60 protein-coding genes and 1 riboswitch (1 of these 61 only partly in view) are annotated in these 55,241 nt (G+C 63.6%); of the genes, 39 read left to right on the forward strand and 21 right to left on the reverse strand.

Annotated features, from left to right (window positions below; genetic code table 11):
- The 3 genes from ATC04_RS03665 to ATC04_RS03675 form a co-directional block, all read right to left on the reverse strand.
- Positions 1-50: the beginning of a hypothetical protein gene (locus ATC04_RS03665; protein ID WP_047120080.1), read on the reverse strand. Its footprint begins 1,015 nt before the window's first position; only the first 50 of its 1,065 coding nucleotides appear in the window; the start codon lies at positions 48-50; the stop codon falls past the left edge of the window.
- A 76-nt stretch (positions 51-126) separates the two neighbouring features.
- Positions 127-534, reverse strand: coding sequence for a cytochrome P450 (locus ATC04_RS19205; RefSeq protein ID WP_152666888.1), 408 nt, complete (start codon positions 532-534; stop codon positions 127-129).
- A gap of 409 nt (positions 535-943) precedes the next feature.
- Positions 944-1,495, reverse strand: coding sequence for an OsmC family protein (locus ATC04_RS03675; protein WP_052772487.1), 552 nt, complete (start codon positions 1,493-1,495; stop codon positions 944-946).
- Positions 1,496-1,526: 31 nt separating this feature from the next.
- Positions 1,527-1,648, reverse strand: a riboswitch (SAM riboswitch).
- A 149-nt stretch (positions 1,649-1,797) separates the two neighbouring features.
- Between ATC04_RS03675 and ATC04_RS03680 the strand changes: the two genes are divergently transcribed.
- Positions 1,798-5,022 carry a DEAD/DEAH box helicase gene (locus ATC04_RS03680; protein ID WP_052772486.1) on the forward strand — a complete coding sequence of 1,075 codons (3,225 nt, stop codon included), beginning with the start codon at positions 1,798-1,800 and terminating at the stop codon, positions 5,020-5,022.
- Between the two features lie 90 nt (positions 5,023-5,112).
- Here ATC04_RS03680 and ATC04_RS03685 read toward each other — a convergent pair whose 3' ends face one another.
- Positions 5,113-5,556, reverse strand: coding sequence for a MarR family winged helix-turn-helix transcriptional regulator (locus ATC04_RS03685; protein WP_047120079.1), 444 nt, complete (start codon positions 5,554-5,556; stop codon positions 5,113-5,115).
- Between the two features lie 257 nt (positions 5,557-5,813).
- On the opposite strand from ATC04_RS03685, the gene ATC04_RS03690 reads away from it, so the two are divergent.
- The 11 genes from ATC04_RS03690 (at position 5,814) to ATC04_RS03740 (ending at position 14,368) form a co-directional block, all read left to right on the forward strand.
- Complete coding sequence (locus ATC04_RS03690) at positions 5,814-6,728, forward strand: BadF/BadG/BcrA/BcrD ATPase family protein (RefSeq protein WP_047120078.1); 915 nt, start codon at positions 5,814-5,816, stop codon at positions 6,726-6,728.
- Positions 6,729-6,826: 98 nt separating this feature from the next.
- On the forward strand, positions 6,827-7,144 hold the full coding sequence (locus ATC04_RS03695; RefSeq protein WP_047120077.1) for a bifunctional 3-phenylpropionate/cinnamic acid dioxygenase ferredoxin subunit: 318 nt from the start codon (positions 6,827-6,829) through the stop codon (positions 7,142-7,144).
- Entirely contained in the window at positions 7,145-8,287 is a 1,143-nt protein-coding gene (locus ATC04_RS03700) for an FAD-dependent oxidoreductase (RefSeq protein ID WP_052772485.1), read from the forward strand.
- Positions 8,284-9,540, forward strand: coding sequence for an MFS transporter (locus tag ATC04_RS03705; RefSeq protein WP_047120076.1), 1,257 nt, complete (start codon positions 8,284-8,286; stop codon positions 9,538-9,540). The genes ATC04_RS03700 and ATC04_RS03705 overlap by 4 nt, the downstream gene beginning before the upstream one ends.
- 2 nt (positions 9,541-9,542) lie before the next feature.
- Entirely contained in the window at positions 9,543-10,043 is a 501-nt protein-coding gene (locus ATC04_RS03710; protein ID WP_052772484.1) for a VTT domain-containing protein, read from the forward strand.
- 67 nt (positions 10,044-10,110) lie between these two features.
- On the forward strand, positions 10,111-10,599 hold the full coding sequence (locus ATC04_RS03715; RefSeq protein WP_047120075.1) for an Lrp/AsnC family transcriptional regulator: 489 nt from the start codon (positions 10,111-10,113) through the stop codon (positions 10,597-10,599).
- A gap of 206 nt (positions 10,600-10,805) precedes the next feature.
- Positions 10,806-11,039, forward strand: coding sequence for a hypothetical protein (locus ATC04_RS03720; protein ID WP_152666887.1), 234 nt, complete (start codon positions 10,806-10,808; stop codon positions 11,037-11,039).
- A gap of 281 nt (positions 11,040-11,320) precedes the next feature.
- Positions 11,321-12,691, forward strand: coding sequence for a potassium transporter TrkG (locus ATC04_RS03725; protein WP_047120073.1), 1,371 nt, complete (start codon positions 11,321-11,323; stop codon positions 12,689-12,691).
- Positions 12,684-13,382, forward strand: a complete 699-nt coding sequence (locus ATC04_RS03730) for a TrkA family potassium uptake protein (RefSeq protein WP_231735897.1) — start codon at positions 12,684-12,686, stop codon at positions 13,380-13,382. Before ATC04_RS03725 ends, ATC04_RS03730 begins: the two co-directional genes overlap by 8 nt.
- Positions 13,383-13,583: 201 nt before the next feature.
- Positions 13,584-14,012, forward strand: a complete 429-nt coding sequence (locus ATC04_RS03735) for a hypothetical protein (RefSeq protein ID WP_047120072.1) — start codon at positions 13,584-13,586, stop codon at positions 14,010-14,012.
- A 167-nt stretch (positions 14,013-14,179) separates the two neighbouring features.
- Positions 14,180-14,368, forward strand: coding sequence for a hypothetical protein (locus tag ATC04_RS03740; RefSeq protein WP_047120071.1), 189 nt, complete (start codon positions 14,180-14,182; stop codon positions 14,366-14,368).
- Here ATC04_RS03740 and ATC04_RS03745 read toward each other — a convergent pair.
- On the reverse strand, positions 14,365-14,604 hold the full coding sequence (locus tag ATC04_RS03745; RefSeq protein WP_047120070.1) for a hypothetical protein: 240 nt from the start codon (positions 14,602-14,604) through the stop codon (positions 14,365-14,367). The genes ATC04_RS03740 and ATC04_RS03745 overlap by 4 nt on opposite strands.
- The gene (locus ATC04_RS03750; protein ID WP_082123982.1) at positions 14,601-15,254 is read right to left on the reverse strand and encodes a TetR/AcrR family transcriptional regulator; all 654 of its coding nucleotides are present in this window, start codon (positions 15,252-15,254) and stop codon (positions 14,601-14,603) included. The genes ATC04_RS03745 and ATC04_RS03750 overlap by 4 nt, the downstream gene beginning before the upstream one ends.
- A 108-nt stretch (positions 15,255-15,362) precedes the next feature.
- Here ATC04_RS03750 and ATC04_RS03755 point away from each other — a divergent pair, with 108 nt between their 5' ends.
- The 5 genes from ATC04_RS03755 (at position 15,363) to ATC04_RS03775 (ending at position 21,049) form a co-directional block, all read left to right on the forward strand.
- Complete coding sequence (locus ATC04_RS03755; RefSeq protein WP_047120069.1) at positions 15,363-16,796, forward strand: NAD(P)/FAD-dependent oxidoreductase; 1,434 nt, start codon at positions 15,363-15,365, stop codon at positions 16,794-16,796.
- 4 nt (positions 16,797-16,800) lie between these two features.
- A complete protein-coding gene (locus ATC04_RS03760) occupies positions 16,801-17,673 on the forward strand; it encodes a universal stress protein (protein WP_047120068.1) in 873 nt (290 codons plus the stop codon).
- Positions 17,674-17,829: 156 nt separating this feature from the next.
- Positions 17,830-19,344 carry an APC family permease gene (locus ATC04_RS03765; protein WP_231735898.1) on the forward strand — a complete coding sequence of 505 codons (1,515 nt, stop codon included), beginning with the start codon at positions 17,830-17,832 and terminating at the stop codon, positions 19,342-19,344.
- Positions 19,345-19,418: 74 nt separating this feature from the next.
- On the forward strand, positions 19,419-19,826 hold the full coding sequence (locus ATC04_RS03770) for a low molecular weight phosphatase family protein (protein WP_047120911.1): 408 nt from the start codon (positions 19,419-19,421) through the stop codon (positions 19,824-19,826).
- 62 nt (positions 19,827-19,888) lie between these two features.
- Positions 19,889-21,049 (forward strand): MFS transporter, encoded by a 1,161-nt coding sequence (locus ATC04_RS03775; RefSeq protein ID WP_286158854.1) that lies wholly within the window; start codon positions 19,889-19,891, stop codon positions 21,047-21,049.
- Between the two features lie 42 nt (positions 21,050-21,091).
- On the opposite strand, the gene ATC04_RS03780 is transcribed toward ATC04_RS03775, so the two are convergent.
- Complete coding sequence (locus ATC04_RS03780) at positions 21,092-21,580, reverse strand: Lrp/AsnC family transcriptional regulator (RefSeq protein WP_047120065.1); 489 nt, start codon at positions 21,578-21,580, stop codon at positions 21,092-21,094.
- Between the two features lie 225 nt (positions 21,581-21,805).
- Here ATC04_RS03780 and ATC04_RS03785 point away from each other — a divergent pair, with 225 nt between their 5' ends.
- Positions 21,806-22,006, forward strand: a complete 201-nt coding sequence (locus ATC04_RS03785; protein WP_047120064.1) for a helix-turn-helix domain-containing protein — start codon at positions 21,806-21,808, stop codon at positions 22,004-22,006.
- A 48-nt stretch (positions 22,007-22,054) separates the two neighbouring features.
- Here ATC04_RS03785 and ATC04_RS03790 read toward each other — a convergent pair whose 3' ends face one another.
- On the reverse strand, positions 22,055-22,843 hold the full coding sequence (locus ATC04_RS03790; protein ID WP_047120063.1) for a MerR family transcriptional regulator: 789 nt from the start codon (positions 22,841-22,843) through the stop codon (positions 22,055-22,057).
- Positions 22,844-23,318: 475 nt separating this feature from the next.
- Between ATC04_RS03790 and ATC04_RS03795 the strand changes: the two genes are divergently transcribed.
- From ATC04_RS03795 to ATC04_RS03825, 7 genes are all read left to right on the forward strand, one after another.
- Positions 23,319-24,149, forward strand: a complete 831-nt coding sequence (locus tag ATC04_RS03795; RefSeq protein WP_047120062.1) for a hypothetical protein — start codon at positions 23,319-23,321, stop codon at positions 24,147-24,149.
- A 57-nt stretch (positions 24,150-24,206) separates the two neighbouring features.
- Positions 24,207-24,557, forward strand: coding sequence for a cupin domain-containing protein (locus tag ATC04_RS03800; protein WP_052772483.1), 351 nt, complete (start codon positions 24,207-24,209; stop codon positions 24,555-24,557).
- A gap of 62 nt (positions 24,558-24,619) precedes the next feature.
- Positions 24,620-25,276, forward strand: a complete 657-nt coding sequence (locus tag ATC04_RS03805) for an aminoacyl-tRNA hydrolase (RefSeq protein WP_047120061.1) — start codon at positions 24,620-24,622, stop codon at positions 25,274-25,276.
- Positions 25,277-25,416: 140 nt separating this feature from the next.
- Positions 25,417-27,981 carry an SH3 domain-containing protein gene (locus tag ATC04_RS03810; RefSeq protein ID WP_082123980.1) on the forward strand — a complete coding sequence of 855 codons (2,565 nt, stop codon included), beginning with the start codon at positions 25,417-25,419 and terminating at the stop codon, positions 27,979-27,981.
- Between the two features lie 264 nt (positions 27,982-28,245).
- Positions 28,246-29,202 (forward strand): metal ABC transporter substrate-binding protein, encoded by a 957-nt coding sequence (locus ATC04_RS03815; protein WP_231735899.1) that lies wholly within the window; start codon positions 28,246-28,248, stop codon positions 29,200-29,202.
- The gene (locus tag ATC04_RS03820; protein WP_047120059.1) at positions 29,199-29,954 is read left to right on the forward strand and encodes a metal ABC transporter ATP-binding protein; all 756 of its coding nucleotides are present in this window, start codon (positions 29,199-29,201) and stop codon (positions 29,952-29,954) included. The genes ATC04_RS03815 and ATC04_RS03820 overlap by 4 nt, the downstream gene beginning before the upstream one ends.
- Positions 29,951-30,826, forward strand: coding sequence for a metal ABC transporter permease (locus ATC04_RS03825; RefSeq protein WP_047120058.1), 876 nt, complete (start codon positions 29,951-29,953; stop codon positions 30,824-30,826). Before ATC04_RS03820 ends, ATC04_RS03825 begins: the two co-directional genes overlap by 4 nt.
- Before the next feature lie 110 nt (positions 30,827-30,936).
- Here ATC04_RS03825 and phnE read toward each other — a convergent pair whose 3' ends face one another.
- Genes phnE through ATC04_RS03845 form a run of 4 tightly spaced genes read right to left on the reverse strand, consistent with a single transcriptional unit; the run spans position 30,937 to position 34,743 of the window.
- Positions 30,937-31,812 carry a phosphonate ABC transporter, permease protein PhnE gene (gene phnE / locus ATC04_RS03830; protein WP_082123979.1) on the reverse strand — a complete coding sequence of 292 codons (876 nt, stop codon included), beginning with the start codon at positions 31,810-31,812 and terminating at the stop codon, positions 30,937-30,939.
- The gene (locus ATC04_RS03835) at positions 31,809-32,570 is read right to left on the reverse strand and encodes a phosphonate ABC transporter ATP-binding protein (RefSeq protein WP_047120057.1); all 762 of its coding nucleotides are present in this window, start codon (positions 32,568-32,570) and stop codon (positions 31,809-31,811) included. The genes phnE and ATC04_RS03835 overlap by 4 nt, the downstream gene beginning before the upstream one ends.
- Positions 32,571-33,500 carry a phosphate/phosphite/phosphonate ABC transporter substrate-binding protein gene (locus ATC04_RS03840; protein ID WP_047120056.1) on the reverse strand — a complete coding sequence of 310 codons (930 nt, stop codon included), beginning with the start codon at positions 33,498-33,500 and terminating at the stop codon, positions 32,571-32,573.
- A gap of 46 nt (positions 33,501-33,546) precedes the next feature.
- A complete protein-coding gene (locus ATC04_RS03845; RefSeq protein ID WP_047120907.1) occupies positions 33,547-34,743 on the reverse strand; it encodes a TIGR03364 family FAD-dependent oxidoreductase in 1,197 nt (398 codons plus the stop codon).
- Between the two features lie 168 nt (positions 34,744-34,911).
- On the opposite strand from ATC04_RS03845, the gene ATC04_RS03850 reads away from it, so the two are divergent.
- Together ATC04_RS03850 and ATC04_RS03855 are read left to right on the forward strand one after the other, a co-directional pair.
- A complete protein-coding gene (locus ATC04_RS03850) occupies positions 34,912-35,682 on the forward strand; it encodes a GntR family transcriptional regulator (RefSeq protein WP_047120906.1) in 771 nt (256 codons plus the stop codon).
- A gap of 21 nt (positions 35,683-35,703) precedes the next feature.
- Positions 35,704-36,393, forward strand: a complete 690-nt coding sequence (locus tag ATC04_RS03855) for a phosphonatase-like hydrolase (RefSeq protein ID WP_047120055.1) — start codon at positions 35,704-35,706, stop codon at positions 36,391-36,393.
- Between the two features lie 61 nt (positions 36,394-36,454).
- Here ATC04_RS03855 and ATC04_RS03860 read toward each other — a convergent pair whose 3' ends face one another.
- Positions 36,455-37,138 carry a metal-dependent transcriptional regulator gene (locus ATC04_RS03860; RefSeq protein WP_047120905.1) on the reverse strand — a complete coding sequence of 228 codons (684 nt, stop codon included), beginning with the start codon at positions 37,136-37,138 and terminating at the stop codon, positions 36,455-36,457.
- A gap of 188 nt (positions 37,139-37,326) precedes the next feature.
- Here ATC04_RS03860 and ATC04_RS03865 point away from each other — a divergent pair, with 188 nt between their 5' ends.
- Together ATC04_RS03865 and ATC04_RS03870 are read left to right on the forward strand one after the other, a co-directional pair.
- Positions 37,327-38,223, forward strand: coding sequence for a ribokinase (locus ATC04_RS03865; protein WP_047120054.1), 897 nt, complete (start codon positions 37,327-37,329; stop codon positions 38,221-38,223).
- A gap of 68 nt (positions 38,224-38,291) precedes the next feature.
- Positions 38,292-39,137 carry an oxygenase MpaB family protein gene (locus tag ATC04_RS03870; protein ID WP_052772482.1) on the forward strand — a complete coding sequence of 282 codons (846 nt, stop codon included), beginning with the start codon at positions 38,292-38,294 and terminating at the stop codon, positions 39,135-39,137.
- Here ATC04_RS03870 and ATC04_RS03875 read toward each other — a convergent pair.
- Positions 39,122-39,613 carry a DUF6328 family protein gene (locus tag ATC04_RS03875; RefSeq protein WP_047120053.1) on the reverse strand — a complete coding sequence of 164 codons (492 nt, stop codon included), beginning with the start codon at positions 39,611-39,613 and terminating at the stop codon, positions 39,122-39,124. The genes ATC04_RS03870 and ATC04_RS03875 overlap by 16 nt on opposite strands.
- A 306-nt stretch (positions 39,614-39,919) precedes the next feature.
- Between ATC04_RS03875 and ATC04_RS03880 the strand changes: the two genes are divergently transcribed.
- Positions 39,920-40,315 carry a hypothetical protein gene (locus ATC04_RS03880; protein WP_047120052.1) on the forward strand — a complete coding sequence of 132 codons (396 nt, stop codon included), beginning with the start codon at positions 39,920-39,922 and terminating at the stop codon, positions 40,313-40,315.
- Between the two features lie 72 nt (positions 40,316-40,387).
- On the opposite strand, the gene panD is transcribed toward ATC04_RS03880, so the two are convergent.
- The 3 genes from panD to ATC04_RS03895 all read right to left on the reverse strand — a co-directional run bounded on the left by panD (position 40,388) and on the right by ATC04_RS03895 (position 43,141).
- On the reverse strand, positions 40,388-40,810 hold the full coding sequence (gene panD / locus ATC04_RS03885; protein WP_047120051.1) for an aspartate 1-decarboxylase: 423 nt from the start codon (positions 40,808-40,810) through the stop codon (positions 40,388-40,390).
- A 100-nt stretch (positions 40,811-40,910) separates the two neighbouring features.
- Entirely contained in the window at positions 40,911-42,461 is a 1,551-nt protein-coding gene (gene hutH / locus ATC04_RS03890; RefSeq protein ID WP_047120050.1) for a histidine ammonia-lyase, read from the reverse strand.
- 107 nt (positions 42,462-42,568) lie between these two features.
- Positions 42,569-43,141 (reverse strand): DUF3060 domain-containing protein, encoded by a 573-nt coding sequence (locus ATC04_RS03895; RefSeq protein ID WP_047120049.1) that lies wholly within the window; start codon positions 43,139-43,141, stop codon positions 42,569-42,571.
- A gap of 335 nt (positions 43,142-43,476) precedes the next feature.
- Between ATC04_RS03895 and ATC04_RS03900 the strand changes: the two genes are divergently transcribed.
- Positions 43,477-43,707, forward strand: a complete 231-nt coding sequence (locus ATC04_RS03900; protein ID WP_047120048.1) for a hypothetical protein — start codon at positions 43,477-43,479, stop codon at positions 43,705-43,707.
- 217 nt (positions 43,708-43,924) lie between these two features.
- Complete coding sequence (locus tag ATC04_RS03905; RefSeq protein ID WP_047120047.1) at positions 43,925-44,434, forward strand: DNA starvation/stationary phase protection protein; 510 nt, start codon at positions 43,925-43,927, stop codon at positions 44,432-44,434.
- A 109-nt stretch (positions 44,435-44,543) separates the two neighbouring features.
- Here the strand turns inward: ATC04_RS03905 and ATC04_RS03910 are convergent, their stop codons facing one another.
- Genes ATC04_RS03910 through ATC04_RS03920 form a run of 3 tightly spaced genes read right to left on the reverse strand, consistent with a single transcriptional unit; the run spans position 44,544 to position 47,045 of the window.
- Positions 44,544-45,329, reverse strand: coding sequence for an IclR family transcriptional regulator (locus ATC04_RS03910; RefSeq protein WP_047120046.1), 786 nt, complete (start codon positions 45,327-45,329; stop codon positions 44,544-44,546).
- Between the two features lie 52 nt (positions 45,330-45,381).
- Positions 45,382-46,146, reverse strand: coding sequence for an SDR family oxidoreductase (locus ATC04_RS03915; protein ID WP_197413513.1), 765 nt, complete (start codon positions 46,144-46,146; stop codon positions 45,382-45,384).
- Between the two features lie 8 nt (positions 46,147-46,154).
- Positions 46,155-47,045, reverse strand: a complete 891-nt coding sequence (locus tag ATC04_RS03920) for a fumarylacetoacetate hydrolase family protein (protein WP_047120045.1) — start codon at positions 47,043-47,045, stop codon at positions 46,155-46,157.
- 174 nt (positions 47,046-47,219) lie between these two features.
- Here ATC04_RS03920 and ATC04_RS03925 point away from each other — a divergent pair, with 174 nt between their 5' ends.
- The 7 genes from ATC04_RS03925 to ATC04_RS03955 all read left to right on the forward strand — a co-directional run bounded on the left by ATC04_RS03925 (position 47,220) and on the right by ATC04_RS03955 (position 54,436).
- Positions 47,220-48,533, forward strand: coding sequence for an L-fuconate dehydratase (locus ATC04_RS03925; RefSeq protein WP_047120044.1), 1,314 nt, complete (start codon positions 47,220-47,222; stop codon positions 48,531-48,533).
- Between the two features lie 5 nt (positions 48,534-48,538).
- Complete coding sequence (locus tag ATC04_RS03930) at positions 48,539-48,877, forward strand: L-rhamnose mutarotase (protein WP_047120043.1); 339 nt, start codon at positions 48,539-48,541, stop codon at positions 48,875-48,877.
- Positions 48,870-49,877 (forward strand): aldo/keto reductase, encoded by a 1,008-nt coding sequence (locus ATC04_RS03935; protein ID WP_047120042.1) that lies wholly within the window; start codon positions 48,870-48,872, stop codon positions 49,875-49,877. Before ATC04_RS03930 ends, ATC04_RS03935 begins: the two co-directional genes overlap by 8 nt.
- The gene (locus ATC04_RS03940; RefSeq protein WP_047120041.1) at positions 49,874-50,734 is read left to right on the forward strand and encodes an amidohydrolase family protein; all 861 of its coding nucleotides are present in this window, start codon (positions 49,874-49,876) and stop codon (positions 50,732-50,734) included. Before ATC04_RS03935 ends, ATC04_RS03940 begins: the two co-directional genes overlap by 4 nt.
- A gap of 89 nt (positions 50,735-50,823) precedes the next feature.
- Positions 50,824-52,332 (forward strand): sugar ABC transporter ATP-binding protein, encoded by a 1,509-nt coding sequence (locus ATC04_RS03945; RefSeq protein ID WP_047120040.1) that lies wholly within the window; start codon positions 50,824-50,826, stop codon positions 52,330-52,332.
- Positions 52,329-53,372 (forward strand): ABC transporter permease, encoded by a 1,044-nt coding sequence (locus ATC04_RS03950; RefSeq protein WP_082123977.1) that lies wholly within the window; start codon positions 52,329-52,331, stop codon positions 53,370-53,372. Before ATC04_RS03945 ends, ATC04_RS03950 begins: the two co-directional genes overlap by 4 nt.
- An 80-nt stretch (positions 53,373-53,452) precedes the next feature.
- Positions 53,453-54,436 (forward strand): ABC transporter substrate-binding protein, encoded by a 984-nt coding sequence (locus tag ATC04_RS03955; RefSeq protein ID WP_047120039.1) that lies wholly within the window; start codon positions 53,453-53,455, stop codon positions 54,434-54,436.
- Between the two features lie 119 nt (positions 54,437-54,555).
- On the opposite strand, the gene ATC04_RS03960 is transcribed toward ATC04_RS03955, so the two are convergent.
- A complete protein-coding gene (locus ATC04_RS03960) occupies positions 54,556-55,230 on the reverse strand; it encodes a FadR/GntR family transcriptional regulator (protein ID WP_047120038.1) in 675 nt (224 codons plus the stop codon).
- Positions 55,231-55,241 lie beyond the last annotated feature (11 nt).

Below are 55,241 nucleotides of genomic sequence, written 5' to 3' on the forward strand. Positions count from 1 at the left end.
CCGTAGCGGGAAATCAGTTGTGTGCGGTCGAAAGAGCGGTAGTCGGTCATTAGGTCAGGACCCCCGGTGCGATGAGCTAATTGTTGACTAGAATCTATCCGGTTCTTCCGACAAATTGGCGACCAACTACCAGATGATCAGCGGAAGCTTGCTGAATCCACTGCCGGGGAAGTGGGCGCGGACCGGCGGATCGTTCTCGATGGACACCAGCCGGTGGACGCGCAAGATCAGTTCTTCGATCAATACCCGCAGTTCCAGCCGTGCCAGGGGCGCACCGGGGCAGTTGTGGATCCCTGCCCCGTAAAGCGAGTTCAGGCTCGGATGCCGGTCGAGGAGGATGTCGTCGGGATCTCCGAAAGCGCTTTCGTCGCGGTTGGCCGACGCCCCCATGGTGCTCACACGTTTGCCGGCAGGAATACGTACCCTGGAAATCTCTACATCCTTTATAGCGACCAGCCGGTCGGAAACTAGCGGTGCAGGGGAGCACAGTATCCGTCGGTAACGGCATCGACCAGGCGTGAAGCAGACTCGCAGGGATGCCGAGTCTGGTCGAAATTGTGGTTAGTTCGCTTACTGTCCAATTGCTCAGCAGGCTGACCAGTTCCTTCATCGGTCATCTTGCGGTCGTAGACCCACTCATTCATCAGACAGGTGGTCAGATCCTTTGACGCGTTTCCCCAGCACAGCGCCAGTTCCTCAGCGGGATGTAGCCGCCGATCTCGATGGCGTTTTGCTTCATGGCCGTGCGGTTCTGCTCTCCGGTCGCAACACTGCCGAGACGCCTCGGGATCCTTGGGTCCCACTGGACAATTTTCGGCGCAGACATGGCAGCTTCTTCCGGTCCTTAGCCTTCGCAGTCAGCCTATGAGTGCCACGCCGTGGAAACAAGGCTCTGTGTAAAGCATGGCGTCGCCCGTGAAGCGGGCAACGCCATGCTGATCAGCTAGTTGTTGGAAACCAGCGAGATCTTTGTGCTCACCGGCACCGGATTGGCGAACAGATCCAGAACCGGGCAGTGGGCGTCGACTGCCTGGCGCAGTTCATCGTAGCGCTCCGCGGTTTCCGGGCCGGTGATCTGCACATCGAGATCCACCGAGGTGAAGCCGGGGCGGATCGACTTGTCGATGCCGAACAGGCCGCGTACATCTAAATTCCCGTTGGCCACGATCTTGACGTCGTCAACCTGAATGTTTAGACGCTCGGCGTACAGGCGGTAGACAACCACCTGGCAGGAAATCAGGGCACCGAGCGCATATTCGACAGGGCTTGCTGCCAGGTCATCGCCGCCCAGTGCCGCTGGCTCGTCCACGGTGAAGGTGTGCTTGCCGGAGACGATGTTGCTGGCCACCGAGCCAAAGCCCTCGCCCTGGACGGTGAAGGTCAGCTTGGCGCTGTCCGGGGCGGTGGAGATGCGTTCGCCCCAGCCGGTGCCAGCCTGCTGCAGGCGGACGGAGCGGTCTTCGGCAACGGAAAGGGTGGAAGCTGCGGTAGACATGAGGAATTGATCCCCTTTCTGGCGCAAGGGGCGCCATCGCTTACGAATCTGTCTTTCAGGTCCGTCGAATCATCACCTGGAGCACCCCGCACAATGACGCGAATAGGGTTGCCGTCCAACCAGCCAGGGCTTGTGTGGTTAGAACTCGTGATTCAGTAGTTACTTTTCTACCGGGTTTCTTCGTGGTTGGTAAATAGCTTTCTTCATGTTTCGTCACAGGAAGAACTGTCCATTGCGTCGATAGAATTGATCACGAACTCCGCGCAGTTACGGCGCGGCCTCCTACCCGAGAAGTTGTGAGCATGGAATACCAGCTGACCCCCGTCGCCGCTCAAACCCTGGTCACCGAAGGCGAGTACAGCCAAGGGTGGCTGATGGCCAATTCCGGGCAGGTGACCATTTCAGACCGTCGGCAGATGCCCGGTCGTTCGATCGTTTCCGGCTGGGTTCTCCGGGCCTTCGTCGTGGTCCAGCTTTCCATCGAGGGCACGAGCATCAGCTTCAGCAGCCGTTGCGATGCGCATCCGGAAGAATATTCCTGCGCGGATGTCGCAGCGTTGCTCGTGGAAGCAACCCAGATCGGCAGCGGCGGCTTCGCAGTTTCGGATGTAGTCAGGGCAGAAGACACCTGGAAAGCTCCGCAGGCTCCGCAATGGGAACGGACCCTGAAGCGGCTGCTTCCGCAGGTGCCTGCCGGTGCTGAGCACGAAAACGACCTTGAAGAGGAACCACTGGGACTGATCCTCAAAGTCATCCCCGCCACTCGATTTGGCCGGCCGACCTTGAACCTCAACGCGCGTCCGGCCCGCAGGGGAACCCGCAGCCCCTGGGTCCAGACCGGAGTATCTTGGCGTAAGCTGCCATTTGACGACAGGTTCGCCAAGGAGCAGCGCCGCGCCGCCAACGAATTGGTCATGCTCAACGAACGATCCCAGCATGACCAATATGGCCATGTCTGGGATGCGACCGACTGGATCATCCTGAACAACTTGCCCGGAAAAGACCTGCGCGAAGCCTTCGACCTGATCCATGAAACCGGAATTCACATTGTCAACGGCAACGCCAGCAACCGCAGCGAGGTGTCTTTTGCGGATCTTTCCGGTTCAGCCTTTCTCGACTTGCGGCGAAACGACAGCGGCCTGACCATTGAAGGCATTTTCCGCGGTCCGAACGGCGAAACGGATAACGTCTTGGCATTGGGCAACCCGCCGTCCATGATTGCCTTTGCCGACAAACCGCTGGACAAGGCGAAAAATCTTTCACTGGCACCGCTGGAAGACGCGGTAGGGCCGGAGCTGAGGGATCTCATCAGCGCCGGCGCAATGATGGTTCCGACCAAAGACATCGAGGACTTCGAAAGTGGGTACCTGAACTCCCTTCGGCAGGTGGCACCGGTGCGCAGCGAAGATGCCAGCTACAGGGTTCCCCAGCCGGCACGCCCGGTGCTCCAGCTTCAGCTGACTGAAACTGGAACTGGTTTGACCATGAGCTTTGCGTGGAAATATCCGCCCAAATCGCCACGCCAGAAGTCGGTTGAACGCGAGATCATCAGCTCGGTGAACGACAAGCTCGGCGGGGACCAACCACTGGGCCAGACGACCAAGAACGGTGTCTTCCCAGAACAAGAACTCTCCAAGAGCCAAGCCATTGAATTCGTCATGTACCTCCTTCCGTTGCTTGAGGAACACCCGGATATCCTCATCACCGGCCACGAGCAGTTGCCGAGCTATTCACTGAATTCCGAACCGGCCAAGGTGAGCATCGAAGCGGGGGAGAGCACCGGAGACTGGTTCGACCTGGCCGTCGAGGTGTCCATCAACGGGATGAAGGTGCCGTTCGCCGAATTGCTTTCCGCATTAACCATGGGGGACGAATACTTGGTCCTTGAGGACATGACGGTGATTCCGATTGACGGACCGGAATTCCACCAGCTGCGCCAGCTGGTCCAGGAAGCCGGGGAACTGGGCACCGTGTCCGGCAACAGCATCCGAATCCACCGCTTGAGCATCGACTGGTGGCAGGAATTGGTGGACTTGGGCATCATCGAAGCCCAGGAAAACCAGTGGCTCCAGACCATGTCTGAACTGACCAACGGCGAGCAGCTGGAGAAGATCGACCTCCCCGACTCGTTCACGGCGCAACTGCGACCGTACCAGGAGCAAGGCGCCGCCTGGCTGAACTTCCTGCGCACGCATTCGCTGGGCGGGGTGCTGGCGGACGACATGGGCTTGGGTAAGACCGTCCAGCTGCTGGCAGGCCTCGAACAGGCCCGCACCCAGAACCCGGAGCAGAAGTTCCTGGTGATCGCTCCGACCTCTGTGGTTGGCAACTGGGTTAACGAAGCGCATCGTTTCACCCCGCAGATGCGGGTCCAGTCCATCACCTCCACGGCGAAAAAGGCAGGGAAGAGCATTGTCGAGCAAATCGGCGATGCCCAACTGGTGGTCACCAGCTACGCCATTTTCCGGTTGTCATTCGAAGAATTCGAGGAGGCAGGGTTCTCCGTGCTGATTCTCGATGAGGCGCAGCAGCTGAAGAACCACACGTCCAAGGGATACAAGCAGGCGCGCCAGCTGCCGGTTCCGTGCAAGCTGGTGGTGACCGGTACCCCGATGGAGAATAACCTGATGGAGCTGTGGGCCCTGGTCTCGCTGGCTGCGCCCGGTCTGCTTGGCGGCCAGAAGGCATTCAAGGACAACTACCAGAAGCAGATTTCCGACGGCGACTCGGAACGGCTGGAACGGCTCAAGAAGCGGTTGCGCCCGTTTGTGCTGCGCCGTACCAAGGAACAGGTAGTTCCGGAGCTTCCCGCCAAGACCGAGCAAGTACTGGAAGTCGAGCTGGAACCGGCGCACCGCAAGGCCTATGACCGCCGTTTCCAGCGGGTGCGCCAGGAAGTGCTGGGACTGGTGGATGACGTGGATTCCAACCGGTTCAAGATCCTGCAGTCATTGACCCTGCTCCGGCAACTGGCGCTTGACCCTTCCCTGGTTGATGAGGGAAATGCTCCCAGCGCCAAGTTGGAGATGTTGCGCGAGCTCATGGCGGACGCAGTCGCCGAGGGGCACAAGATCTTGGTCTTCAGCCAGTTCACCAGCTTCTTGGGCAAGGCGAAAGACATTGCGGTGGAACTCGGAATCGACCACGGTTACCTGGACGGCGCGACCAGCGGTCCCAAGCGCAAGGACATGATTGACGGGTTCACCGACGGGCAATTCCCGGTCTTCTTCATATCGCTGAAGTCCGGCGGCTTCGGCATCAATCTGACCACCGCCGACTACTGCATCTTGCTGGATCCCTGGTGGAACCCGGCGGCCGAAGCGCAGGCCATCGACCGTGCGCACCGCATCGGCCAGACCAAGCCGGTGTACGTCTACAGGCTGGTTGCCAAGGACACCATCGAATCCAAGGTGCTGGCCCTGCAGGCAAAAAAGACAGCACTATTCAACGACGTACTGGGCGAGCAGACGGATGCGGCACAGTCCTCGGTGCTGAGCGCGGATGACTTCCTGGCTTTGATGCAGTAGGTCGTTTTGCTGCTGTACAGCGAAAGGCGGATTTCTGATCAAAAAATTTGATCAGAAATCCGCCTTTCGCGTGTTCAGGGTCCGGAGCGCCTACACGATGTCGTCAAAGGTCGAGTTGAGCCGGTGCATGAGAATGCCGAATTCTTCCAGATCGTCGTGGTTCCAGTCGCTGAGGTGGTTTCGTAATTGCTGGCGCAGCATGTCGCCACTGGAACTCCATTTCTCGCGGGCCTCATCGGTGGCGGAGACCAGCTGAGCCCGGCCGTCCCGCGGATCCGGAACCCGGGAGACCAGCCCGATGGACTGCAGGTGCTGCACTAACCGCGACACTGTGGCCTTGTCGAGGCGGAGCTTTTCGGCGAGCACACCCTGCTGCTGGGCGTCTTCGCGGATGACGACTGCGAGAAGCCGGTAACCCTGGTCCTGGAGTTCAGGATGGATGATTTTGGCGCGGCGAACCAGCATCTGGCGCGCACGAAACAACAGGGCGGTGAATTCGTCTTCCACCTTTTGCATCAGCTGTTCTTCTTGCATGTTTTCTATTCTAAGATTTTTTGCGGTTCCATGACGTGATTGGGCACAATTCGCTCAAAGAACTAATCGCGCGCCATTCGTAAATTGCATTCGGCCGATTCTGTTCTTTCGCCAATTGCCGGGTTTTCCACGGAGCCATTGAGGCCCAGAACTCCGACCAGGCTGAAAAACCGTCCGTCATCACGGCCGCATGTCACGGGGAATCGATCCGCAGGTTGAACATAGCCTATGAATGACGACAGGGAGATCTAATCATCATGTTCCACACGCAACTGGCGGTCGACGGCGGTCAAACCGAAATAAAACTCAGGATTATCGACAAGGGCTACGTCGCGGAACGTCGCCTGCCTGGGGTCCAGACGCATCTGCCGGTACTGCCGCAGTTGGCGGCCGCTATCGGGCACGCAGCAAGTATCCGCGGTACCGGATTCGACGTCGTTTCCATCGGCACCACCGGGCTGACCAAGGCCGAGCATGACGCCGGGGCGCTCAGGGCGATGCTGCAGCCAGGCGTGGCCTCGGGTCTCAACCTTGCCCATGACTCAGTTTCCAGTTATCTGGGCGCGCTGGGAGACCGGCCCGGGGCGGTCGTTGCCGCCGGAACCGGCGTGGTCACCCTCGCCGTCGGAACCAACAACACGGCCCGCGTGGACGGCTGGGGCAACATCATGGGGGATGCCGGCAGCGCCTACTGGATGGGGCAGCAGGCATTATCCGCGGTGATGCGCGCGCACGATGGCCGCGGACCGCAGACAGCGTTGACCGGCCCGGTCCAAGAACGTTGGCCGGAGCTAGAAGAAGCCTACATCCAGCTCCAGGCCGCGCCCGACAAGATCGCCGTGGTGGCCTCCTTCGGGAAGGAAGTCTCCCGCTACGCCCAGACCGATCCGGTCGCTGCCCTGATCTGCGATCTCGCGGGCAAAGAGCTGGCCCATTCGGCGGCCGCCGCATTGCGCCGGACAGGCCAAGCCGATGCCTCGCAGGCAAGTGTTGCCTGCCTCGGAGGAGTATTCGCCGGTGCCCGGGTACGCTCGGCCTTCACGGCAGAGCTGGCCTCGCTGGTTCCCGGAGCGCGGCTGGTCGAACCGGCCGGCAACGGGCTGGACGGCATCCGGCTGATGGGCGGGCTGACGGCGAACCATCCGCTGAGATCCATGATTTCTTCTGTTTGAACCATCCAGAGGGCTTAGAGGTGACACCGCTAATATGTGCATCGCCTAATTAGGTGACAAGATAGGTTCAGAACTATTTGCGCACCAAAGGAGTCATTGTGAGTTACCGTGTCGGTCCAGCAGACCAGTTGCCAGAAGGCGAAGCGTTGCTGGTAGAGGCAAAAGACAGTGGAGCCATCGAGGACATCGCGGTGTTCCACGCCGAAGACGGTAACTTCTATGCGCTGCAGGACGAATGCACCCACGAAGTCGCGTCGCTCTCCGAAGGCTGGATCGACGGCTGCGAAGTAGAGTGCCCGTTGCACTCCTCCAGCTTCGACCTGCGCACCGGCAAGGTGCTGTGCATGCCAGCCACCAAGGACGCCCGCACCTATAAGGTCAACGTGGTGGACGGCAACCTGGAGCTCGACATCTAGATGTCCTCCGTACACATCATCGGGGCAGGAGTCGCCGGCTACACCCTGGCCCGTGAACTGGTCAGCCGGAACTATGCGGGAACCATCAGCATCAGCGATACGCAGGGGCTTCCCTACGACCGACCGCCGTTGAGCAAGGCCCTGCAAGTCGAGCCCTTCGCGCCGGTCTCCTGGTACCGCGAGAACCGTATCAACCTGGTCCAGGAAGAAATCACGGAACTGCAGGTGCCGACGGCCGAGGACGACTGGGTAGTCTTGGCCACTGGCACCATCCCGCGCACCCTGGACGTGCCCGGCGCGGAATTCGCGCGCAGCCTGCACACCGCGGCCGACGCCCAGCATCTGGCCCTCGAGCTGGAAGACGGGATGTTCGGCCAGCGTGTGCTGGTCATCGGGGCAGGCCTGGTCGGCGCCGAATTCGCCTCCACCGCCCGGATGTTCGGTGCCCAGGTCACTCTGGTCTCCAGCTCCAACGCCCCGCTGGCGCACGTGCTGGGCGAGGATCTGGCCGAGCAGCTGCATGCGGAGCACCAGTCCCACGGCGTCACCACGATCACCGGCACGGTGACCGAGCTGGGCCCCGGCTACGCTATCGTCTCCGGCGAGCGCCACGACGCGGACATCATTGTCTCGGCCATCGGCGTCGAAGCGGATACCGCGCTCGCCGAACGCTCAGGCCTGGACGTGGAGAACGGAATCCTGGTCGATGCCGGACAGCGCTCGACAAGCCATCGGCAGGTGCTGGCCCTGGGCGACGCGGCCCGCGAAGCAGGGCGCCCCCGTGCGGTGCACTGGGAAGCAGCGATGGAGGACGCGGCCATTGCCGCCTCCACCATTCTCGGCACCCCGGTGCCCGGCCGGTCGGTCCCGTGGTTCTGGTCCGACCGCCACGATGCCCACGTGGAAACCGTGGGGGACTTCTCCAAGGTTGCCAGCGTCGTGAAGCGGCACAACCGCCGCCGCAAGATCCAAACGGTATTCGGCCTGGACGAATCCGGCACGCTGGTGGCGGCTTCCATGATCGATGGGGGACTGATGTCCAAGGCAGTGCGCAAGCTGATCACCCGCGGCATCACCCCCGGCATTGAACAGCTGGAGGACCCGCAGATCGGTCCCCGCGAGTTAGGACGACCCGCCCCATGAGCGCTGGAGCCCCGGGAAGCATCCCTGCCGCATTGCAGGTTCCCACCCGGCGCGTAGGCGCCGCCTGGATCACCGCCCTGGTGATCGTGCATATCGGCATCAACGTCGGTTTCTTCGCGCCCATCCAGGTGCTGCTGGGACTGCATGCCCAGCAGCTGGATGCCAGCCAGAAGAATGCGATCCTCTCGCTGGTCACCGGCGTGGGCGCGGCCGTCTCGCTGGTGGCCAATCCGCTGTTCGGAGCGCTGAGCGACCGCAGCACCTCGAAGTTCGGCCGGCGCATCCCTTGGGTCTTCTTCGGCACGCTCGCCGGTGCGCTCTCGCTGTTGCTGATGTCCACGGCCCAGACGGTGAGCCTGCTGGTGCTTGGTTGGGCGCTGATGCAGGCGGCCGGCAATGCCGCGCTGGCCGCGATCTTCGCTGCCATTCCGGACAAGGTCCCGGTGGAGCAGCGCGGCATGGTGGGCGGCCTGGTGGCGCTGGGCCAGACCTGCGGTTCGCTGATCGGCGCGGTCATCGGCATGTATGCCGCGCAGGATCTGGTCTTCGGCTATGCCATCGTCGCGGTGGCAGTGGCGCTGTGCTCCATCCCGTACGTCATGATGCGCCAGGATGTTCCGCTGCCCAAGGGCGCGCTGCCGGCGCTGAAAGCGGGCGAATTCCTCAAGAGCTTCTGGATCAACCCGGTCAAGCACAAGGACTTCGGCTGGGCGTGGCTGACCCGTTTCATGCTGTATCTCGGCTGCCAGTTGTGCCTGGTGTACCTTTTGTTCTTCCTGCAGGACCAGCTGGGCCATCCGGACCCGGCCCAGGGCGTGCTGGTGCTGACCGCTATCTACGCATTCTGCGTGATCTTCTCCTCGGTGATCTCCGGAAAGATCTCCGACCGCGACGGCAAGCGCAAGAAATTCGTGATCATTTCCTCGGTCATCGTGGCCCTTGCCGCCGGGGTGCTGGCCTTCGCCTCCAACTTCACGACCGCCGTCATCGCCGCGGTGCTGCTGGGCATTGGGTTCGGCGCCTACCTGGCCGTCGACTTCGCTCTGCTGACCCAGGTGCTGCCGCACGCCGATTCGCGCGGCAAGGACCTGGGCATGATCAACATTGCCAACTCGCTGCCGCAGGTGGTTGCACCGCTGGTGGCCTGGCTGTCGGTGACCTGGTTCGGCGGCTACCCGACCCTGTTCCTCATTTCGGCCGTGATCAGCCTGGTCGGCGCAGCGCTGGTCCGCCAGATCAAGAGCGTTCCGTAAGCATGTCCGAAACCATCTCATGGCTCACCAACGACGCACCATTTGCCATCACCTTCGTATTCTTCTTCTGCCTGGCGTTCGCCCGCGGGAATGCCACCTATTGGGTCGGTCGCGGCATCGCCAAGGGCGTGGAGCATACGAGGTTTGAGCGGCACCTGCATGGTCGGGCCTACCAGCGCGCCCAGCGCTTCATCGCCCGGTGGGGCATGCTGGCGATTCCACTGAGCTTCCTGACGGTGGGCATCCAGTCCGCGGTGAATACGTCGGCAGGCGTCAGCCGGATGCCAGTGCGCCGTTACCTGCCGGCGGTGGCGGTGGGCGCCATGGCCTGGGCGCTGCTCTACACCACGATCGGCTTGGCGGTATTCTATGCGTGGTTGGCCCTGGACTGGCCGTGGCTCGTCGGCGGGGCGCTGGTGATCGCGCTGGCCGCCGTAGTCATTCTCCGGATGCGCAAGCGCCGCATAGCGCACGACGCCCCGGACAATATCCCGCCGCAGTAGCGCCGGCAGCGGCCCTCCGCAAGATCAATGGAAGCACCACGACTCATTGAAAGCAGGTGTGCAAACGATGCTCAATGGAACCAACGCCTCGGGCGGCCCCACGGCGCAGCTTGATGAACTAGACCGCAAGCTGCTGGAGCTGCTCTCCAAGAACTCCCGGCGGACGAACAACTCGCTGGCCGAAGAGCTGGGCATCGCTGCATCGACGTGCCTGGCACGGCTCAACGCCCTGCGCGATTCCGGAGTGATTTCCCGGTTCACCATCGAGGTGGACCCGCAGGTGCTCGGCAGGGAGCTCGAAGCCCTGATCTTCGTGCGCATCCGCCCGGGAGCCCGCCACCTGATGGCGAATTTCGCCACGCAGATGCGCGACAAACCCGGGGTGCGCCAGCTTTTCTTCCTGGGCGGCGCTGACGACTTCGTGCTGCACGTGGCCGTGCGCAACTCGTCAGATGTACGCCAGTTCGTACTGGACAACTTGTCAGCCAATCCAGCCGTGGCGACCACGCAGACCTCGCTGGTCTTCGAGCACAGCCATGGTACCGGCGAGTTCTAGCGGATCCAAGCGGCGGAACCAAGTGACAATTACGCGCCGATTCGATACCCCAATTCAGTAATTCGAATAAATCTGCTAAACTTGTTGTTCTTCTGTACAGGAGAATGAAGCGTCCGGGAAGTTTGAATTGAACACAGCTCCTAGCTGGGATCGCGGGCTGCGGAATCCTCAACTTGAAGACAAAGGGGGTCGAGAAGACAATGAACGTGGAAACCACAATGCTCACTGCCCTGGTCACCCTGGCGGTGCTGGCAATCGTAACGGTCGTCATGGTGCGTAAATACAACCGCAACCATCACGCGGAAATTCGTCAGGGTCTGCTCAAGCAGGCGCATGACTACGACATCGCATCACCCGATGACATGACGAACAATGAATTGACGGTGCAGATCCGCGCGGCCAAGCGCGCGCGCAAGCATCGGAACATCAAAACCGCATAGCGGCTTCGGATTACGATCCGAATGAAAAGCGGAGGCAGGATCCTGCCTCCGCTTTTTTGCGCCCTGTCCGTTAACGCCGAAACAAATGCCCTCGGCACCAACGAATCCGCGCACGCGGGGATGCCCGAGCTACCTCGTTGTCGCTGGTCACCCACCCGACAGCGGGGGATCGGCCGCGGGAAAATTGACCTCTTGGCAAGCCGGTGAAGCAGGTGTACTGTTTTCCATTCGTAAGGCTTTTCTACAACATGTAGACGGCAGGCACTACGAATTCGGATTCTATGAGTAAACTCCAGCGAAAGCACCGTTTTCATGTTTCCGGATCAACCGTGGTGGCGCGGCCGGCCCGCATGGTGGCTACGGGATTCGCCATCACGATCCTGATCGGCGGGTTGCTTCTCGCGTCCCCTCTTTCCTCTTCCACCGGGCAGTGGACGCCTTTCATCGATGCGCTGTTCACCGCAACTTCAGCAGTCTGCGTCACGGGCCTCGCGGTGCTCGATACCGCGACGCACTTCAGCGTTTTCGGGAAAATCGTGATCATCGCCTTGATCCAGGCCGGCGGTCTGGGCATCATGCTCGTCGCGTCCCTGTTCTCGCTGAGCATCTTGGGAAAACTCAGCCTGCGCGCAAAAATCACTGCGCAGACCGAGGCCAAGGCCGTCGAAGGCCCAAACGTGAAGAACGCCGCCCTGTCGATCGTGAAGGTGACGTTCACGATCGAGGGCATCATCGCGGTGCTGCTGGCTGCCCGATTCATCCTCGGGTACGGCTATTCGTTCGGGGAAGGTCTGGCCTACGGAGGGTTCCACGCGATCTCCGCTTTCAACAATGCAGGATTCGCACTCTTTTCCGACAACTTGGTGGGGTTCGCATCCGACCCGTGGATCTGCATTCCTATTGCCGCGGCGATCATCCTCGGCGGCCTGGGATTCCCCGTAATCCTGCAGATCCGCCGATACGCGCGGAACAGGCTGAAATGGTCCATGAATACGAAGATCGTGCTGGTAGGCACCGTTGCCTTGCTGCTGTTGGGCACCGTATTCATCACCGCCATGGAGTGGGCCAACCCGGACACATTGGGGCCTATGTCCGTCCAGGACAAGCTGCTGGCTGGATTCTTCCAATCCGTGCAGACGCGTACCGCAGGGTTCAACTCGATCAATATCGGGGACATGCATTCGGCCACCTGGCTGGGCATGGATCTGCTCATGTTCATCGGCGCTGGCCCGGCAGGCACCGGTGGCGGCATCAAGATCACGACCTTCGCGGTCCTGTTCTTCATCATCCTCACCGAACTACGCGGGGAAGCCGCAGTGAACATCTTCGGCAAGCGGCTGTCCCGTTCGGTGCACCGCCAGGCGATCACGGTGGCGCTCGTCGCGGTGGCCGCGGTCTTCACGGGAACTATGGCGCTGCTGGTGATCACCGAATTCACTCTGGATGAATGCCTGTTCGAAGCGACCTCGGCGTTCGCCACGGTGGGGCTGTCGACCGGCATCACCCCCGAGCTGCCCGCGACCGGCGAAGCGGTGCTGATCGCGCTGATGTACCTGGGACGCGTCGGCGTCCTGTCGCTCGGATCGGCGCTCGCCCTGCGCGACAAGAAGGCAGTATTCGAACTTCCAAAGGAAAGGCCAGCAATTGGTTAACTTCTCCGGCGGCCGCGGTGCGGCCAAGAAAATCGCCCATGCAAACTCCGTCGCAGTCATCGGCTTGGGACGTTTCGGAGCTTCGCTGGCTCTGGAGCTGATGAGCTCGGGAACCAGCGTGCTGGGAATCGACCTGGACGAAGGTATCGTCCAGTCCCTCAATGGGGAACTCACCCAAGTGGTCCGGGCCGACGCCACCAAGCGCGAAGCTCTTGAACAGCTCTCGCTCAACGAATTCGACAGGGTTGTGGTGGCCATCGGAAACCACCTCCAGGCGTCGATCCTCACCTGTTCAAAGCTGTTGAGCATGGACATTCCCCATGTCTGGGCCAAGGCGCTGGATGACCAGCACGGCCTGATTCTCGAACAGCTCGGCGTGCACCACATCATCTACCCGGAGAAGGACATGGGCCGAAGGGTAGCCCACCTGGTGCGCGGATCGATGATGGACTACCTCGAAATCGATCGTGGATTCGCCATGGTGAAAATGACGACGCCAAAGGTGCTGCAGGGGCTGAAACTCGGCGACAGCAACCTGCGCAAGCACTACGGGGTAACAGTGGCGGCCCGCACCAATGACGAGGGCCGCTGGCAGCATGCCGATGCCCAGACGGTGCTCAAGCCCGGTGACCGCATCCTGGTGCTCGGCCCCATTTCGGATACCGAAGCCTTCGGCCAGCTGCCCGATTGAACGGATTCCCACAGGCGCCTGAACGCCGCCCGGAAGCCCATCCAGGTGTGACGTAGGCGCGTTTAACGCTGAAATCATGCCGTTTGCATCACAGGTCCATGTGTGTTTGTGAACAAATAGACAAGTATTTAACAGGTAGCGAAAATTCGTGGGGTTTACTGGAAGTACGGTGTTTGAATTTACTTAGGAGAGCGGTTATCGATGGGCACGATCCCACTTGGCGAAGATATTCTGTTGGCACGACATGGCTCGAACATTGTCAAGCTCCGCCAGGACCGCAAGCACCGTTCGACCGTCGCCTACCTGCGTGGCGGAGAGATCGACACCGCATCGAACATCCTGATGGCGGCACCGGCAGTAGCCCCTGCCATCTCCCAGACTGCATCGGCGCCGACCCAGCCTGCAGCGGAGAAGCCTGCAACCCCGGCGGCAAGCATCAGCGCCGGCGCAGCCCGGTACCTGAACAACGAGAGCGCCATCAGCCGCGACGAGGTCCGCTCGCTGGCCAAGATCTCGTTGGGCTTCAGCGCGATCATGGGCACCGTCTTCGGCGGCCTGCTGCTGGCCCTGTACAAGGTCGGCGGCCCCGAAGCCTTTGACTCCATCGCGACGATGACCACGATGCAGTAATCGCATAACTTTCACCGTGCGAAGCGGGGTCCCTTTGGGCCCCGCTTCTGCCATTCACGTGCAGATTTCATCCATTGCGGGTCCGTCATTGTCCAGCCCTTGTCAAGTCTCGTATTTCAGCGAATCAGGGCATAGGATTGCCGCAACGCGAGGGATGGGAGTGCATCATGCGCTTTGTTTTGGAAGTCAATTTCGACACCGAGAATATGCAGCTGAAGCCGTTGGAGGAGCTGCAGAAGATTCTGCGTGACTGGTCCACCAAGATCACCATGTATCCGCTCGTTCCCGGCGCCCAGGAAGACGTCTTCGACTCCGACAACGAAGAAGTCGGGGAGTGGGCGATCCTGGACGACTAGTCCCGGCGCTTGGAGAATCTCCCGATCACATAGCCCGCCGCCAAAGTGATGAGCAGGATCGCCCACAACGGAGCGGCGGTGTGGAACAGGAAGAATTCGACGCGCACGATATTCAGGTTCTGCAAGATGAACACCAAGGCCACGATGACCAGCGCCACCGAGGTCCACTGCTTGCCGGTGATACGTGCCAGCCATGACTTCTTCTGCGGCCCGTCGGCGTCGTGGGCTTGAGTCATTTTTCGCTCCCTGCCGCCAGGAGGCCTGCGACCATGGCCTGCAGGCCGCGCTGGAACGAGTCGTCGCTGGTGTTCCGCCCGGTGGCGCGCTGATCGGACACTGCTTGTGTGAAGTTCGGGGTGGCATCCTTGTGGTCCCGCGCGTCGAAGATGTCGTGCGGGGCGGCGGTATCCATGGCCGAGCCGAAAATGAATGATTCCAGCGCCACGATGGTGGGGATGATTGCCTCGTCCTTCAACCCGTAGTCGCGCAAAGCCTCGGCGACCCGTTCATACATCTTCAAGGTGCGCGGGGAATCGGACACCGGGAGCACCGCAATGACCGGAACTAGGGGAATGTGCTGGGCGAAGACATTCCGGTAGCTCGTGGCCCATTCAACCAGCGCCTCGGAGATCGCCAGGGTGTCGAAGACCGAGGTGTCCACATCGGTCATCACCAGTTCCTGGACCCACTGCAACAGGTCGTGCTTAGAGGACACGTGGTTGTATAGGGCCGAGGCGGCAACGCCCAGGGATTTGGCCAGGCGCTGCATCGTCAGGGCCTCGTAGCCGTCGGCGGAAGCCAGCTCCAGCGCGTGGCTGGTGATGCGTTCCCGGGTGAGCACGGCTCTGCGCGGTCTGCCCGCACGGCGAGGCGCCTCTTCGCTCATTGATGATCCCCTAGCTGACGTGGGTTACTTCACAAGATCGTGTTCGTACCCTATGCTATAGGAAAGATAAATGAACTGAATTCATTTTATAGTTCTAGGAGAGCAGTTATGAAACATCTCGAACGTGATGTCGTTGTCATTGGTGCAGGTCCTTCCGGCCTGACCGCCGCCTACGAGCTGGTCAAGGCCGGCAAGTCCGTAGCGGTGCTCGAAGCCCGCGACCGCGTGGGCGGCCGCACCTGGACCGACACCATGGACGGCGCCACTATCGAGATCGGCGGCCAGTGGATCAGCCCGGACCAGACCGGCCTGTACTCGCTGATCGAGGAACTGGGCATCGAGACCTTCGAGCGCTACAAGCAGGGCAAGAGCGTCTACCGCACCGAGGCCGGCGAAGCCATCATCTACGAAGGCGAGGACTTCCCGGTTGGCGAAGCCACCGTGGCCGAGATGGACAAGCTCATCGCGATCATGAACGAGCTGGCCGCCGGCATGAACCCGGACAAGCCGTGGGAGCACCCGCAGGCCGAGGAGCTGGACAAGATCTCCTTCCACCACTTCCTGCGCGAGAACTCCTCCGACGAGGTGGCCTGCAACAACATCGGCTTGTTCATCGCAGGCGGCATGCTGACCAAGCCGGCCCACACCTTCTCCGCGCTGCAGGCAGTGCTCATGGCCTCCTCCGCAGGCTCCTTCGACAACCTGGTCGACGAAGACTTCATCCTGGACCGCCGCATGAAGACCTCCATGCAGGGCGTGTCCATCGCCGTGGCCGAACGCCTGCCGGAAGACACCCTGTTCCTGGAGAACCCGGTGCTCAAGCTCGAATGGTCCGAAGACGGCGTGGTGGCCCACGGTGCCGACGTCACCGTGAAGGCCAAGAAGGCCGTGCTGGCAGTTCCGCCGAACCTGTACAACCGCATCAGCTACTTCCCGCCGCTGCCTCGCTGGCAGCACGTCACCCACCAGCACCAGTCCATGGGCCTGGTCATCAAGGTGCACGCGGTCTACGACACCCCGTTCTGGCGTGAAGAGGGCCTGTCCGGCACCTGCTTCGGCCCGAACCACCTGGTCCAGGAAATCTACGACAACACCTTCGACGGCGAATCCACCGGCACCCTCGTCGGCTTCATCTCGGATCTGGAAGCCGACAAGATCTGGGCCATGGACACCGACGCCGAGCGCAAGGAAGCCATCCTGAAGGCCATGGCCGAGTTCCTGGGCGAGAAGACCCTGGATCCGAAGGTCTTCTACCTCTCCGACTTCGGCTCCGAAGAGTGGACCCGCGGCGCCTACGCCACCAGCTACGATTTGGGCGGCCTGTACCGCTTCGGCCCGAGCCAGAACGAGAACGTTGGCCCGATCTACTTCTCCTCCTCGGACCTGGCCGGCGAAGGCTACCAGCACGTTGACGGTGCAGTACGCATGGGCCGCCGCAACGCGGCCCGCATTCTCGCGGAACTCGACGGAACCTCCTACGACGAGTCCTACGACGGCGTGGCTACCCTGACCGCTCCGGCCGACTCGAAGATCACCGTCTAAGACGATGAAACTGCTCGTAGGTTACACCGCCGACGAACGCGGCGCGGAGGCCATTGAGTTGGCCAGCGCAGTGGTGGCCGGAACGAAGGATGCATTCGTGCAGATTGCCATCGTTCTTCCTGCCGCCGCACCCTTTACCGCCGTCTACCCGGGCGGAGACCATGGTTATGAAACCATTCTCTCCGCCCAGGTGGACCGGTGGGCCGCCGAAGCACTGGCGCTGGTTCCCGAGGGAATCGGCGCCAGCGTTGTGGCGCGCTCCGTGTCGTCCATCGCTGAAGGACTGATCGAACTCGGCGAAGAGTTCGAAGTCCACGGAATCGTGCTCGGAGGGCGCAAGCGCCATCTGGGCGGCTTCTTCATGCCCGGGGCCATCGCCAACGCCCTGCTGCACTCCTCGCCGCTGCCGGTCTTCATGACCTCACCGGCCTCTTTGGAGAACCTGCGCGAAGCAGGCGGGCAGATCACCCGGCTGACCGCGTTCGTCGGAGACCGCCCCGGGGCCGAGGAGATCATCTCCCTGGCCGCCCGCGTCGCCAACGCGCGCAATATCAAGCTGCGTGTGGCAAATTTCGTGGCCCACGCCGACGTGTCCGAAGGCTCCGCCGGAATCGACGACCACGTGCGCGGGATCCGCGAATACCTCGATGAACTGGTGAAGGAACTGGGCATCGAGGCGAGCGTCGAGGTCATCGCCAGCGGCAGCATCGACACCGCGATCAACGAGCTGTCCTGGCAGCCCGGAGATCTGGCCCTGCTCGGCTCGGCCCGCCTGGCGGCGCATCGCCGCCTGTTCATCGGCCCGAAGGCGCATCGCATCCTCGGCCACCTCAACGTCCCCATGGGCGTCATTCCCCACTTGCCATCAACACGGTAGAAAGCCGATCAAAAATTCGTATCCCTTGGATCCTCTCCAAAACGCACTCACCGTCGACCGCCCTGCCGCATACCTGACACAGCGTCCAGGGCGGCGCGCACTGCCGCGGCTCAACGGTGAGCACACTCCCAAAGGTTTTTGACAATGTCACAAGAAATGAGGCGGGATAGCCTTCCCGAAACGAACGATTCGGGACTTCATGAAAAAGGTCTGTCCAAGGGCACCGTCGGTGTCCTGGGCCTGATCGTTATCGGCATCTCCTGCATTGCCCCGGCGTACACCTTGACCGCCGGGCTCGGCGCGACCGTAGCCGAGGTGGGCACCAGCCTTCCGGCCATCCTGATCGCCGGCTTCATCCCCATGCTTCTCGTGGCCCTGGGCTACCGGGAACTGAACAACGCCATGCCCGACTCGGGCACCTCCTTCACCTGGGCGACCCGGGCCTTCGGGCCCATGATCGGCTGGATGGGCGGCTGGGGCCTGATCGCCGCCACGGTGATCGTGCTCTCCAACCTGGCCGCGGTGGCGGTGGACTTCTTCTACATCCTCATCGCACAGCTCACCGGCCAGGAATGGATCGCGGCGCTGACCAAGAACCTGTGGATCAACATCCCGACCACGCTGGTGTTCATCGCCATCGCCGCCTACATCTCCTACCGGGGCATGAACGCCACCAAGGTCTTCCAGTACGTGCTGGTGGGCTTCCAGGTAGGTGTGCTGCTGCTGTTCGCGATCATGTCCTTCACTGCTGATGCGCCGTTCGACCGCACCCCAATCACCTGGGACATGTTCAACCCGATGGGCGTGGAATCCTTCACCGCCTTCGCCGCCGGCATCTCGTTGTCCATCTTCGTATTCTGGGGCTGGGACGTCACCCTGACCATGAACGAGGAAACCACCGATCCGAACAAGGTCCCGGGCCGCGGCGCCACCTGGACGGTGCTGATCATCATCGCGCTGTACCTGGCCGTCGCCACCGCCGTGCTGTACTTCGCCGGCGTCGGAACCACCGGCCTGGGCGCCGGCAACCCGGACAACCAGGAATCCATCTTCGCCGTGCTGGCTGGACCGGTCATGGGCCCGTTGGCCATCTTGATGTCGCTGGCCATCATGTCCTCCTCCGCGGCGTCGCTGCAGTCGACCATGGTCTCCCCGGCGCGCACCATCCTGGCCATGGGCTACTACAAGGCGCTGCCGAGCAGCTTCGCCAAGATCTCCCCGCGCTACATGTCGCCCTCGGTGGCCACCGTGGTCTCGGCGGCCGCAGCCGCTGCATTCTACGTGGTCACCCGCCTGCTGTCGGAAAACGCCCTGTGGGACACCATCACCGCCCTCGGGCTGATGATCTGCTTCTACTACGGACTGACCGCGCTGGCCTGCGTCTGGTACTTCCGCGGCGAGCTGTTCGCCAACGCCCGGAACTTCTTCTTCAAGTTCCTGGCTCCGCTGGTGGGCGGCGTCATCCTGCTGGTGATGTTCTTCGTCACCGCGGTCGATTCCATGAACCCGGAGTACGGTTCGGGCTCGGAGATCGGCGGCATCGGCATGGTCTTCATCCTCGGTGTCGGCGTGCTGCTGCTGGGCGTGCTGGTCATGCTCTACAGCCGTGTCCGCCACCCGGCGTTCTTCAAGGGCGAGACGATCAAGACCGGCAAAAACCTGACCCTCTGAGAATCCCGGCGCCCCAGCGTCACTGTTGCACATTGAACCACCCAAAGCACGCTTTGGGTGGTTCAATTGTTTTCATGACTACACCTTCGGTTCTCTTCATTTGCTCACGCAATGCCGGCAAGTCGCAGATGGCCGCGGCACTGATGGATTACGTGTCAGACGGCAAGGTCACCAGCTATTCGGCCGGCACCAACCCCGGTGCCTCGATCAATCACGAAGCGGTCGCCTCGCTGGCCGAGTGCGGCGCGGACATGGCCCAGGGCGAACCCAAGCCCATCGATCCGTCGCTGGCCGCCTCGGTGGACCGGGTGGTTATCCTCGGCACCGACGCCAATCCGAGCTTCGATCCGCAGGTGAAGACCGAACGCTGGGTCACCTACGAGCCGAGCGAAGACGGCATCACCGGCGCCGAACGGATGAACATGATCCGCGATGAAATCGCCGACCGGGTACGCAGCCTTTTCCACGAATTGGAGAAGTAGGCATCGCACTTTCCAAGACCGCACGCCGCACCACCTCGTGGTGGCTTCCCGGCATCTGCCTGATCCTCACCGGCTGGTGCGCCAACCAGTATGTCTCCCTGATCAGCTGGTACCAGCAGCAACGGCTGCTGAGCGAATTCGAAGCCATGCTGGTCATGGGCAGCTATCTGCTCGGCATGATCCCTGCACTGATGTTCGGCGGCCCGCTGACTGACCGCTTCGGGCGAAAGCCCTTCACGCTGGCGGCCCTGGCATTCTCGGTGCTCGGATCCCTGGCCCTGATGGGCGGCTGGTACACCGAAGCGGGCCTGTACCTCGGACGCGTCTTCACCGGGCTGGGCATGGGGCTCGCCATGGTGGCAGTCACCAGCTGGGTCAAGCTGATCAGCCCCGGGCCGGCAGGCGCCACCCGGGCGGCGCTGTGCACCTCGGCCGGCTTCGCCATCGGCCCGGCGATCTCCGGCGCGATTGTCGGATCCAGCCAAAGCCCGGAACTCGCCTACGCTGTCCACGCGGTCGCCACGCTGGCCTGGTTGCTGCTGATGCTCACCGCCAAGGAGGAACAGCCAGCCGTCCTGCGCCAGGTGGATCCGGCGGATGCTGCCCCTGCCGCGCACCAGATGCGGACCAGCATGGCGAACATGAAGCGGTTCACCCGGCTGGTGCTGCCCGCAGCCCCCTGGGTCTTCGGGATGGCAGCCACGGGGTTCGCGGTGGTCCCCGCCCTGACCGCCGAACCGGGCCAATCCAGCCTGCTGTATTCCACGATCGCCGTGGTGGTCACGATGGGCATGGGCGCAGCAATCCAGCCGCTGATCCGCCGTTTCAACGATGTCAGCCGGGTCGGCCTGCTGCTCTGGGGGCTGGGCGTCGCCTTGGCGGGCCTGTTGCTGATGCTGGTGGTTTCGCTGACCGGCTCCGAAGCCGTGGGCATGGCGGCATCGGTCGTGTCTGGCGCCGCGAACGGAATCCTGCTGGTCGCAGGGCTGAGCCAGGTGCTGGATCTGGCAGGTCCCGCGGATCTGGGCAAGCTGACCGGACGGTTCTACATGTGCTGCTTCATCGGCTTCACGTTCCCCACGCTGTTCGCCCTGTGGCGGCCGATGGCCCACCCGGCGCTGTTCATCGGGCTGCTCGCCATCTGCTGCGCCGCCTCCATGGTCCAGGTATTCAGGGCCCGGAAATACCTGCCCGGACGAATCCCCCAGCATGTAACAGACTAACGGCCAGGCACGCGGTGCCTGGCCGTTGTGAAAGATGCGGGCTTAGTGCTTTTCGCCGCTCAACTTCTTGAGCAGCTCGGTGGTGCGGAACGGAATGACGTCGCGCAGGATCATTGACGTCGAGGTGCGGGTGATGCCCGGGCAGAGGCGAATTTCCTCGCTGACCCGGTACAAGTCGTCGGGGTCCGTGGCGGCTACGCGGATCAGCAGGTCGGTATCGCCGGCAGGAGCCACGCACTCGAGGACTTCTGGGATTTGCCGCAGTCCCGCGATCGCCTCGTTCAGGCGGGCCTGGTCCAGCTCCGCGCTGACGAACGCGCTGACGCCGCGGCCCATGGCCGCCGGCAGAATACGCGCAGTATTCGGACGCAGGGCGCCGGAGTTCGCCAGCCGCTCCAAACGGGACTGCACGGTGCCTCGGGCCAGTCCAAGCTGCTGGGCGAGCATCATGATGGGAACACGCGGATCGGCATCGAGGGCCAGAAGGATACGTCGGTCGGTTTCATCGAGCTGATACGTATCCGAATTCATCTGTGGTCTCCTATGACGGCGTGTGCGTGAAGATCGCGAGTGCTACAAATAGATTTTAGTCAAAATGACCAGTATCTCCCAAGCGTGTTGCACGGACTGACCGGTTTGTTGCGTGCGCGGTGCTCGCAGGGGCAGCAACGGCATAAATTGTGGCGTAGGGAACACGTTATGCACAGGTTGCGTCGAATCAGATCTAACTTCAGCAAATGACAGTAATCTGATGCCATGAGGTTCTTGCGATTAGAAGACGTTGCCGAGGAGCTGAACGTCAAGCTTCCGCAGATCCGCGCGTTGATCAAGAGTGGAGAGCTGCCAGCCATCCAAATCGGAGGCAGGGGAGTGTGGCGCGTGGAACGCGAAAAGCTGGAGGAATACATCCAGACTCGCTATGCCCAAGCGCGCGAGGAAATCGAGAGGGAATCATAGCGGGCGCTCCGGCAGAGTCTTCGAGACGTATGCCGAAGCACCTGATTGCTAGTGCTCCTCTTCATTCATGAACGAATGCAGGGCATCGCGGACGAACGGTGCGTGCCCCTGATAGTTCTTGGCGAAGCGTTCATCAGCGACGTACATGTCGGCAAGTCCCAGCACGTACGCGCGCAACTGCGCCGGGTCGCCGGAAGCGGCCGGGGTGCCCGGTATGGACGCCAGCCACTGCACGTGCCGGGAAGCCAGCAGGCGTGCGGCGTCGCTGTCGGCGGAGATTCCGTCTTCGCCAGCCTGTACCCACGCGTGGTTCAGCTCCTTGACCTGTTCCATCATGTCGGCTCGCTCGGCGCCGCTCTTCGAGCGCCACCATTGATCGGAACGCTCGTAGGCTTCCGAGCCCCACCGGGCGACGACTTCTTCCTTGTATTGCTCGTTGAACCCTTCGAAGGCCGAATCGAGATTCACTGTTTCCCCTTTCGATAGTGCGCTAATGCTGTGGCGCAGGGCCTTGATCTGACGGTCTATGTTTTCCCGCTGCCGATCCAGGTCTTTGACATGGATTTCCAGCGCCTGGATCTGTTCCGTTTTGGAATCGAGCACCTCGGAGATGGTGTCCAGCCGCAGGCCCAATTGGCGCAGCAGCAGGATCCGTTGCAAGCGGACCAGCTCGTGCTGGCCATAATGCCGGTAGCCGTTGTCAGCCACGAATGCCGGACGAAGCAGGCCGATGTGGTCGTAGTGCCGCAAGGTTCTGCTGGTCACCCCGGTCGACTTGGCTACCTCGGAGATGCTGTAACTCGTGTCCGGGTGTTTCTCTCGGCGAATCTTATCCATATGGAAACGCTATAGGTTGACGTTGCGTCAAGGTCAACACCGTTCGGAACGCCCCTTCCGGGAGGGTTTTCGAGCAGTGCCGGCAAAGTGACGGATCGACGCAAACGAGATGGGCCGAGATTGATCATATTGATCAACCATGATGATGCGTATTGCGCACCCTGACTGGTCTGTAGTTGAATAAACGTAGTTGAAGTCGTCAAGAGCTACCGCCGAGAACGACTTTCACCGGCACGTTCCAGACCAAAGTCATCTGTAACGTTGTCGTGCGCTTCGACCACCCGTATCGAACCATGGTGAATAGAATTCGCGAGCGGCTCGCAGGTATTCCACCCTTGAGGGAATACCTCCGAGCCGCTCGTTTGTCTTGCCATTCCTGCTCCGGGGCTCGCGAAACGCTGGCCTGAAGCCGTACAGGTTGCCCTGAGCTCTGGAAGAATGAGTCCAGAAGAACACTGGGGGACTCGAAGGAGCAATGTTGAGATCAACCGCAGGCGTCTGGCAAAGCTGGTGGATGCAGCTGGTGGCCGGGCTGCTGATCGTGGCGTTCGCCGTCCTTCCGTGGCTGTGGATCGGCTACGAAGACCAAGCAATTCTTCCCTACACTTCGAACGACGCACTCGGATTGCTGCTCGTCTTCTCCATGGCGACCCTGCTCAGCGCATTCTTCGCCCGCAGGGTTGGGCACGGCGGTACTAAATTCGCCGTGGTGACCGATGTCGGCGTGGTGCTCGGGTTTATCGCGCTGGCATTCCAAGCGACGTACGTGGTCGAACCGGGACTATTCGACGGGGAGATCTCTGCGGACTCGGTGCGCCACCTGTATTTCCTTGGCACCCTGTTTGCCGTGTTCCAAGCGCTGTACTACCTGATCGTCAAGCTCAAGCTCATTGCAGCGGCCCCGTTGGTTGCGCTGATCGCCGTGGGCATCAGCTACTGGCTGCAGGTCGTGGCTTCCCTCGTTTCCGGAGCGCAGTCCTACGCGCAATATCTCTGGTATGCCGGGCCGGTAGTCCTCGGCCTGGTGCTGGGAGTCCTGGGGTTCCTGAAGGCCGCCAATTTGCTGATCTGGATTCTCTCGCTCGTGATCCAGTGGATCACGCCCGCGCTGTTCGAGAGTGTCGCCGCGGTCGGCCAAGGCACGGAGCGCGGTGTCGGGAGCATTCTCGGCGCGCTCGTGAGCGGCACTTCCGATGCCCTAGTTAAGCAAGAATGGCAGATCCCTGTTCTGGTCAGCCTCGCTACTGCCATGCTGACGAGCGTCGTCTTGTTGATTGTCCACAAGGTCAGGGGACGAAGGTACTAGCCGATCTCGTCGGATGATTATCTCCCTGCGCACCATGAATTACGGAAGGAACTAGCCATGAGCCAGAATACGTCGGATGCGAGCGATTCGGTGCTGATCGCCCGGACAATCCAGGACTATGCCGAACGGAATCCGATCAAGCCCGGCAAGTACGCCGCCAAGCGCATTTTCGCGGGGGAGAAGGCCCAGATCACCGAAATCGCCTTCGATGCAGGGGTGGAGCTTCCGGACCACATGGCGCGCACACCGATCATCGTCCAAGTGATCAGCGGCGAAGTTGATTTCACCGTTGGCGGCGCAACCTCCACGTTGGGCATCGGAGGCTCCATTTTCGTTGAAGCCAACGTCCTGCATGCGGTTTACGCCGCGCAGCAGGCGCGCATTACGGTCACGTTCCTGAGCAGCTAGGGTCAGGGACCCTGCAACCGGTGTTGGTGAGAGGCCCCGCGCGCTTTGAATAGAATGATTCCATGAGTGAGTTGCGCGAACGCGATCCGGATGAACTGGTTCAAGCGATCATCCTGCGGATCGACAAGGAAGATCCGTCCACCGAGGACGAGGGCCTCTCAGCAGTTGCCCGCGCAGCTGTCATCGCCTACCTCCGCTCGCCGCATGAACCTGAATGGCAGACCTGGTCGGAGCAGGCATTTGCCAAATCGGTGCGGCGCGCCAATCCCAAGATGTTCTCCAAGGTGCTGGAGGTGTTCACCGAAGCGATGGTGAGCCAGGTCGGCAAGGCCCAAGCCGTGGGCCTGCCGCCGTTGCCGGCGAACGACCTGCCGAAACTCATCGCCAAACTACAGGTGTCCGGCACGCAACTGCCCAAGAGCAACGAGGTGCTGGTCGCGGAGGTCAATATCGGCATCAGAAAATCACTGCAGATGTCCACCGGCAAGGCTGCGGCGCAGAGCGCGCACGCGCTGTTCGCCTGGCTGACCGAGGAACAAGGCGAGCGCATCGAACGCTGGTTGTCCGCCCATGCGCCGGTCGGGATCCAGCACCTGTCCGATGAAGACTTCGAGCGGCTCCGCGTACAAGCCGCGGGGCCGGTGATCCAGGATGCAGGGCGAACGGAAATCGAGCCCGGTTCGGAAACCGCGTTTGTATACATCAAAACAACTAAGTGAATTTCGAGTGTGCAAATACTGTATTTTCTCTGGGTATGTCATTCTAGGAGTGGCAGCCGTAACTGGAGGACTACCGACGGGCAGCTGTCGTCCAGTTTCCGACCTCACCGATCAGTGAGGATCTGACCGAAAGAACCCAGATGCCCCGTCGCACTCGCGCGCTAGGCCTTGCCTTGGCGCTGTCACTATGCCTGAGCCCCGTGATCCCGGCCGCCGCCGCGCCGAGCATCATTTCCGCCCAGGAAGTAGCACTTGCCGCCGCGGTCAAAACCGTCAGCAAGAAAACCATCCAGAACCTGAACCTGCGGCAGAGCGCCAGCGCTTCGTCCAAATCGCTGCTGGTGATTCCGAAGAACGCCACCGTCAAGGTCAGCGCCACGAGCAACGGATGGTCGAAAACCAGCTACGGCAACAAAACCGGCTGGGTCTCGGCAAAGTTCCTCACCAACGTTCCAGCAACTTCCACCTCGAAGACCAAGACCTACCGCTACCTGAGCTCCTACCAGGTGCTGCGGCAGAGCCCGTCGTCCAAGGCGAAGTCGCTCGGAGCGCTGCAGCGCCGGACCAAGGTCGAGCGCCTGGGTACCTCAGGCTCCTGGACCAAGATCAAGTCCGGCAGCAAGACCGGATTCGTGCCCACGAACCAGCTCAAGAGCAGCGCGCCGGCTGTTGCCTACCGCTGGGCCAAGACCAAGCAGCCGATCTACAAGAGCACCTCGACCAGCTCCGCCAAGGTCGCCATCCTCGCCGCCGGCGCAAAGGTCCAGTGGCTGCGCAACTACGGCAGCTGGAGCTCGGTGTCGGTCTCGGGCAAGACCGGATGGATCCAGAGCAAGCATCTGGGCGCCACCGCACCGCTGAAGGTGATTGGTTCGCGCTGGAGCATCGATACCACCATTGTCCGCGCGACCCCGTCGTCCAAGGCGAAGTCGCTGGGAAGCATCCCGGCTGGCCAGAAACTGAGCCTGTACTCGACCAGCGGCTCGTGGGCCAAGGTCAAGACCTCCAAGGGAATCGGTTGGGTGCCGGTCTCCTCGGTGGTGGCCACCGCCTACAAGCCGATCTCCAGCAAGTCCTACTGGGCCGGGGCGAATCTCGCCTTGAAGTCGGCGAACTCCTCTGGCAGCAAGAGTATGGGCAGCATCGCCAAGGGGCAGAAGGTCACCGCCATCGGCACCTCCAACGGCTGGACCCGGATCAAGTCCTCCAAGGGCACCGGCTGGGTGCCGTCGAAGAACCTGCTGGCCAAGGCCCCGGTGGTCGAAAAGGTCATCGGCTCGCGCTGGACCACCGACAAGACCGTCGTCCGCGCCACCGCCTCGACCAAGGCCAAGTCCCTGGGTACCGCTTACGCCGGCCAGAAGATGAGCCTGTATTCGACCAGCGGCTCGTGGTCGAAGGTCAAGACCGCCAAGGGCGCCGGATGGGTTCCCACCTCCTCGCTCGTCACCACGGCCTACACGCCGATCTCCAGCAAGTCCTACTGGGCCACCTCCGGCACCACGCTGCGCGCGTCGAACACCGGCAGCTCGAAGTCGCTGGGCTCCCTGGCAAAGGGCCAGAAGGTCACCGCCATCGGCTCCGCCAACGGCTGGACCCGCGTCAAGTCCTCCAAGGGGACCGGCTGGGTTCCGACAAAACACCTGAGCTCCAAGGCCCCGGTCGTGGACAAGGTCATCGGCACCCGCTGGAGCATGGACGCAACGGCGGTGCGCACCACGGCCTCGTCCTCCGCGAAGTCGCTGGGCACCATACCTGCCGGCCAGAAGCTCAGCCTCTACGCAACCAGCGGCTCGTGGTCGAAGGTCAAGACCTCCAAGGGCACCGGATGGGTTCCAACCTCCACGCTGACGAACTCGGCCTACGCCGTGATCGCCAGCAAGCCGTACTGGGCCACCACCAACGTGAACCAGCGCGTCGGAAACTCGGTGAACACCAAGTCATTGGGTGTGCTGTCCACGAATGAAAAGGTCACCGCCCTGGGTTCGGCCAACGGCTGGATCCGCGTGAAGAGCCGGCTCGGAACCGGCTGGGTGTCGGGAGCCTACCTCTCGGCATCCAAGCCGAGCCTGCCGCTGCCATCGGACCCGCCAGCCACTCCCAACGCCAGCTACCGCTGGACCACCGCCAGCGTCAACCTGCGCACCGGTGCGGGCACCCAGTACGCGTCCAAGGGCGTCGTGGCGCTGGGCGAAAAGGTCACCTACCTGAAGACCTCGAACGGCTGGGCCAACGTGGTCACCAGCCTGGGCAGCGGATGGATCAAGGACGACTACCTGAGCACCAAGGCCACCGTTTCGGTGCAGCCCGACACCCAGAAGGTCATCAACGCGGTCAAGGACCGCTTCGCAGACAGCATCAGCGCCATCTATACGTTGCGCAGCGGCTCGATCGGGCACAGCAGCGGCAAGGCCGCCGATTTGATGATCCGCAACTACAAGACCGCAACGGGTGTGGCCAACGGCGACAAGATCGCGCAGTTCCTGCTCGACAACCGCGACCAGTTGGGTGTCTCCTACCTGATCTGGCAGGACGAGATCTGGCTTCCAACCACCGGATGGACTGCCTACTCCACCTCCGGCAAGTACGGAAACCAGTTCACCGGCAACTGGAACGACACCACCCGCCACATGGACCACGTCCATGTCGAGGTCTACGGCAACGCCGCGAACAACAAGCCGCTGGACCTCAGCGCCCTGCGTTAGCGGGCCTCGCAGCCCGCACGCTGGGGATGGAACGTGAACAGGCCCCGGAACGACGCCGCTTCAGCCGCGCGTTCCGGGGCCTGTTTTTCTTCTCTGGCTCCCTTGCCCGGGTGGCCTCGGTTCGCGTGGAGGGTTGCCCGTCAGCGCAGTCGAATTGAATGTTTGACCCCTCAAACATTATCCTATGAGGGGGTGGAACGTGAGCCCCCTCTTTCGCGGCAACGAGGCCGTGCGAGCGCAGGGAAAAGGATTCGAGGGTTGTTGGTGAAAACTCACTCGCGCCGGCGGCGGGGCCAGGGCCTGCTGCGGCGCCTCGGGATTGTGCCGCTGATGCTGCTGTTTCTCGCGGGCTGCTCCGGCGGCACCGCCGCCGAACCGCAGCCAGTGGAGCCCGATGACCGACCGGTGGTCTTGACGACGTTCACGGTGCTGGCAGATATCGCGCAGAACGTGGCAGGGGAGCACCTGCGGGTGGAATCGGTGACCCGGCTGGGCGCCGAGATCCACGGCTACGAACCGACACCGGACGACCTGCGCCGGGCCTCGCGCGCTGACCTGATCCTTGACAACGGGCTGAACCTCGAAGCGTGGTTCGCGCAATTCGTGGCCGACAACCCCGCCCCGCACGTCACGGTCAGTGACGGCGTCGAGGTCATCGACATCGCGGACGAGGAAGGCTCGGGGAAACCGAACCCGCACGCCTGGATGAGTCCGCTGAACGTGCAGAAATACGCCGGGCGCATTGCCGAGGCGTTCAGCGAGCTGGACCCGGAACACGCCTCTGACTACCGCGCCAACGCCGCGCAGTACCAGAGCAAGCTCCAGGCCGTGCATGACGAGCTGGCCGCCTCGCTCGCGCAGATCCCCGAATCCCACCGGACCCTGGTGACCTGCGAAGGCGCCTTCAGCTATCTGGCCCGCGATGTCGGGCTGACGGAGAAGTACCTGTGGGCGGTCAATGCGGAATCGCAGGCCACTCCGCGCAAGGTGGCCGCGGCCATCGACGCCGTGCGCGAACGGCAGGTGCCAGCGGTGTTCTGCGAATCCACGGTGTCGGACGCCGCCATGCAGCGGGTGGTGGAGTCCACCGACGCCGTCTACGGCGGGACGCTCTACGTCGACTCGCTGTCGGCCGCCGACGGGCCCGTGCCGACCTACCTCGACTTGATCACCCACGACACCCGCACCATCGCCCGCGCATTGAAGGGAGAGTTGCCATGAGCAGCCAAGCGGAGCATCCATGGGCCATCGACGTCCAGAACGCCACCGTCCACTACGGCCCGGTCCAGGCGCTCGACCACGCCACCGTGCAGCTGGGACGGGGTATGGTCTGCGGGCTGGTGGGCATGAACGGCTCCGGCAAGTCCACGCTTTTCAAGACGATCATGGGCCAGATCAAGCCGGATACCGGCAGCGTCCAGATCAATGGACAGGATCCGCAGCAGGCACGGAAGAAGGGCATGATCGGCTACGTCCCGCAGAACGAGGCGGTGGACTGGGACTTTCCCATCTCCGTGCGGGAGGTGGTGATGACCGGCCGCTACGGGCACATGGGCTTCACCCGCCGTCCGCGCAAGGCCGACCAGCGGGCGGTCGACGAAGCGCTGGATCGCGTCGAGCTGACAGCCTACGCCGGGCGGCAGATCGGCCAGCTCTCCGGCGGGCAGAAGAAACGCGCGTTCGTGGCCCGCGGCATCGCCCAGGAAGCCAGCATCATGCTGCTTGACGAGCCGTTCGCCGGCGTGGACAAGCGCAGCGAGGCGACCATCACCAAGCTGCTGCGGGACGTCGCGGACGACGGCGGAACGGTGCTGGTCTCCACCCATGACCTGCACGCGCTGCCCCAGCTGGCCGACGAAGCCATCCTGCTGATGCGCAGGGTGCTCATGCACGGGGACCCCACCCGCGTGCTGCAACCCGAAAACCTGGCCATGGCCTTCGGCCTGGACCCGATGAAACGAGGCGGACAGTGAACCTGATTGAACTGCTGGTCGAACCGCTGACCTACACCTTCATGCTCCGCGCGTTGGCCGTCACGATCATCGCCGCGGTGCTGTGCGCCATCCTGTCCTGCTGGCTGGTGCTCATCGGCTGGTCGCTGATGGGCGACGCCGTCTCCCATGCGGTGCTCCCAGGCGTCGTGCTGGCCTACATCGTCGGGGCTCCCTTCGCGCTGGGCGCCCTGGTGTTCGGCTTCCTCGCCGTCGCCCTGATCGGAGGAGTGCGCGATACCTCCAGGCTCAAGGAGGACGCCGCCATCGGCATCGTGTTCACCACGCTGTTCTCCTTCGGCCTGGTGCTGATCTCTGTGACGCCGAGCCAAGTGGATCTGAACCACATCATCTTCGGCAACCTGCTGGGCGTTTCAGCTGCGGACCTGTGGCAGGTGCTGATTATCGGTGCCATCACCTTCATGATCCTGATCCTCAAGCGCAAGGACTTCACCCTCTATGCGTTCGACCCCACCCATGCGCACGCTCTGGGCATGAACCCGAAGCTCATGGGCGCAGTGCTGCTGGGCCTGCTGGCCATGACCTCGGTGGTGGCGCTGCAGGCAGTCGGGGTGATCCTGGTGGTCGCCATGCTCATCATCCCGGGTGCCACCGCGTACCTGCTCACCGACCGCTTCGGCACCATGCTGGTGATCGCTCCCGTGCTGGCCGCGTCCGGCGGGGTGCTCGGCGTCTACGTGAGCTACTACCTGGACGCCTCCACCGGCGGCATGGTGGTGCTGGCGCAGGGTCTGATCTTTGTTGCGGTCTACCTCTTCAGCCCGCGCCAGGGCCTGGTCGCCTCGCGGCTGGCGATCCTGCGCCGGCGCAAGGCGCTGTCGACGGCCGGCTAGTTCGGCAAACGCACTGCGGGTGTCTACTCCCGCCCAGCACAACGCAGCACCGCCCCCGAACTCGTTCCAGTTCGGGGGCGGCGCTGCGTTGTTCCGGCAGGTGCCGACGGTTAGACGGCCAGCTTGCGGCGGATGAAACCGGAGGCCTGGTCGACCACGATGATCAGGATCAGCACGATGATGATGTGGGTCAGCATGGTGTCGAACTGGAAGGACTTGATGGCCTGGTTGATCAGCAGGCCGATGCCGCCGGCGCCGACGAGGCCCAGGACCAGCGAGGAGCGGACGTTGACGTCAAAGCGGTAGAGCAGCAGGCCGACGAACTGCGGGATGACCAGCGGCAGCGAGCCGTGGGTGATCTGCTGCAGGCGCGAGGCGCCCGCGGTGGCCAGCGCGTCCTGCGGGCCCTGGTCGGTTTCCTCCATGGACTCCGCCCAGAGCTTGCCCATCACGCCGGTGTTGTGGCAGATCAGCGCCAGCACGCCGGCGAACGGGCCCAGGCCCACGGCGGTCACGAAGATCAGCGCGAACACGATGTCCGGCACCGCGCGGAAGAAGGAGAGGATGGCGCGGGAGATCTGGTAGGCCACCGGGTGCGGGGAGGTGGTGCGCGAAGCCAGCACCGCCAGCAGCAGCGCGCTCGGGATGGACAGCGTGGTGCCCAGCAGGCCGATCCACAGGGTCACCAGCGTGGCGTCCAGGCCGGGCTTGATGACTTCTTCCCAGTCGAGGTTCGGCGGGAAGGCGCCGGAGACGAAGCGGGCCATGCCCTGCCAGCCGTCGACCAGCAGCGTCGGGTCGAAGTCGGTGCCGGCCACCGCGAGCAGGTGCAGCACCACGATCACGGCGGTGGCCGTGCCCCACAGCATGGCCTTGCGCCCGCGGTGCGGGTCGGCGGGAACTGGCAGCTTGGCCGGGGCCGGCGTGCGGACGGAAGCGGACTCCAAGGCGGTGTCCAGCGGGCGGGGAGGAGTCTGGATGCTCATGCCGCGTTCCTTTCGGGGGAGTAGAGGGTGTCGAGCACATTCTGGTTCAGGGAGGCGACCGGGCCGTCGAAGGTGATGCGCCCGTGCATTAGGCCGATCGCGCGGTCAGCGTGGCGCAGCGCCAAATCCGGCTGGTGCAGCACCGCGGCCACCGCCAGGTTCTCGTTGTGGGCCAGCTCGGCGAGCAGCTCCATGACGTGCTCGGCGGCGTTCGGATCCAGCGCGGAGACCGGCTCGTCGGCCAGCAGCACGCTGGCGCGCTGGCACAGGGCCCGGGCCACTGCAACGCGCTGCTGCTGTCCGCCGGAGAGGCGTCCCACGCGGTCCAGCGCACGGTCTGCCATGCCTACGCGTTCCAGGCAGCCCATGGCTTCCTCACGCAGTTCGCGGGAGAAGAACAGCGGGGAGACCGAGGCCAGCGAGTTGACGCGCGCCAGCGCTCCGGCGCAGACGTTGTCCAGCGCGGTGCGGCGCGGGACCAGATGGATCTTCTGGAAGACCATGGCGGCCTTGCTGCGGGCCAGCTGCAGCTGGCGTCCGCTGAACTCGGAGAGCTGGGCGCCCTCCAGCTCTATGCGCCCGGCATCCGGTTCGGCCAGCCCTGCCACGCATTTGAGCGTGGTTGACTTGCCCGAGCCGTTGGCGCCGAGGAAGGCAACCAGCTCGCCGCGCTTGACCTCGAAGTCCACGTCGTCCAGGACGCGGCGCCCGTTGTAGGACTTGGCCAGCGAGCTGACCTTCAGTGCTGCCTGTTCCATTTAGATGTCCTTCTCGGTCAGGCCCATTTCGGAGGCCAGGTCGAACAACGGCTTGTAGGTTTCCTTGGTGACTTCCAGCAGCGGTCCGGCCGGGTCCACGTCCAGGAACTTGCCGACCTGCTCGATGTCTTCCTTCGGCAGGTTCAGCAGGGCGTCCTTGACTGCCTTCTTCAGTTCCGGATCGGCGTCCGGGCGCACGGTGATCGGGTCGTTCGGGATCGGCTCGGAGGTCCAGACCTGGCGGAAGTCCTCCGGGTTGAAGGTGCCTTCGGCCTTGGCGGTGGCCAGCGTCTGGGTGTTGATCTGGGCCGCATCCACGGTCCCGTTGACCAGGGCCAGCAGCGCCTCGGGGTGGCCGCCGGCGTAGTTGATGTTCAGCTCGTCTTCCGGAATGCCCGCGGTCTTCAGCGCGTAGCGCGGGAGCACGTCGCCGGAGGTGGAACCGACCCCGCCCAGGGCCAGGTCCTTGCCGCGCAGGTCGTCCACGGTCTTGATGTCGGAGTCCTTCGGGACCCAGATGCCCGCGGTGTAGGTGCTCAGCTTGCCGTCGGCGGTGCCGAAGGAGACCATCGGCTCGGCGCCTGCCTGCTCGCTGGCGAACACGTAGCCGACCGGGCCGAACTGGCCCAGGTCCAGCTTGCCGTTGCGCATGGCCAGGACTTCTGCGGAGTAGTCCTCCACAACCTGGACCTCGACCTCGCAGCCGAGTTCGCGTTCCATGGCGTCGGCCAGCACTCCGTAGGCCGGTTCCAGCTTGGCCGGATCCTCGAACGGCTCGATGCCGAAGTTGATCGGGCCGTCGGCGCAGTAGGCCGGGGCGCCGGAGGCCTCGGTACTGGTGCTGCCGTTGGCCTCGGAAGCGCCGCAGGCGGTGGTGGCCAGCAGACCGACGGCGACAACTGCCAGGGGAAGTGCGCGGGAAAGCTTCATGGGGATGCTCCTGTATAAGAAAAGTCTGTTGCGAGTGGGGTGGTGCTTAGCGGGCCGCGGCAGCCAGCGGCTGTCGGGCGGTGAGACGGTCGGTGACATTGCGGTCCGCCAGGCCGAAGGACAGGGTCATGCCCACGCCTGCGGTCACCGAGACCACGGTGACGCCGGGGACGACGTCCGCGATCAGCAGCGGGCCGACTTCGCTGGAGGCGTAGACGCCCTGCCAGCGCTCTTCGATTTCCAGTGGGGTGTTCAGGATCTTCTCGATGCTCTGCAGCAGTGAGGTCGAAGTGGTCTCCTTCAGGAACGGGGGTTGGGTCAGGTCGTAGGTGTGCGAGTCGCCCAGCAGCAGCGAGCCGTCCGGCCGCTGGGTGAACATGACGTTGGCTTCCACCTCCAGCAGGTGGGGCTGGTTCTCGCGGACTTCCGCGCGCAGCTTGGCGGCGGAGGGGACCTCGGTGAACGCCTCGTAGCGCAGCATCGAGGTGGCGGTCAGCACCGCCGGGCCGAGGTCCAGCGGCTGGTCCGGGGTCGAACGTGCCATTTGCAGGGCGCAGCGGCGGACCTTGTGGTCTTCGGCCAGCTGCGGGAAGAGGTAGTCGACGTCATGGCCGACGCAGACGAACACCTGGTCCGCCTCGATGGGGCCGCGGCTGGTCTCGATGCGGGCGCGGCGGGCGGAGCCGGCGCCGAAGCCCAGTGCCGCGGTGTTCCACAGCACCGATCCGCGCTCCTGAGCATCCAGCCAGGCGGCCAGCTTCGCCACGGTGGTGCGCGGGTCGACGCGCAGGTCGTCGCGCAGCCGGGCGCCGCCGGCGATTCCCTCGGTGGTGTCTCGGCCGAGCACGCCGGCGACCTCGTCGGCGGAGAGCAGGGTGATCTGCCCGGACTCGCGCACCGCGGCCAGCTCGCTGAGCACCTGCAGCTCGGTGTAGGTCGCGGCCACCACGACGGCCCCGGCCTCGGCGGCCCAGAAGCCTGCGCGCCGGGAGTAGTCGAGCCATAGCGGACGGCCCGCCTGCGCGATGTCGTAGAGGTCGCCGGACTGCGCGGTGATGCAGGCGTGCCCGAAGTTGCGCACCGAAGCGCCGACGGAGCGGTGGTCGCGGTCGATGACGGTGACGGTGTAGCCGGCGTCCAGTGCGCGGGCTGCGTGGGCCAGGCCGATGATGCCTGCGCCGACCACCAGGACGTCGGTCTGGATCGGCTGGGAAGCGGTGGGGAGGGAAGTGTTTTCGTTCATCACGGAATTGATCATCCGTGGCCTGGCCGGGCGATTTCAAGCCAGATTGGCACTTGTTCAGACAAGTTTCCCGAGTGTTCAACTTGGTTAATTTTCGTTAACCTAAGCTTCACCCCGAAGCCGGAAAAACCACTGATTTCACGCCGGATCCACTTGTATGATCAAGTGGTGATCCAGAAAAAGAACCAACCCAAGCACCAGGTGCTGGCCGCGGATCTGCGTGAGCGGATCGCCTGCGGGCAATGGCTGGAAGGGGACCCGATTCCCAGCGAGACGGAGCTGTGCGCCCTGGCGAACGCTTCACGGGGCACCGTGCGCCACGCCCTGGCTACGCTGCGTTCCGAAGGTTTGATCGCAGGCGGCCAGGGCAAGCCCCCGGTCGTTGCCCATGCGGTGCGCTCGCAGTCCTTCAGCACCTTCATGTCCTTCACCGAATGGGCGCATTCGGTGGGACGCGTTCCCGGCCAGCGCACGCTGGAACTGGCGCGCCGCCCCGCCGGGGACGAAGCGGCCGGGCAGCTGGGGCTCGCCCCGGGCACGATGATCGTCCAGGTGCTGCGCCTGCGCCTGCTGGACGGCACCCCGGCAATGATCGAACGCACCAGCTTCGCCCCCGACGCCGGACGGCTGCTTTTCGACTTCGACACGGATTCCGGGTCGATCTTCAACTACCTGCGCGGGCAGGGTGTGGACCTGAGCCGCGGCAAGCACATCATCGATGCGGTGGCCGCCGACGGCGAGGACAGCAGGCTGTTGGAAGTGCCTGCCGGTACGCCGCTGCTGCGCGAACGGCGCATCACCTCATCCGGGTCAGGCGAGGTCAAGGAATATTCCGATGACCGCTACCTGCCCCACCTTGCAAATTTCACCATAGAAAACACCAGCGAGGAACGCGCGGCATTCACCCGCGCGCCAAGCATGGCTTTCCAGAGCTTCTAACCCAACCCAAGGAGAAACACCGTGATTGAACTGATCGTTTGCGACATGGCCGGAACCACCATCGATGAGCACGCCGATGTCTACCGTGCGCTGGAGAACAGCGTGCGCGAAACCGGGGCGGAGGTCACTGCGCAGAACCTGCAGACCTGGATGGGCGCCGAGAAGCGCGAAGCCATCACCGCGTTGATCACCCTGGGCGGCGGCGTGCCCGAGAAGCAGCTGGTCGACGCCACCTTCGAGCGTTTCCGCGAGCTGCTGTTCTCCTACTACGAGCAGAATCCGCCGGTCGCGCTGCCGGGTGTTGTCGAAGCCTTCCGGAAGCTCTCCGCCCAGGGCGTCAAGATCGCCTTGACTACCGGGTTCTCCCGCGACGTCGCATCGGTGATCCTGCCGCAGCTGGGCTGGGCCGCAGGCGAGGGCGAACTGCTGGACGCAGTGGTCACCGCGGACGAAGTGGCCGCCGGCCGTCCGGCACCGTACATGATCCACCGCGTGATGGAACTGACTGGAATCCGCGACGTGCGCAAGGTAATCGCCGCCGGCGACACCGTCAACGACCTGCAGGCAGCCAAGAACGCCGGCGTCATCGCCGTGGGCGTGCTGACCGGCGAGCTGGGGCGCGAGGACCTCGAGGTCCACGAGCACGATGTGATCCTGGACGGCGTGGCCCAGCTTCCGCAGTTCATCGCCCAGCTGGAGGTCAAGGCCTAGACTTCGCCAGCCGGAGCGCGGCGGCCGGGGAACCATCTGCGGTTCCCCGGCCGCCGCTCCGCTAAGCTCGACCGATCACCGAGACCCAGACGGCGCTGGTGGCCCGCTGGCCCAGGCGCAGCGGGGCCCCGGTCTTGGGGGAGGCCACCTCGACGGTGTCGGAGAAGGCGTCTCCCGGCTGGATGGACAGCCGTGCGCCAACGGTGATCCCGTGGTCGGAGAAGTACTGCAGCAGCTGGGAATCGTCATCCGAGATCCGCTCGACCTGCACCTGCGAACCATCGGTGATTTCCGTGAGCGAGACCGCCTTCGGGATGCTGATCTGCCCTTCCGCGGTGGGGATGGGATCCCCGTGGGGGTCGCGGGATGGATGGCCGAGCAGCTCGTCGATCCGCGCGATCATGAAGTCGGAGACCGCGTGCTCCAGCTGTTCTGCCTCGTCGTGGACCTGGTCCCAGCGGTAGCCGAGCATCTGCACCAGGAAGGTCTCGATCAGGCGGTGCCTGCGCACCATGGTCACCGCGTAGTCGCGCCCCAGATCGGTGAGGTTCACCGCGCCGTAGGGGGCGTGGTCCAGCAGCCCCTGCTGGCGCAGCTTGGACAGGGCCCCGGAGACCGTCGAGAGCTTCATGCCCGCCTTGCCGGCGATGACGCTGGCGGTCACCGGCTCCTGGGACCACTCGGCCAGGCCGTAGATGATTTTGAGATAGTTCTGCGCGCTGTCCGAAAGCTGATTTACCGACACGCTTCCCATGATAGTCAACGCTCGGCCGTCACGGCCAAGATCCTAGGGCAGCCATTCGCGCGGTCCGGTTCGACACCGCCGCGGACCGGTCATAGGCTTGAGTGTCACATGCTGCATCCTGGCGGCGAATTTTTCTGGTGGCGGGGCCCACGACGGCCCCCGGGAACGGCTGAAAGAGCAAGGCAACCATGCAACATCCACAGGTCACGATCGTCGGTTCAAGCAATGTGGACATCACCGCGCTGATGGCTCGACTGCCCGGGCCGGGGGAAACGGTACTGGCGGATTCCTACCAGCTCACCCCCGGCGGCAAGGGAGCCAACCAGGCGCTCGCCGCCCGGCTGGCCGGCGCGACCACGGAATTCATCGGTGCCGTCGGCCGTGATGCCCATGCCGAGGTGGCGCTGAGCCAACTGGCAGAGGCCGGTGTGCTGCTGGACCGCGTGGCCCGCACGACCCACCCGACCGGGGTGGCCATCATCCAGGTCGACGCTGCCGCGGAGAACTCCATCGCCGTGGTGCCAGGGGCCAATGCCCAGGTCACCGGCGATGCCGTATCCTCCCTCGGCGAGCTGCGCGGAATCCTCGTGCTCCAGGGTGAAATCCCTGCCAGCGGCATCACCGCGGCCATGGATGCCGCCAGCGACCGCGTGGTGCTGAACCTTGCACCGGTCATCGAGCTGCCGCGCGAGTACCTGCTGGCCGCGGACCCGCTGGTAGTCAACGAGCACGAGGCGGCGCTGGTGCTGGCACTGCTTGACGGCACCAGCGAAGTAAGCACCGAGAGCGAACCGGTGATTGCCCGGAAACTGATCGACCACGGGGTCTCCTCCGTGGTGGTGACCCTCGGCGCCCAGGGGTGCCTGGTTGCGCAGGGACAAGGGATTGAGCAGCTTGCCGCAGTCAAGGCGGATGCGGTCGACACCACCGGAGCCGGAGATGCCTTCACCGGTGCGCTCGCCGCCAGGATTTCCCAAGGCGACGACCTGGTGAAAGCGGCCGAATTCGCTGGCAAGTTCGCCGCGCTGACGGTGCAAGCCCATGGCGCGCAGTCCTCATACCCGCGCAGCCTGGAGAACCTCTAGGCTTGGCACCGACGTGAAGCGGAGGGTGTTATCAGGACGCTGACAGGTGAGCCCCGTAGGCTCGAAGGGTGAATCCCCAACCCGAGCCGCAGCCGCTTCCTCGCGACCAGCTGGCCAAGGCCGCCCCCGAATCCGCGCTGCTGCTGGGCGCCGGCCGGGCGATCCTGCTGCAGCTGGCGCATCCGCAGATCGGCCGGGCCATCGCGGAGCATTCGGACTTCGCCTCCAACCCGCTCTCCCGGCTGCTGCACACCCTGGGCTACATCTACGCGCTGAGCAACGGTACCGCCGAGCAGCAGCGCACCATCATCGACTATGTGGATGAGGCGCACCGTCCCGTGCACGGGACGCGGGACAAAACCACCGGCGCGCCCGCCTACTCGGCGCTGGATCCGCGGCTGCAGCTGTGGGTTGCCGCCACGCTGTTCGACTCGGCTCGGGTGATCGGCGCGCAGGTCCTTCCCGAGTGGGATAAGAACGCGAGCGCGGAGTTGTACCTGCAGTACGCCCGGCTGGGTGATGCGCTGCAGATGCCCACCGACTTCTGGCCGCGCAGCGAAGCCCGGTTCAACGACTATTTCGCCGGGATCACGGCGGACCTCCAGGTGACGGAGCAGATCCGCACGCTGGCCGATGAGCTGTTTGCCGGTTCCCGCGCACCGTGGTGGATCAGGGTGGCGCTGCCGCTGATGCGCGACGTGACCATCGCGCAGCTGCCGCCCCCGGTGCGCGAGCAGTTCGGATACGAGCTGACCCGCAAGGTCGAGCTGCGCAACCGGATGATGGTGCGAGCCGCCTGGGCGGCCTCCCGCGTCCTCCCCAAGGCCATTCGGCACCTGCCCATGAAGCTCATGCTGCGCCATGTGGACCGCATGGCGGCCAGCATGAAGACTCGGTCTCAGCCCTCGTCGTAGGATTCCGGCATGCTGCCGCGGGGAGTGAGCAGCCGTGGCAGCAGTACCAGCAGGAACAATGTTGCGAGCATCAGGCCGCCCCCGACATACACCGAGACCGGCCATCCGACCAGCACCTGGATAACGAACCAGACGCTGCCCGCCACGAGCAGTCCGGCACTGATACCCACGACCTTGACCACGCGGTGGCCCAGCAGCACGGTCGTCGCTTTCAGGCGCTGGCCGAAGAGGTAGCGGTGGACCAGCACCGGCACCAGCATCAGCACGATCAGCAAGGCTGAGAACACGAGCAGTATGACGTAGAGGATTTCCTCCACATCGGTGAGCATGGTGAATCGCGCCTGGAACGGCAGGATCACCAGGAACGCGGCCAGAATCTGAACCCCGGTCTGCATGACGCGGGTTTCTTGGAGGATTTCGTTCCATTGGCGATGCGGAGCCTCGGGGGAGTCATCCGGATGGACGTTATTGGACATTGCTTCTCCTTCTCTCGCACCCGAGCATTTTGAGATCGGCCACCTAGCGTTTGATTCTACTCAGCGACTGTTTGCCGCGGCGGGATCCGCACCGCAGGCTTCGGAATTACGATCGTTGCCGGCGGCAGGAAGTTCTAAAGAATAGAACATATGTACTAATAAATAGAGTAGAGTCTAGATATGTTCGAATTGCTTCGCGGAGTGCTGGGGAAGGGATTCGGCGCGGACGGGCTGGCGGAAAGCCCGGCAGGCTGCGGAATCCACCGGGCCTGGATCTGAGCAGAGCGGAAGGGAGCGGGGAGCCTCATGAGCGCAGCAGGCAATGAGATCGGATTCAACGATGTGGGCGGCGGCCCGCCCGGAGATTCCTCGTGGGTGTGGGCCATGCCGGCCACCGGCATGAGGTGGTGCGAGTGCGGCGAGGGGCACGAGCTGAACCGGGAAATCATCTGGAGCATCTCGCGCCAGCTAGGCCTGGAGCGCCGCCGCGAGCTGAGCTACGCGGAGCTCTTCGAGCTGGTCATGGAAGTCTGGCGCTACGACGAGGTGTGCAGCTTCTTCAGGATGGCCGTCGATGACGCCATCGACCGCGTGTACGGCCGGCATGCCAGGCGGTATCCGATGGTCAGCGCCCTGGACATCATCGGCTACTTCTCCAAGCGCTGGCAGGGTTGCCCCGAATTCGACTGCGACGGTTCGTAGGCTCCCGGAACGCGCAGCAGGCCGCCGGCTGATGCCGGCGGCCTGCTTGGTGCCTGAAGCGATCCCCGGGAGTCAGCGCCCGGTGACCAGCGCGAACGGCGGAGTCTGGACGTCATCGCCCACGGCCACCGCCGGGTCGTCGCCCAGGTGGATGATCTTGTTGTCCGCGTCGACGTGCACCACGCTAGGTACGTAGCTGCGGGCTTCTGCGTCTTCCATCTGCGCGTAGCTGATCAAGATGACCAGATCGCCCGGGTGGACCAGATGCGCCGCCGCGCCGTTGATGCCGATGACGCCACTGCCCGGCTCGCCGGCAATGGTGTAGGTTTCCAGCCGAGCGCCGTTAGTGATGTCCACGATGCTGACCAGTTCGCCCGGGAGGATGTCCGAGGCCGCAAGCAGCTCGGAATCAACCGTGACCGACCCGACATAGTGCAGGTCCGCCTGGGTGACCGTGGCCCGGTGGATCTTGGATTTGAACATGGTCCGTTGCATACGATGTTTCTTTCGTGGTTTGGATGCCGTTTCCCGACAATCAAGTTTACGCTCAATCCGGGCCGTTCGGGCGGAAATGTCGGGAAACCAACAGCTTCGGCTATCCCCGGGAAAGATAAGGCTGCAGCGCCTCGTGCACGGCACCGGATTCCAGCAGCTCGCACGCGGCCTCCAATTCAGCCGACAGGAAGCGGTCTTCGCCGGGGCCGGCGACCTTGGTGCGCAGCAGTTCCAAGACGGCACCGGTGGCCGGGCCAGGCTGCAGCGGCGCGCGCAGATCCAGCGCGCGGCCGGCGATGAGCATCTCCACGGCCAGGATGCGGCGCAGGTTCGCGACCGCGGTGCGCAGCTTGCGTGCCGCGTGCCACCCCAGGGACACGTGGTCTTCCTGCATGGCCGAGGAAGGAATCGAGTCTACGCTGGCCGGCACGGCCAGCCGCTTGTTCTCGGCAACCAACCCGGCCTGCGTGTACTGGGCGATCATCATGCCCGAATCCACTCCCGGGTCATCGGCCAGGAACGCCGGCAGCTCCCGCGAGCGGGCTGGATCCAGCATGCGGTCGGTGCGGCGCTCGGCAATCGAGCCCAAGTCAGCGACTGCAATGGCCAGGAAGTCCAGCACGTAGGCCACCGGGGCGCCGTGGAAGTTGCCGTTGGAGGTCACCTCGCCGCTGGGCAGCACCACCGGGTTGTCGATGGCCGCGGCCAGTTCTCGGGTTGCGACCATGCGGGCATGCGCGATCGTGTCGCGCACCGCGCCGTTGACCTGAGGGGAGCAGCGCAGCGAGTAGGCATCCTGCACCCGCCCGTCGCCTTCCTTGTGCGAGGCGACCACGGGGGAGTCGGAGAGGAAAGCGAACATGTTTGCAGAGCTGCGCGCCTGTCCCGGATGCGGGCGCAGCGGCTCGTGCAGCTCGGGGCGGAAGACCTGGTCGGTGCCCATCTGGGCCTCGACGCTCATGGCTGCGGTGGCATCGGCGATGTCCGCCAGTTCGTCCAGGTCCGCCAGCGCCATGAGCAGCTGACCGAGCATGCCATCGGTGCCGTTGACCAGCGCCAGGCCTTCCTTCTCAGCCAGCTGGACCGGGGTGATGCCGGCTTCGGCGAGCAACTCGGGGACCGGGCGCAGGTTGCCCTGGGCATCGGTGGCCTCGCCCTCGCCCATGAGCACCAGGGCGCAGTGGGACAGCGGAGCGAGGTCGCCCGAGCAGCCCAGCGAGCCGTATTCGCGCACGAGAGGGGTGATGCCGGCGTTGAGCAGGTCGATCATGGTCTGCAGCACGACCGGGCGCACGCCGGTGCGTCCCGAAGCCAGAGTCTTGGCGCGCAGGAACATCAGTGCGCGCACGACCTCGCGCTCCACCGGAGCGCCCATTCCGGCGGCGTGCGAGCGGATCAGCGAACGCTGCAGCTTGGCGCGGTCCTCGGGCGCGATATGGCGAGTGGCCAGGGCGCCGAAGCCGGTGGAAATTCCGTAGACGGGGGTATCCGAAGAAGCCAGGGCATCAATGTGGGCGCGGACGTTGGCCAGCTCGTCGAGGACCTCGCGGGAGATCTCGATGCGGGCGTCGTGGCGGGCCACGGCGATGACATCGGCGGCGGTGGCGCCGAAGCGCTGCAGGGTGACAGTGGTCGAAAGCTTCACGGTCATGGGAATCCAATCGGTGGGAGGAGTGTTCTTGTTTCCCATTGTTCGCCAGTTTCAGCGGCGCAAGGCCGCGAATCCACCCGTACTGTCTGAAATGCCGGACAAGCCGTCTAGAAGGCCAGCTCCACGCCGTCCAGCGCGTTGCGGCCCAGCGAGTTGCTCTGGCCGCTGTCGGTGACGTGGGTGTCGCCGCTGCGCCATGCCACCACGTTGCCGACGCCGCTGACCTCCACCTGGCGCAGGCTCTTGATCGCAACAATGTTCCCCGCCCCGCTGATGGCAACGGAACGGGCGTTGTTGGCCACGATCATATTGCCAGTGCCGGTGATCGCAACATCCTTGCAGTCTCCGACGAGCAGCAGAATCTGGCCGTCCTCGGAAATATCGGTATCCTGCGAGCATTTCTTCTTCTGCGCGTGTTCCAGAATCTTGTCGAATCCCGCTTGGAAGCTGTCGCCGGCGGTTTCCTTGGGCACGGTGCCCAGGCTGCCTTCGGTGCTGGTGGGATCCTTGGGCAGCGGGGTCGCGGTGCCCTGGATGGAGGCTGTCGCGGTGGGAACGGCCGAGGCGGTCGGCGCGGGGCTTTCCTCCTGCGGCTGGATGCTCACGCAGCCGGCCAGCGGGATCGCCAGCATGAGCGCGGCGAGGGTCGAAACGGTGCGTTTGGTACGTGGCGCTGGCATGCTGTTCCTTGTTCGGTTGAATGGTCGTTTCTTCCATCTTGGCCGATTCGCTGGCTCATGTCCTGTTCCATTGCACGGAAGCTTCCAGCCCGTGGCTTGGGGCAGCGGTCTTGCCTACGGGAACCGATAGGACCAATGGCTCCTGTTTCCTAGGTGAGGCCCCGGGGTTTACGGTGCATCCGGGACAATTCGGAGGCAAGGGACTATGCTGTTTGCACCATGGGGAAGCCCGTGGCCGAACGCAGCAATGCAGGGGAGGACATTTGGACAGGTACCCAATCACCGCTCACTGAATCTGCCCACGTACGGCGGGCAGCACCAACGAAGGAGAAGCCATGCCGCACAAGAAGCACTTGGGAATCGGGCTGGTCGTCGGCGGAGCGCTGGTGGCAGCACTATTCCTCTCGTTTATCTATGTGGTGCCCCACGGATCTTCCGCGGATGTTGCACCCCTTTGGCTCGGAGCGATCTGGGCAATGCTGACCATGCTCTGGGGAATCTTCCGGCTGGCCGCCGGACCCAGCAAGCTGGACCATCTTCACGGCGGAACCGATGCCGGCTCCTAGACGCGGAGCACGAAGCGCGGCGCGTCCGACCCGGACGCCCCATACAACTGAATGAAGGGTGGCGGAGTTTTCCGCCACCCTTTCTTCATGAATCCTGAATGTCTCCCGTGTGCTTCCAGGCCGGGCTTCAGTGCTGAAGGCAATGAGGGTAGCGTGCGGAATGTAAGCTGGGGAAACCCGGCAGGATTGACCCTTGAGTCTGCAAAGGAGATCATGTATGTCGAGCAAGAAGAGTACGCCTGCAAGCAAGACTTCGCTGGAGAATGCGGAACATGGATTTGTGGCAACGGAGGTGCTGCGTGATTCGCTGCAGCTTGTTCTGGTGAACATGCTGGACCTGCAGTTGGTCGGCAAGCAGATCCACTGGAACGTCGTGGGACCGAATTTCCGCGACCTGCACCTGAACATCGATGAAGTGGTGGCCATTGCCCGCCGAGGTTCGGACGAAATCGCCGAACGTATGCGCGCCTTGCACGCCACTCCCGACGGCCTCGCGTCCACCATTGCCAAGTACACGCGCATCGAGCAGCCGGTCAACACCGAGGTGCTGACCACTGACGGCGTGGACATCATGGTCAAGGCTGTCCAAGCCACCGTGGATGTCATGCGCGAAGTCCATGACCCGGTGGATGAGGATGACCCGACCACCGCAGACATCCTGCACCAGTACATCGCAGAGCTGGAGCAGCAGGCGTGGTTCCTGAGTGCTGAAACGCGCCGCCCCTAGCGCGCAGCGACCCGGAGGAATATGCCGGGAAACCAGACCAGCGGGCCGGTCGAATCGTGTGGTATTCGGCCGGCCCGCTGCTGTCTACGGGGGAGCATGGACCGGACCGCTACTGCTTGCGGTGCCCATGCAGCCGGGCAGTCAGCTGGGCCGCGGTGGCGCGGATGGGCTCTAGCAGTTTTTCCCACTGGTCTTCCGGTATCCGGTCGCCCAGGAACGTCACCGCGACGGCAGCCACCGGCCATCCGCTCGCGTCGCGGATCTCCACCGCGAGCGAATTGAAATCGGCGGTGAGGTCCCCGCGTTCAATCGCGTAACCGCGTTGCGCGCTCTGGTCCAATTCGCGCCTCAGCTGTGCATAGCTTGAAATCGTGCTCTGCGTCTCGCGGCCCGAAAAACTCGCAGGGGTCGGATACAACGCCCGCACCTGGGACTTGGGCAGGGCGGCTAGGATGGCGCGTCCGGAGGCGACCAAGTGCGAGGGCAAGCGCACGCCGACATCGGTCACCAGCGAGGGCCGGCCCTTGGCTCGTTCCTCCACGATATACAGCACGTCCGAGCCGTGCAGCACCGCCAGATGGGCGCTTTCGCCGACCTTGTCCACCAGCTGGGCCACCAGTGGCGCGCCCAGCCGGGCCAGCGGCTCTTGCCGTGTGTAGGCGCTGGAGAGCTCGAAAGCCGCAACCCCCAGTCCGTAGGACTTGTCCTCCGGATAGTGCGCGATGAAGCCGTGTTCGTGCATGACCGTCAGCAGCTGGTAGACGCTGGAACGCGGCAAGTCCAACAACCTGGCGATCATCGCCGCGGGCGTCGGGGCCTTGCGGGACGCCAGCAAACCCAGAATCCTCAAGGTGTTGTCCGCTGCCGGGACCTTGCTGCCCACTACTGCCTCCATGGTCGAATGATGCGAAATGCCTGCATCCGAACTCTAGCAACCTATGCCGGGCTCAACCCACCGGGCGAAGGCGCAATGCCTGCATTCCGCCGTCAACCGCCAGGGCAACGCCATTGGTCGAGGAGGACAGCGGGCTGCACAGGTAGGCCACCGAGGTGGCGACTTCCTTCGCGGAGACCAGTCGTCCGTGCGGCTGCCGGGCGTTGAGCGCCTGGCGTTCGGCCTGGGGATTGGCCGCCGAATCCAGCAGCCGGCCCACCCAGGGGGTGTCGACGGTACCCGGGTTGACCGCATTGACGCGGATGCCTTCGCGGATGTGGTCCGCGGCCATAGCCAACGTCAGCGAGTACACGGCGCCCTTCGAGGCGGAGTACAGTGCCCGTTCCGGCAGGCCCGCAGTAGCCGCGATCGAGCAGGTGTTGACCACGGCGGCCGCCTGCGAATCCCGCAGGAACGGCAAGGCCGCCGAGGTGACGCGGGCGATGCCGGTGACGTTGGTATTCAGCACCCGGGCCCATTCGTCATCGTCGTTCGCCTCCACGGTGCCCTGGGCACCGATGCCGGCGTTGTTGATTACTAGGTCAATGCCGCCCAGCGCGGCCGCTGCGGCCTGGACCGCTGCGTCCACCGAGGCGCGCTCGCCGACATCGCACTGGAAGGCCAGCTGCCCCTCCGGTACCGAGGAAATATCCAGGTCGAGGATGGCAGTCGACGCGCCGCGGCCAGCCAGTTCCTCCACGACCGCGGCCCCGATACCCGAGGCCCCTCCGGTCACGATGGCCCGCAGGCCCTGCAAGTCTTGAATATGCTGATTCATCGCGCTCCTTAGCGTGCGGTTTTCTGGAAGTAGTCCTGGCGCTGGCGGCCCAGGTGCTCGATCTCGAATTCCCCGATGTCTCCGTGGCTGAGATAGTCGAACCGTCCGGACAGGGCGACGCCCTCAGGGGTGCCGGTGAGGACCAGGTCCCCGGGCTCAAGCAGCATGTACTGGCTCAGGTGTTCCACGATGGAGGGCAGATCGAAGATGAAATCCGAGGTGCTGGAATCCTGTCGCACCTCGCCGTTGATCCAGGACCTGCAGGCCAGATCGTGCCCGTCCACCTCATCGGCGGGGACGAAGAAAGGGCCCACCGGCGTGGAAGCCGGCAACGACTTGCCCTTGGTCCACTGGCCGGCTTCGCCCGGCAGCTGGTAGGCGCGTTCGGAGAGGTCGTTGGCCACGACATAGCCGGCAATCGCTGCCGCTGCTTCCTCCCGGGAAGCCGCATAGCTGGTTTCCCGCCCAATCACGAAACCAAGCTCGACTTCCCAATCGTACTTCTGCGCGTCCGGCGGAATCGGGGCGCTGTCGTACGGGCCTGCGAAGGTGTTGGCGGGCTTGAGGAACACCACCGGAATCTGCGGCGGTTCGGCGCCTGATTCACGTGCATGCGCCGCGTAGTTCATGCCGATGCAGATGATGTTTCCAGGCCGGCTGATCGGCGTGCCGATGCGCTCGCCGTTCGGGGTGGTTTCGGCTCCGGGGTCCTCAAGTTTCCAGCCCAGGTCCTCCAAGTCGCCGGCGGCCAGTGCAGCACGGGTGCGCTCGATGCCTCCGGAGGCCAAGAACGCCCCGTCGATCTGCGCCGTCAGGGATGCCAGGTCGTAGGCGCGCAGTGACTCATCGAGCACTACCGGTCGTTCTTCCCCGGGGTTTCCCACTCTCAAAAACTTCATCAATGCCTCCAAGCATCCGATCATTCATGCGTTGTGGTTCACAACTTTAGTCAAAAAATAGACTTTGACAAGATAAACATATGATGTTTACGCTGTGATCGAAGATACATTGATGCACCGGTTGCATCACAGCTCGACAGATGAGATATCTGGACTTAGCCTTCGGGAGGACCCATGAGCCTAATCACCGGCTTGAAGACGATTGACGTTCGATTCCCCACGTCACGGGAGCTGGATGGGTCGGATGCCATGAATCCCGACCCGGATTACTCGGCCGCCTACCTGGTGATCAGTACCGATGACGCCGATGGCCTGGAGGGACACGGTTTCGTGTTCACCATCGGGCGCGGCAACGACGTGCAGGCCGCCGCGATCCAGGCGCTGGAGCCCTTTCTGGTCGGGCTGGATGTCGAGCAGGTGCTGGGGGATATGGGGAAGACCTGGCGCGATCTTGTGCATGATTCGCAGCTGCGCTGGCTCGGCCCGGAAAAGGGCGTCATGCACATGGCAATCGGCGCCGCTGTCAATGCGCTGTGGGACCTGAAGGCCAAACGCGCAGGGCTGCCGCTGTGGGAACTGCTCTCCGCGATGACCCCGGAGGAACTTGTCGACTTGGTTGATTTCCGGTACCTGAGTGACGCGCTGACCCGCGAGGAGGCGCTGGAGATCCTGCGCGCCGCAGAACCGGGCAAGCAGGGGCGCCGTGCCCTGCTGCTGGAACAGGGCTACCCCGCCTACACCACCACGCCGGGCTGGTTGGGATACTCCGATGCCAAACTCACGCGCCTGGCCACCGAAGCGGTGGAACAGGGGTTCAGCCAGATCAAGCTGAAGGTGGGTGCGGATCTGCACGACGACATCCGGCGCCTGCGCACTGCCCGCGCGGTGGTAGGGCCCGACATCAAGATCGCCATCGACGCCAACCAGCGCTGGGACGTGGAGCAGGCCGTTGAGTGGGTCAAGGCCCTGGCCGAATTCGACATCGCCTGGGTCGAGGAGCCGACGAGCCCGGACGACGTCTTGGCCCATGCCCGCATTGCCAAGGCCATCGCCCCCATTCCGGTGGCGACCGGCGAGCACTGCCAGAATCGCATCCTGTTCAAGCAATTCCTCCAGGCTGATGCGCTGCAGGTGCTGCAGCTTGATGCGTCGCGGGTGGCCGGGGTGAATGAGAACATCTCCATCCTGCTGCTCGCCGCGAAGTTCGGTGTCCGGGTCTGCCCGCATGCCGGCGGCGTCGGGCTGTGCGAAGCGGTGCAGCACCTGTCGATGTTCGACTTCCTTGCAGTCTCCGGGCAGCGCAAAGACCGCTATATCGAATTCGTGGACCACCTGCACGAGCACTTCCTGGAACCGATCGACGTGCATGACGGCGCCTACTGGCCGCCCAAGCTGCCGGGAGCCGGCTACGAAATCACTGCCGGGACCCTGAGCGACTACGAGTTTCCCATTGGCATGGTCTGGCAGCCGCAGAGCGTCGAGGCTTGAGACCGATGGAAGAAATTGCCCTGCACACGAGGATTAAGCCCGGTTGCGAGACCGGCTACGACGCCGCGCATGCAAGCCTGGCGCCGCGGCTGAACGCGGCGATGGCCAAAGCCGGGGTGTGCAACTGGCGGATCTGGCGCAGCGGACGGGAGCTGTTCCACCTCATCGAGGTCGACGACTATGCCCGGATGCGGCGCCAGCTGGCGCAGGATCCGCACAACCTGGCGTGGCAGGAAGAAATCAATCAATACCTCGAGGTCCAGGACGACTATTCGGGAGACGACCGGGGCCTTGGCCAGGTGTGGGACTTCGCCACCGACTACGAACGGAGCATCGATGCGTGAGGCACTGACCGCGCTGGGTTTCGCGGACCCGGGAACGGGCCGCGGACTCGGCTTCGGCGCGGCAGGAATCGGAAACCTGTACCGTGAGGTCTCCGACTTCCAAGCTTTCGATACCCTGCAGGCGGCCTACGACGCCGGCGCCCGGCACTACGACACCGCCCCGCACTACGGGCTGGGACTCTCCGAACGTCGGCTCGGCGCGTGGCTGCGGGAGAGCGGCGCGCGCGGGGAACTGGTGATTTCCAGCAAGGTCGGCCGTCTGCTCGAACCGCGGGACAACCCGCAGGGTGCGCTGGATGACCAGGGATTCGCGGTGCTGGCAGACACCGTGCGCCGCTGGGATCCCAGCGAAGCCGGGATTCGCCGGAGCGTCGAATCGAGCCTCGAGCGGCTGGGCATCGAGCAGCTGGATATCGCCTACCTGCACGACCCCGATGCCTATGACCTGCGGGAGGGGATCGAGCAGGGGCTGCCCGCGCTGTTGAAGCTGCGCGACGAGGGGCTCGTCGCGGCGGTCGGCGTGGGAACCAACAGCGCGCAGGCCGCAGGCGTTTGCCTTGCCGCCGCAGATATCGATCTGGTCATGCTGGCCGGACGCTACACGTTGCTGGAACAGCCAGGAGCGGAGCTGCTGGCCGACTGCGCCCGTCGCGAGGTGGGCGTGGTCAACGTCGGAGTCTACAACTCGGGCCTGCTGGCCCGGGCCCAGGTGCCGGAGCACGCCAACTACAACTACTCGCAGGCGCCGCAGGAACTGCTGGACCGCGCGCGGGCCATCGCATCGGTCGCCAGCGACTTCGGCACCGACCTGCCCACCGTGGCGGTGCGGTTTGCCGCATCGCATCCGGCGGTCGTCGCCCTGGTTTTGGGGGCCTCCAGCGCAGGCCAGGCAGTGGAAAATGCCCGGCGCTACGAGCGAAGCGTTGACCCTGCGGTATGGGACGCGCTGGCAGCCCGTGGCCTGCTCGATGCCAGCGCGCTGGAAATGTGCGCCCCATGATGCGAATCGACGCGCACCTGCATCTGTGGGAACTGGACGGGCCGGTGCCGCACCCGTGGCTCGGCCCGCAACTGGGCAAGCTGCATGCGGATTTCCCGGCCGTTCAGGCCGGCGACGTGCTGCGCGAGCACGGGATCGACGGAGCAGTTCTTGTGCAGGCCTCCGATTCGGAGGCTGAGACCGAATACCTGCTGGCCGCCGCCGCAACCCATGCCTGGGTAGCCGGTGTGGTCGGATGGGTCGACTTGTCGGATCCGCGTGCCGCGGAAGCTCAATTGGAGCGCTGGCTTCCCGGAGGAATGCTGGTTGGGGTGCGCCATCTGATCCACGATGAGCCTGATCCGGCCTTCATCCTGCGCCCGGCGGTGCGTGATTCGCTGGGCCTGCTGGCCGAGGCAGGGGTTCCACTGGACATCCCCGATGCGTACCCGCGGCACCTGCACCAGGCGCCGGTTCTGCTGGACGCTGTCCCCGGGCTGCGTCTTGTCATCGACCACCTCGCTAAGCCACCGTTCATCCGAGGGGCTGAAGCCATGGCGGACTGGGAACGGATGCTGCGCCTGATAGCAGCGTATCCGGCGGTGACATCGAAAGTCTCCGGCCTTGACTTCGGCCCCGGATTCAGCCCCGAGTCGGTGCGCGTCGCCATCGAGGTGGCGCTTGACTGCTTCGGCGCGGAACGTCTGATGTATGGCGGAGACTGGCCCATGACCGTGGCCGGTCACGGCTATGGGCAAAATCTGCGGGCCATTTCCTCTGCCGTGGACGAGCTTTCGCTGGCTGAGCGGGAAAGCATCTGGTCGGGGACCTGGAAACGGGTTTATGGCCGCAACCGGAGCAACGCAGAAATCATCTGACTGATCTGAACAATTCCGCGAAAAAGTCTTGCAGAGCAACCCAAAGACGGGTAATTTCAATCTAAACATCCGATGTTAGGAGGTGTGGCGTGGAGAATTTGCTGCTTGAAGTAGATGGGGTCAACAAGAGCTTCCCGGGAGTCCGGGCATTGGCCGATATGCAGTTGACCGTGCGCCACGGCGAAGTTCTGGCCCTGGTGGGCGAGAACGGCGCGGGAAAGTCAACACTCATGAAACTGCTGTCGGGCATCTACGCCCCCGACTCGGGATCCTTCCGGTTCGACGGCAGCAACGTCGACATCACGGGACCCAAAATCGCCCAGGAACTGGGGATCAGCATCATTCATCAGGAATTCAACCTGATGCAGGACCTGACCGTCGCGCAGAACATCTACATCGGCCGCGAGCCGATGCTCGGTCCGTTCATCAACGACGCAGCGCTGAACCGCCAGGCCAGCGCACTGTTCGAGAAAATCGGTGTTAACCTCGACCCGGCACAGAAAGTCGGCGAGCTGACCGTTGCCCGGCAGCAAATGGTGGAGATTGCCAAAGCGCTGAGCTTCGACGCGAAGCTGCTGATCCTGGATGAGCCGACCGCGGCGCTAAACGATTCCGAGGTGGCCACGCTGCACGCCATCATCCGCCGCTTCATCACCGATGAAACCGCCGCGATCTACATTTCCCATCGCATGGACGAGCTGAAGGCCATTTCCGACCGCATCACCGTGATCCGCGACGGCGAGTACGTCGACACCCTGGACACCGAGCAGACCACCATGCCGGAGGTCATTTCGCGGATGGTGGGCCGCAAGGTGGCAGCGCAGATACAGATGAAGCCGGTTCCGAAACTGGGCGAGGTACGGCTGTCGGTGCGAGACCTGTCGACCAAGGCGCTGCTGAAGGACGTAGGATTCGATCTCCGCCGCGGGGAGATCCTCGGCTTCGCCGGCCTGATGGGTGCCGGGCGAACCGAGGTCGCCCGGGCCATCGTCGGGGCGGACCGAATCAGCGCAGGCACGATCACCCTGGACGGCGCGGGAGTGAAGATTTCCAACCCGGCCACGGCTGCGGAACTGGGGATCGGCTACCTCTCCGAAGACCGAAAGCATCTGGGGTTGATGCTTGAAGCGGATATTTCCCAGAACATCATGCTCTCCACGCTGGGAAAGCTGAACAAGTTCGGCTTCATGCGGGACAAGATGCTCAACTACATCGCCGGGGAGCAGATCCAGCGCTTGCGCATCAAGACCCCGTCCATGCACCAGGCCGCGAAGAACCTGTCCGGCGGCAACCAGCAGAAGATCGTGATTGCCAAGTGGCTGGTCAAGGACTGCGACGTGCTGATCTTCGACGAGCCCACGCGCGGCATCGATGTGGGCGCCAAGGAAGAAATCTACGACCTGCTCGACGAGCTGGCCGCCAGCGGCAAATCGATCATCATGATCTCCTCAGAACTGCCCGAAGTGCTGCGTATGTCGCACCGCATCGCGGTCATGTCCGAAGGGCGCATCACCGGTTTCCTGGAAAGACACGAAGCCACCCAAGAAAAAATTATGGACCTTGCCACCCGCAGCAATCGAGGAGCGGTATCAGTATGAGCAACACGACCACAGAGCGTCCAACCAAGGACCTGGCTCCGAAGCCGGACTCCGGCGGGACCGCTTCCTCGGAGTTCGTACTGCGCCTGCGCTCGCGCATGCAGCAGCTGATGGCCTTGGCATCCCTGGTGGTGCTGGTGATCATCTTCGGTCTTATTAACCCCTTGTTCCTGACGCCGAACAACCTGTCCGACATTCTCCTGTCAACAGTGGTGATCGGCCTGCTGGCCCTTGGCGCCACCTTCGTGATCATCACCGGCGGCATCGACCTGTCGGTGGGCACCGGAATGTCGCTGACTTCCGTGATGGTCGGCGTGACCCTGACTTACCTGGGCCTTCCGCTGGCGGTCGGCGTACTGGCCGGTGTGCTGGCCGGCGCCGTCATGGGCCTGGTCAACGGCCTGCTGGTGTCCTACCTGCGTATCCCGTCCTTCATCGCCACGTTGGCAATGATGATGGTGGCCCAGGGGCTGGCGCTGGTGATTTCGGGAACCAAGCCGATCTACTTCAATGAAACTCCTGGATTCTCCAACTTGGCCTTGGGCAAGAGCATCCCGGGGCTGATCATCCCGAATGCCGTGTTCATCTTCTTCATCGCCGCGGTGATCGCGGGAGTGATCCTGAGCAAGACCCTCATCGGCCGCTACACCTACTCGATCGGCTCCAACGAGCAGGCCACCGCTTTGTCGGGCATCAACGTGCGCCGCTGGAAGATGTGGATCTACACCCTGGCCGGTTCGTTCACCGGCCTGGCCGGCGTCATCATCGCCTCGCGGCTGAACTCGGCACAGCCGGGGCAGGGCGCGGGCTACGAGCTGCAGGCAATCGCTGCGGTGGTCATCGGCGGCACCTCATTGCAGGGCGGCAAGGGATCGATCGCCGGAACCGTGATCGGTGCGCTGATCATGTCCGTGCTCACCAGCGGCCTGCGCATCATCAATGTTCCGCAGGAGTGGCAGTCCGTGGCTATCGGCTGCGTCATCCTGCTGGCCGTCTACGTCGACATGCTCCGTCGAAAGGACACCTCCGAAGGAAAATGACCCGTTCGGCTGCCGGACGTGTCTTCGCACCACCAACCTCTGCACTATCAACTCGCAATCACCCCACAAGGAGTACTCTGATGTTCCGCAAGAAAGCACTCGCACTGTCCGCCGCAGCCGCGCTGATGGCCCTGTCACTGACCGCCTGCGAATCCACGGCTCCGGCCGGGGACGCCAACGCGGACAGCGGGGAGAAGCCCTACGTCGCGGTGGTCTCCAAGGGCTTCCAGCATCAGTTCTGGCAGTCGGTCAAGGCCGGCGCCGAGCGGGCGGGCGAGGAATTCGGCGTCGAGGTCACTTTCGAAGGCCCGGACACCGAAAAGGACGTGGCCCAGCAGATCGAGATGCTGACCACTGCGCTGTCCAAGAATCCCGATGCAATCGGTTTCGCGGCCCTGGATTCCCAGGCAGCGACGCCTGCTCTGGAGGAAGCGAAGTCCCGCAACATCCCGGTGATCGCCTTCGATTCCGGCGTGGATTCGGACATCCCGATCGCCACCGCAGCCACGGACAACAAGGGCGCCGCGGCCATTGCCGCCGAGCACATGGCAGAGCTGATCGGGGGCAAGGGCAAGGTCGCCATCGTGGCCCACGACCAGACCTCGACCTCCGGCAAGGACCGCCGCGACGGCTTTGTCGAAGCCATCGAGCAGAAGTACCCGGACATCGAGATCGTCACCGTGCAGTACGGCGGCGGCGACCAGCTCGAGTCCGCGAACCTGGCCAAAACCATCATCAACGGCAACCCGGATCTGAAGGGCATCTACGGGACCAATGAGGGCTCTGCCATCGGCGTGGTCAAGGCGGTCGAGGAGCTGGGCATGAAGGACAAGCTGACCGTGGTCGGCTTCGACTCGGGCAAGGCCCAGCTGGACGCCATCCGCTCCGGGGTCGAGGCGGGAGCCGTGACCCAGAGTCCGGTGGACATCGGCTACCAGACCGTGAAGGCTGCCGCCCAGGCGATCAAGGGCGAAAGCGTGGAGAAGGTCATCGATACCGGCGCCATGTGGTACGATGCCAAGAACATCGATGACGAGGAAATCGCCGCGAACCTCTACGAGTAGAAGCTTCCATCTCCCGATGCCAACCGTGTGGGCTTGGCATCGGGAGGTGGTACAAACAGCCCCCGGAGATCAAATGATGCCCGGGGGTTTCGGCTGTGCTCCGATGGTCGTTCGGAAGACTAGGTCGTTGCGCGGCGCAGCCAGGTTTCGACCCCGGAGATGTGAGCGGTCACCAGGGCTCGGGCCAGGTCGGCATCGGCGTTGCGGATCGCGGCCAGGATGGCCTGGTGCTCGTCCAGCGTGCGCTGCACGGCGTTGTCCTGAGTGAGTCCACGCCACACGCGGGCGCGTACGGTCTTGCTGGACAGGGCATCCAGCAGGGTCTCCAGATACGAGTTCTTGGCTGACTGGGCGATGATCGAATGGAACTGCAGATCATGCTCGATCAGTTCCGGAAGCTCTGTTCCGGCATTGACATGGGAAATGGATTCCTCAAGGGCTGCCAGATGCTCCTCGTCCCGACGCTGGGCAGCCAGACCCGCAGCCGAAGGCTCCAGGATCCGCCGGACCTCCAGCAGCTCCAGCACGGAGCTGTCCCGGTGCAGATCCACCACGAACCCCATGGCCTCCGCCAGCAATCCCGGCTCCAGGCTCGTAACATAGGTACCGTCGCCGCGGCGAACATCCAGCACCCGGATCAGTTCCAAGGCCTTGACAGCTTCGCGCAGCGAAGAGCGCGATAGTCCGAGCTTCTCCGAAAGTTCCTTCTCGGGCGGCAAACGATCGCCGGGGGAGAGCTCCCCGTTGAGGATCATCTCTTTGATGTGCGTGATCGCCGCGTCTGTAACAGCCATACTTACCATCA

The sequence above is a fragment of the Arthrobacter sp. YC-RL1 genome, assembly GCF_001454985.1.
Taxonomy (GTDB): Bacteria; Actinomycetota; Actinomycetes; order Actinomycetales; family Micrococcaceae; genus Glutamicibacter; species Glutamicibacter soli.

Bases quoted from the DNA above. Each gene is read 5' to 3' on its own strand.
- ATC04_RS03715 (WP_047120075.1), top strand. From the start codon at position 10,111: ATGCTCAATGGAACCAACGCCTCGGGCGGCCCCACGGCGCAGCTTGAT.
- ATC04_RS03790 (WP_047120063.1), bottom strand. From the start codon at position 22,843: ATGGATAAGATTCGCCGAGAGAAACACCCGGACACGAGTTACAGCATC.
- ATC04_RS03875 (WP_047120053.1), bottom strand. From the start codon at position 39,613: ATGTCCAATAACGTCCATCCGGATGACTCCCCCGAGGCTCCGCATCGC.
- ATC04_RS03900 (WP_047120048.1), top strand. From the start codon at position 43,477: ATGCCGCACAAGAAGCACTTGGGAATCGGGCTGGTCGTCGGCGGAGCG.
- ATC04_RS03705 (WP_047120076.1), top strand. From the start codon at position 8,284: ATGAGCGCTGGAGCCCCGGGAAGCATCCCTGCCGCATTGCAGGTTCCC.
- ATC04_RS03680 (WP_052772486.1), top strand. From the start codon at position 1,798: ATGGAATACCAGCTGACCCCCGTCGCCGCTCAAACCCTGGTCACCGAA.
- ATC04_RS03685 (WP_047120079.1), bottom strand. From the start codon at position 5,556: ATGCAAGAAGAACAGCTGATGCAAAAGGTGGAAGACGAATTCACCGCC.
- ATC04_RS03960 (WP_047120038.1), bottom strand. From the start codon at position 55,230: ATGGCTGTTACAGACGCGGCGATCACGCACATCAAAGAGATGATCCTC.
- ATC04_RS03845 (WP_047120907.1), bottom strand. From the start codon at position 34,743: ATGAACGAAAACACTTCCCTCCCCACCGCTTCCCAGCCGATCCAGACC.
- phnE (WP_082123979.1), bottom strand. From the start codon at position 31,812: ATGAGCATCCAGACTCCTCCCCGCCCGCTGGACACCGCCTTGGAGTCC.
- ATC04_RS03675 (WP_052772487.1), bottom strand. From the start codon at position 1,495: ATGTCTACCGCAGCTTCCACCCTTTCCGTTGCCGAAGACCGCTCCGTC.
- ATC04_RS03770 (WP_047120911.1), top strand. From the start codon at position 19,419: ATGACTACACCTTCGGTTCTCTTCATTTGCTCACGCAATGCCGGCAAG.
- ATC04_RS03765 (WP_231735898.1), top strand. From the start codon at position 17,830: ATGAGGCGGGATAGCCTTCCCGAAACGAACGATTCGGGACTTCATGAA.
- ATC04_RS03840 (WP_047120056.1), bottom strand. From the start codon at position 33,500: ATGAAGCTTTCCCGCGCACTTCCCCTGGCAGTTGTCGCCGTCGGTCTG.
- ATC04_RS03755 (WP_047120069.1), top strand. From the start codon at position 15,363: ATGAAACATCTCGAACGTGATGTCGTTGTCATTGGTGCAGGTCCTTCC.
- ATC04_RS03915 (WP_197413513.1), bottom strand. From the start codon at position 46,146: ATGAATCAGCATATTCAAGACTTGCAGGGCCTGCGGGCCATCGTGACC.
- ATC04_RS03690 (WP_047120078.1), top strand. From the start codon at position 5,814: ATGTTCCACACGCAACTGGCGGTCGACGGCGGTCAAACCGAAATAAAA.
- ATC04_RS03810 (WP_082123980.1), top strand. From the start codon at position 25,417: ATGCCCCGTCGCACTCGCGCGCTAGGCCTTGCCTTGGCGCTGTCACTA.
- ATC04_RS03780 (WP_047120065.1), bottom strand. From the start codon at position 21,580: ATGAATTCGGATACGTATCAGCTCGATGAAACCGACCGACGTATCCTT.
- ATC04_RS03835 (WP_047120057.1), bottom strand. From the start codon at position 32,570: ATGGAACAGGCAGCACTGAAGGTCAGCTCGCTGGCCAAGTCCTACAAC.
- ATC04_RS03950 (WP_082123977.1), top strand. From the start codon at position 52,329: ATGAGCAACACGACCACAGAGCGTCCAACCAAGGACCTGGCTCCGAAG.
- ATC04_RS03920 (WP_047120045.1), bottom strand. From the start codon at position 47,045: ATGAAGTTTTTGAGAGTGGGAAACCCCGGGGAAGAACGACCGGTAGTG.
- ATC04_RS03905 (WP_047120047.1), top strand. From the start codon at position 43,925: ATGTCGAGCAAGAAGAGTACGCCTGCAAGCAAGACTTCGCTGGAGAAT.
- ATC04_RS03820 (WP_047120059.1), top strand. From the start codon at position 29,199: ATGAGCAGCCAAGCGGAGCATCCATGGGCCATCGACGTCCAGAACGCC.
- panD (WP_047120051.1), bottom strand. From the start codon at position 40,810: ATGCAACGGACCATGTTCAAATCCAAGATCCACCGGGCCACGGTCACC.
- ATC04_RS03910 (WP_047120046.1), bottom strand. From the start codon at position 45,329: ATGGAGGCAGTAGTGGGCAGCAAGGTCCCGGCAGCGGACAACACCTTG.
- ATC04_RS03800 (WP_052772483.1), top strand. From the start codon at position 24,207: ATGAGCCAGAATACGTCGGATGCGAGCGATTCGGTGCTGATCGCCCGG.
- ATC04_RS03955 (WP_047120039.1), top strand. From the start codon at position 53,453: ATGTTCCGCAAGAAAGCACTCGCACTGTCCGCCGCAGCCGCGCTGATG.
- ATC04_RS03740 (WP_047120071.1), top strand. From the start codon at position 14,180: ATGCGCTTTGTTTTGGAAGTCAATTTCGACACCGAGAATATGCAGCTG.
- ATC04_RS03880 (WP_047120052.1), top strand. From the start codon at position 39,920: ATGAGCGCAGCAGGCAATGAGATCGGATTCAACGATGTGGGCGGCGGC.
- hutH (WP_047120050.1), bottom strand. From the start codon at position 42,461: ATGACCGTGAAGCTTTCGACCACTGTCACCCTGCAGCGCTTCGGCGCC.
- ATC04_RS03940 (WP_047120041.1), top strand. From the start codon at position 49,874: ATGATGCGAATCGACGCGCACCTGCATCTGTGGGAACTGGACGGGCCG.
- ATC04_RS03710 (WP_052772484.1), top strand. From the start codon at position 9,543: ATGTCCGAAACCATCTCATGGCTCACCAACGACGCACCATTTGCCATC.
- ATC04_RS03895 (WP_047120049.1), bottom strand. From the start codon at position 43,141: ATGCCAGCGCCACGTACCAAACGCACCGTTTCGACCCTCGCCGCGCTC.
- ATC04_RS03795 (WP_047120062.1), top strand. From the start codon at position 23,319: ATGTTGAGATCAACCGCAGGCGTCTGGCAAAGCTGGTGGATGCAGCTG.
- ATC04_RS03700 (WP_052772485.1), top strand. From the start codon at position 7,145: ATGTCCTCCGTACACATCATCGGGGCAGGAGTCGCCGGCTACACCCTG.
- ATC04_RS03805 (WP_047120061.1), top strand. From the start codon at position 24,620: ATGAGTGAGTTGCGCGAACGCGATCCGGATGAACTGGTTCAAGCGATC.
- ATC04_RS03745 (WP_047120070.1), bottom strand. From the start codon at position 14,604: ATGACTCAAGCCCACGACGCCGACGGGCCGCAGAAGAAGTCATGGCTG.
- ATC04_RS03735 (WP_047120072.1), top strand. From the start codon at position 13,584: ATGGGCACGATCCCACTTGGCGAAGATATTCTGTTGGCACGACATGGC.
- ATC04_RS03925 (WP_047120044.1), top strand. From the start codon at position 47,220: ATGAGCCTAATCACCGGCTTGAAGACGATTGACGTTCGATTCCCCACG.
- ATC04_RS03750 (WP_082123982.1), bottom strand. From the start codon at position 15,254: ATGAGCGAAGAGGCGCCTCGCCGTGCGGGCAGACCGCGCAGAGCCGTG.
- ATC04_RS03865 (WP_047120054.1), top strand. From the start codon at position 37,327: ATGCAACATCCACAGGTCACGATCGTCGGTTCAAGCAATGTGGACATC.
- ATC04_RS03725 (WP_047120073.1), top strand. From the start codon at position 11,321: ATGAGTAAACTCCAGCGAAAGCACCGTTTTCATGTTTCCGGATCAACC.
- ATC04_RS03935 (WP_047120042.1), top strand. From the start codon at position 48,870: ATGCGTGAGGCACTGACCGCGCTGGGTTTCGCGGACCCGGGAACGGGC.
- ATC04_RS03785 (WP_047120064.1), top strand. From the start codon at position 21,806: ATGAGGTTCTTGCGATTAGAAGACGTTGCCGAGGAGCTGAACGTCAAG.
- ATC04_RS03760 (WP_047120068.1), top strand. From the start codon at position 16,801: ATGAAACTGCTCGTAGGTTACACCGCCGACGAACGCGGCGCGGAGGCC.
- ATC04_RS03930 (WP_047120043.1), top strand. From the start codon at position 48,539: ATGGAAGAAATTGCCCTGCACACGAGGATTAAGCCCGGTTGCGAGACC.